Origin of the sequence: Atlantibacter hermannii, assembly GCF_009907385.1 — a bacterium.
GTDB lineage: Bacteria > Pseudomonadota > Gammaproteobacteria > Enterobacterales > Enterobacteriaceae > Atlantibacter > Atlantibacter hermannii_A.
Window position 1 is genome coordinate 1 of the sequence record NZ_JAAATR010000005.1, and the last position, 57,097, is coordinate 57,097.

54 protein-coding genes, 1 pseudogene and 1 other annotated feature (1 of these 56 cut by a window edge) are annotated in these 57,097 nt (G+C 53.8%); of the genes and pseudogenes, 30 read left to right on the forward strand and 25 right to left on the reverse strand.

Translation table 11 applies throughout. The features are described 5' to 3' along the window. The first annotated feature begins 592 nt into the window (after nt 1-592). The 6 genes from oppA to GV764_RS01840 all read left to right on the forward strand — a co-directional run bounded on the left by oppA (nt 593) and on the right by GV764_RS01840 (nt 7,117). Complete coding sequence (gene oppA / locus GV764_RS01815) at nt 593-2,221, forward strand: oligopeptide ABC transporter substrate-binding protein OppA (protein ID WP_161658816.1); 1,629 nt, start codon at nt 593-595, stop codon at nt 2,219-2,221. A gap of 109 nt (nt 2,222-2,330) precedes the next feature. Continuing rightward, the gene (gene oppB / locus GV764_RS01820) at nt 2,331-3,251 is read left to right on the forward strand and encodes an oligopeptide ABC transporter permease OppB (RefSeq protein ID WP_125294339.1); all 921 of its coding nucleotides are present in this window, start codon (nt 2,331-2,333) and stop codon (nt 3,249-3,251) included. Nucleotides 3,252-3,265: 14 nt separating this feature from the next. After that, the gene (gene oppC / locus GV764_RS01825; protein WP_161658817.1) at nt 3,266-4,174 is read left to right on the forward strand and encodes an oligopeptide ABC transporter permease OppC; all 909 of its coding nucleotides are present in this window, start codon (nt 3,266-3,268) and stop codon (nt 4,172-4,174) included. A gap of 12 nt (nt 4,175-4,186) precedes the next feature. Continuing rightward, on the forward strand, nt 4,187-5,179 hold the full coding sequence (gene oppD, locus GV764_RS01830) for an ABC transporter ATP-binding protein (RefSeq protein ID WP_161658818.1): 993 nt from the start codon (nt 4,187-4,189) through the stop codon (nt 5,177-5,179). Beyond that, nucleotides 5,176-6,180 (forward strand): murein tripeptide/oligopeptide ABC transporter ATP binding protein OppF, encoded by a 1,005-nt coding sequence (oppF, locus tag GV764_RS01835; RefSeq protein WP_161658819.1) that lies wholly within the window; start codon nt 5,176-5,178, stop codon nt 6,178-6,180. Before oppD ends, oppF begins: the two co-directional genes overlap by 4 nt. A 103-nt stretch (nt 6,181-6,283) precedes the next feature. Then, nucleotides 6,284-7,117 (forward strand): ion transporter, encoded by an 834-nt coding sequence (locus GV764_RS01840; protein WP_161658820.1) that lies wholly within the window; start codon nt 6,284-6,286, stop codon nt 7,115-7,117. 23 nt (nt 7,118-7,140) lie between these two features. Here GV764_RS01840 and GV764_RS01845 read toward each other — a convergent pair whose 3' ends face one another. Continuing rightward, on the reverse strand, nt 7,141-7,470 hold the full coding sequence (locus GV764_RS01845; protein ID WP_125294344.1) for an HI1450 family dsDNA-mimic protein: 330 nt from the start codon (nt 7,468-7,470) through the stop codon (nt 7,141-7,143). Nucleotides 7,471-7,504: 34 nt separating this feature from the next. Continuing rightward, entirely contained in the window at nt 7,505-8,965 is a 1,461-nt protein-coding gene (cls, locus tag GV764_RS01850) for a cardiolipin synthase (RefSeq protein ID WP_161658821.1), read from the reverse strand. Between the two features lie 144 nt (nt 8,966-9,109). On the opposite strand from cls, the gene GV764_RS01855 reads away from it, so the two are divergent. Further along, nucleotides 9,110-9,283 (forward strand): YciY family protein, encoded by a 174-nt coding sequence (locus GV764_RS01855; protein WP_125294346.1) that lies wholly within the window; start codon nt 9,110-9,112, stop codon nt 9,281-9,283. Nucleotides 9,284-9,339: 56 nt separating this feature from the next. Here the strand turns inward: GV764_RS01855 and GV764_RS01860 are convergent, their stop codons facing one another. Then, a complete protein-coding gene (locus GV764_RS01860; RefSeq protein ID WP_125294347.1) occupies nt 9,340-9,636 on the reverse strand; it encodes a YciI family protein in 297 nt (98 codons plus the stop codon). 214 nt (nt 9,637-9,850) lie between these two features. On the opposite strand from GV764_RS01860, the gene tonB reads away from it, so the two are divergent. Beyond that, nucleotides 9,851-10,585, forward strand: coding sequence for a TonB system transport protein TonB (gene tonB / locus GV764_RS01865; protein WP_161658822.1), 735 nt, complete (start codon nt 9,851-9,853; stop codon nt 10,583-10,585). A 45-nt stretch (nt 10,586-10,630) separates the two neighbouring features. Here the strand turns inward: tonB and yciA are convergent, their stop codons facing one another. From yciA to GV764_RS01885, 4 genes and pseudogenes are all read right to left on the reverse strand, one after another. Continuing rightward, complete coding sequence (gene yciA, locus GV764_RS01870) at nt 10,631-11,032, reverse strand: acyl-CoA thioester hydrolase YciA (protein WP_125294348.1); 402 nt, start codon at nt 11,030-11,032, stop codon at nt 10,631-10,633. After that, a complete protein-coding gene (locus GV764_RS01875) occupies nt 11,029-11,568 on the reverse strand; it encodes a septation protein A (protein WP_161658823.1) in 540 nt (179 codons plus the stop codon). The genes yciA and GV764_RS01875 overlap by 4 nt, the downstream gene beginning before the upstream one ends. Nucleotides 11,569-11,627: 59 nt before the next feature. Continuing rightward, nucleotides 11,628-12,370 (reverse strand): annotated as a pseudogene (locus GV764_RS01880) (YciC family protein). A gap of 26 nt (nt 12,371-12,396) precedes the next feature. Further along, nucleotides 12,397-12,798: a YkgJ family cysteine cluster protein gene (locus GV764_RS01885; protein WP_161658824.1), complete on the reverse strand. Its 402-nt coding sequence runs from the start codon at nt 12,796-12,798 to the stop codon at nt 12,397-12,399. Between the two features lie 272 nt (nt 12,799-13,070). Between GV764_RS01885 and ompW the strand changes: the two genes are divergently transcribed. Next, nucleotides 13,071-13,703 (forward strand): outer membrane protein OmpW, encoded by a 633-nt coding sequence (gene ompW / locus GV764_RS01890; RefSeq protein ID WP_161658825.1) that lies wholly within the window; start codon nt 13,071-13,073, stop codon nt 13,701-13,703. Between the two features lie 265 nt (nt 13,704-13,968). Beyond that, nucleotides 13,969-14,172: a hypothetical protein gene (locus GV764_RS01895; protein WP_161658826.1), complete on the forward strand. Its 204-nt coding sequence runs from the start codon at nt 13,969-13,971 to the stop codon at nt 14,170-14,172. An 87-nt stretch (nt 14,173-14,259) separates the two neighbouring features. On the opposite strand, the gene trpA is transcribed toward GV764_RS01895, so the two are convergent. The 5 genes from trpA to GV764_RS01920 are packed head-to-tail and all read right to left on the reverse strand — an operon-like array spanning nt 14,260 to nt 20,792. Further along, on the reverse strand, nt 14,260-15,069 hold the full coding sequence (gene trpA / locus GV764_RS01900; RefSeq protein WP_161658827.1) for a tryptophan synthase subunit alpha: 810 nt from the start codon (nt 15,067-15,069) through the stop codon (nt 14,260-14,262). Then, nucleotides 15,069-16,262 (reverse strand): tryptophan synthase subunit beta, encoded by a 1,194-nt coding sequence (gene trpB / locus GV764_RS01905; protein WP_161658828.1) that lies wholly within the window; start codon nt 16,260-16,262, stop codon nt 15,069-15,071. The genes trpA and trpB overlap by 1 nt, the downstream gene beginning before the upstream one ends. 10 nt (nt 16,263-16,272) lie before the next feature. Then, complete coding sequence (gene trpCF / locus GV764_RS01910) at nt 16,273-17,631, reverse strand: bifunctional indole-3-glycerol-phosphate synthase TrpC/phosphoribosylanthranilate isomerase TrpF (protein ID WP_161658829.1); 1,359 nt, start codon at nt 17,629-17,631, stop codon at nt 16,273-16,275. Nucleotides 17,632-17,634: 3 nt separating this feature from the next. Then, nucleotides 17,635-19,230, reverse strand: coding sequence for a bifunctional anthranilate synthase glutamate amidotransferase component TrpG/anthranilate phosphoribosyltransferase TrpD (gene trpD, locus GV764_RS01915; RefSeq protein ID WP_161658830.1), 1,596 nt, complete (start codon nt 19,228-19,230; stop codon nt 17,635-17,637). Continuing rightward, a complete protein-coding gene (locus GV764_RS01920) occupies nt 19,230-20,792 on the reverse strand; it encodes an anthranilate synthase component 1 (protein ID WP_161658831.1) in 1,563 nt (520 codons plus the stop codon). The genes trpD and GV764_RS01920 overlap by 1 nt, the downstream gene beginning before the upstream one ends. A gap of 22 nt (nt 20,793-20,814) precedes the next feature. Further along, nucleotides 20,815-20,909: a sequence feature (Trp leader region), on the reverse strand. A gap of 135 nt (nt 20,910-21,044) precedes the next feature. Between GV764_RS01920 and rnm the strand changes: the two genes are divergently transcribed. The 3 genes from rnm (at nt 21,045) to rluB (ending at nt 23,548) form a co-directional block, all read left to right on the forward strand. After that, nucleotides 21,045-21,950, forward strand: coding sequence for an RNase RNM (gene rnm / locus GV764_RS01925; RefSeq protein WP_476561203.1), 906 nt, complete (start codon nt 21,045-21,047; stop codon nt 21,948-21,950). Beyond that, nucleotides 21,947-22,567, forward strand: coding sequence for an L-threonylcarbamoyladenylate synthase (locus GV764_RS01930; protein WP_161658833.1), 621 nt, complete (start codon nt 21,947-21,949; stop codon nt 22,565-22,567). The genes rnm and GV764_RS01930 overlap by 4 nt, the downstream gene beginning before the upstream one ends. Nucleotides 22,568-22,663: 96 nt before the next feature. After that, nucleotides 22,664-23,548: a 23S rRNA pseudouridine(2605) synthase RluB gene (rluB, locus tag GV764_RS01935; protein ID WP_161658834.1), complete on the forward strand. Its 885-nt coding sequence runs from the start codon at nt 22,664-22,666 to the stop codon at nt 23,546-23,548. A gap of 51 nt (nt 23,549-23,599) precedes the next feature. Here the strand turns inward: rluB and cobO are convergent, their stop codons facing one another. Then, entirely contained in the window at nt 23,600-24,190 is a 591-nt protein-coding gene (gene cobO, locus GV764_RS01940; RefSeq protein ID WP_161658835.1) for a cob(I)yrinic acid a,c-diamide adenosyltransferase, read from the reverse strand. Beyond that, entirely contained in the window at nt 24,187-24,948 is a 762-nt protein-coding gene (locus GV764_RS01945) for a YciK family oxidoreductase (protein WP_161658836.1), read from the reverse strand. Before GV764_RS01945 ends, cobO begins: the two co-directional genes overlap by 4 nt. Before the next feature lie 249 nt (nt 24,949-25,197). Here GV764_RS01945 and sohB point away from each other — a divergent pair, with 249 nt between their 5' ends. Further along, complete coding sequence (gene sohB, locus GV764_RS01950; protein ID WP_161658837.1) at nt 25,198-26,247, forward strand: protease SohB; 1,050 nt, start codon at nt 25,198-25,200, stop codon at nt 26,245-26,247. A 35-nt stretch (nt 26,248-26,282) separates the two neighbouring features. On the opposite strand, the gene GV764_RS01955 is transcribed toward sohB, so the two are convergent. Further along, nucleotides 26,283-26,534, reverse strand: a complete 252-nt coding sequence (locus GV764_RS01955) for a YciN family protein (RefSeq protein WP_125294364.1) — start codon at nt 26,532-26,534, stop codon at nt 26,283-26,285. Between the two features lie 399 nt (nt 26,535-26,933). Between GV764_RS01955 and topA the strand changes: the two genes are divergently transcribed. The 5 genes from topA (at nt 26,934) to acnA (ending at nt 34,338) form a co-directional block, all read left to right on the forward strand. Next, nucleotides 26,934-29,540: a type I DNA topoisomerase gene (gene topA / locus GV764_RS01960; RefSeq protein ID WP_161658838.1), complete on the forward strand. Its 2,607-nt coding sequence runs from the start codon at nt 26,934-26,936 to the stop codon at nt 29,538-29,540. A gap of 190 nt (nt 29,541-29,730) precedes the next feature. Further along, a complete protein-coding gene (cysB, locus tag GV764_RS01965; protein WP_125294366.1) occupies nt 29,731-30,705 on the forward strand; it encodes an HTH-type transcriptional regulator CysB in 975 nt (324 codons plus the stop codon). 254 nt (nt 30,706-30,959) lie between these two features. Next, nucleotides 30,960-31,121 (forward strand): YmiA family putative membrane protein, encoded by a 162-nt coding sequence (locus GV764_RS01970; protein WP_161658839.1) that lies wholly within the window; start codon nt 30,960-30,962, stop codon nt 31,119-31,121. Between the two features lie 271 nt (nt 31,122-31,392). Further along, the gene (ymiC, locus tag GV764_RS22030) at nt 31,393-31,491 is read left to right on the forward strand and encodes a small membrane protein YmiC (RefSeq protein ID WP_236651822.1); all 99 of its coding nucleotides are present in this window, start codon (nt 31,393-31,395) and stop codon (nt 31,489-31,491) included. A 171-nt stretch (nt 31,492-31,662) separates the two neighbouring features. After that, the gene (gene acnA / locus GV764_RS01975; protein WP_161658840.1) at nt 31,663-34,338 is read left to right on the forward strand and encodes an aconitate hydratase AcnA; all 2,676 of its coding nucleotides are present in this window, start codon (nt 31,663-31,665) and stop codon (nt 34,336-34,338) included. A gap of 46 nt (nt 34,339-34,384) precedes the next feature. Here acnA and ribA read toward each other — a convergent pair whose 3' ends face one another. Further along, complete coding sequence (gene ribA, locus GV764_RS01980) at nt 34,385-34,978, reverse strand: GTP cyclohydrolase II (protein ID WP_161658841.1); 594 nt, start codon at nt 34,976-34,978, stop codon at nt 34,385-34,387. A gap of 203 nt (nt 34,979-35,181) precedes the next feature. Here ribA and pgpB point away from each other — a divergent pair, with 203 nt between their 5' ends. The 5 genes from pgpB to yciH all read left to right on the forward strand — a co-directional run bounded on the left by pgpB (nt 35,182) and on the right by yciH (nt 38,814). Then, a complete protein-coding gene (gene pgpB, locus GV764_RS01985) occupies nt 35,182-35,943 on the forward strand; it encodes a phosphatidylglycerophosphatase B (RefSeq protein WP_161658842.1) in 762 nt (253 codons plus the stop codon). A gap of 151 nt (nt 35,944-36,094) precedes the next feature. Continuing rightward, complete coding sequence (locus GV764_RS01990; RefSeq protein WP_161658843.1) at nt 36,095-36,400, forward strand: LapA family protein; 306 nt, start codon at nt 36,095-36,097, stop codon at nt 36,398-36,400. Between the two features lie 4 nt (nt 36,401-36,404). Next, a complete protein-coding gene (gene lapB / locus GV764_RS01995; RefSeq protein ID WP_161658844.1) occupies nt 36,405-37,574 on the forward strand; it encodes a lipopolysaccharide assembly protein LapB in 1,170 nt (389 codons plus the stop codon). A 182-nt stretch (nt 37,575-37,756) separates the two neighbouring features. After that, complete coding sequence (gene pyrF, locus GV764_RS02000) at nt 37,757-38,488, forward strand: orotidine-5'-phosphate decarboxylase (RefSeq protein WP_161658845.1); 732 nt, start codon at nt 37,757-37,759, stop codon at nt 38,486-38,488. Beyond that, nucleotides 38,488-38,814, forward strand: coding sequence for a stress response translation initiation inhibitor YciH (yciH, locus tag GV764_RS02005; protein ID WP_161658846.1), 327 nt, complete (start codon nt 38,488-38,490; stop codon nt 38,812-38,814). The genes pyrF and yciH overlap by 1 nt, the downstream gene beginning before the upstream one ends. A gap of 108 nt (nt 38,815-38,922) precedes the next feature. Here the strand turns inward: yciH and osmB are convergent, their stop codons facing one another. From osmB to GV764_RS02020, 3 genes are all read right to left on the reverse strand, one after another. Further along, nucleotides 38,923-39,138 (reverse strand): osmotically-inducible lipoprotein OsmB, encoded by a 216-nt coding sequence (gene osmB / locus GV764_RS02010; protein WP_161658847.1) that lies wholly within the window; start codon nt 39,136-39,138, stop codon nt 38,923-38,925. A 253-nt stretch (nt 39,139-39,391) separates the two neighbouring features. Continuing rightward, nucleotides 39,392-40,150: a DNA-binding transcriptional regulator YciT gene (gene yciT, locus GV764_RS02015; protein ID WP_161658848.1), complete on the reverse strand. Its 759-nt coding sequence runs from the start codon at nt 40,148-40,150 to the stop codon at nt 39,392-39,394. A 177-nt stretch (nt 40,151-40,327) separates the two neighbouring features. Beyond that, entirely contained in the window at nt 40,328-40,510 is a 183-nt protein-coding gene (locus GV764_RS02020) for a YciZ family protein (RefSeq protein WP_161658849.1), read from the reverse strand. Nucleotides 40,511-40,719: 209 nt separating this feature from the next. Here GV764_RS02020 and GV764_RS02025 point away from each other — a divergent pair, with 209 nt between their 5' ends. Continuing rightward, a complete protein-coding gene (locus tag GV764_RS02025) occupies nt 40,720-41,589 on the forward strand; it encodes a crotonase/enoyl-CoA hydratase family protein (RefSeq protein WP_161658850.1) in 870 nt (289 codons plus the stop codon). Here the strand turns inward: GV764_RS02025 and pdeR are convergent. From pdeR to fabI, 4 genes are all read right to left on the reverse strand, one after another. Further along, on the reverse strand, nt 41,586-43,577 hold the full coding sequence (gene pdeR / locus GV764_RS02030) for a cyclic di-GMP phosphodiesterase (RefSeq protein ID WP_161658851.1): 1,992 nt from the start codon (nt 43,575-43,577) through the stop codon (nt 41,586-41,588). The two genes, GV764_RS02025 and pdeR, sit on opposite strands and share 4 nt — an antisense overlap. Nucleotides 43,578-43,874: 297 nt before the next feature. Continuing rightward, nucleotides 43,875-45,809: an exoribonuclease II gene (locus tag GV764_RS02035; protein ID WP_161658852.1), complete on the reverse strand. Its 1,935-nt coding sequence runs from the start codon at nt 45,807-45,809 to the stop codon at nt 43,875-43,877. Between the two features lie 100 nt (nt 45,810-45,909). Beyond that, nucleotides 45,910-47,070 carry a CMD domain-containing protein gene (locus tag GV764_RS02040; protein ID WP_161658853.1) on the reverse strand — a complete coding sequence of 387 codons (1,161 nt, stop codon included), beginning with the start codon at nt 47,068-47,070 and terminating at the stop codon, nt 45,910-45,912. A gap of 208 nt (nt 47,071-47,278) precedes the next feature. Next, complete coding sequence (gene fabI / locus GV764_RS02045; RefSeq protein ID WP_161658854.1) at nt 47,279-48,067, reverse strand: enoyl-ACP reductase FabI; 789 nt, start codon at nt 48,065-48,067, stop codon at nt 47,279-47,281. Nucleotides 48,068-48,924: 857 nt separating this feature from the next. On the opposite strand from fabI, the gene GV764_RS02050 reads away from it, so the two are divergent. From GV764_RS02050 to GV764_RS02070, 5 genes are all read left to right on the forward strand, one after another. Next, nucleotides 48,925-49,479 (forward strand): fimbrial protein, encoded by a 555-nt coding sequence (locus GV764_RS02050; protein WP_161658855.1) that lies wholly within the window; start codon nt 48,925-48,927, stop codon nt 49,477-49,479. 48 nt (nt 49,480-49,527) lie between these two features. Then, nucleotides 49,528-50,232 (forward strand): fimbria/pilus periplasmic chaperone, encoded by a 705-nt coding sequence (locus GV764_RS02055; protein WP_161658856.1) that lies wholly within the window; start codon nt 49,528-49,530, stop codon nt 50,230-50,232. 18 nt (nt 50,233-50,250) lie between these two features. Further along, complete coding sequence (locus GV764_RS02060) at nt 50,251-52,818, forward strand: fimbria/pilus outer membrane usher protein (RefSeq protein WP_161658857.1); 2,568 nt, start codon at nt 50,251-50,253, stop codon at nt 52,816-52,818. A gap of 166 nt (nt 52,819-52,984) precedes the next feature. After that, the gene (locus GV764_RS02065; RefSeq protein ID WP_161658858.1) at nt 52,985-54,142 is read left to right on the forward strand and encodes a fimbrial protein; all 1,158 of its coding nucleotides are present in this window, start codon (nt 52,985-52,987) and stop codon (nt 54,140-54,142) included. Between the two features lie 404 nt (nt 54,143-54,546). After that, the gene (locus tag GV764_RS02070; RefSeq protein WP_161658859.1) at nt 54,547-55,722 is read left to right on the forward strand and encodes a fimbrial protein; all 1,176 of its coding nucleotides are present in this window, start codon (nt 54,547-54,549) and stop codon (nt 55,720-55,722) included. Between the two features lie 17 nt (nt 55,723-55,739). Here GV764_RS02070 and sapF read toward each other — a convergent pair whose 3' ends face one another. Together sapF and sapD are read right to left on the reverse strand one after the other, a co-directional pair. Continuing rightward, nucleotides 55,740-56,546, reverse strand: a complete 807-nt coding sequence (sapF, locus tag GV764_RS02075; RefSeq protein WP_161658860.1) for a putrescine export ABC transporter ATP-binding protein SapF — start codon at nt 56,544-56,546, stop codon at nt 55,740-55,742. 1 nt (nt 56,547) lies between these two features. Next, nucleotides 56,548-57,097: the 3' portion of a putrescine export ABC transporter ATP-binding protein SapD gene (gene sapD, locus GV764_RS02080; RefSeq protein WP_161658861.1), read on the reverse strand. The gene runs 443 nt beyond the window's last position; only the last 550 of its 993 coding nucleotides appear in the window; its start codon lies beyond the right edge, outside the window; it ends in the stop codon at nt 56,548-56,550.

The window sequence follows — 57,097 nt, forward strand, 5'->3', positions numbered from 1 at the left end:
CGCCTGCCGGCACATCGGCAGCCATGGCCGACCCAATATCATTATTTATCAATGTGATATGAACGACCGCCCCTTCCTGTGATGATTTCTCCACCGTTTTCCCTGTTATTTATCTCACAATCAACTCTGGTGCTTGCTGCCACATAATTGAAATGATATTAGTAATTTCGTGGCCATCCCGGAGTAATATGCTAAAAAATATGCAATTGTTAAATTTATGCAAAATGTGTGGCTGAGCCGTATTGAGCGCCTTAATGCTATGCAAAGATAATTTATCAGTTTGATTTTATAGCATTTTATAGCGGATTTCTGTCTTTTGGTGCTTATTTATTATCCATTACGGGCAATCCAAAAGAGAAATGCTTAACAAATTTGCAAATTATATTGGCGTGGTTGGGATGCATTTGGTACTTTCCGGCCAAACCATTCGCTGGCTTAGCATCTGTTAAGTCAGATCGCCCAACATCATCCGGTGATAGCGAAGAAGTAAAAGAACATCTGGCAGCGGCTATTCACTCCTGCGCTGTACAGCACTCCCTGAGGGAAAACAGGCCGTCAAGGTCTTCATTATAACGAGTGGAGTTACAACACAATGTCCATCATCACAAAAAGAAGTCTGGTTGCAGCAGGTATTTTGTCAGCGCTCATCGCTGGGTCGGCCATGGCTGCCGATGTGCCGGCAGGCGTTCAACTGGCAGAGAAGCAAACGCTGGTGCGTAATAACGGTTCGGAAGTTCAGTCGCTCGATCCCCATAAAATTGAGGGCGTACCGGAGTCTAACGTTAACCGCGATTTGTTCGAAAATTTATTGATTACCGGCCCGGATGGCCATCCTAAGGCGGGCGTGGCGGAGTCCTGGGATAACAAAGATTTTAAAGTCTGGACTTTCCATCTGCGTAAAGACGCGAAATGGTCCAACGGCGATCCAGTGACCGCCCAGGATTTTGTGTACAGCTGGCAGCGTCTGGCCGATCCTAAAACGGCTTCGCCATATGAAAGTTATCTGCAATATGGTCACATCGCGAATATTGATGACATCATCGCCGGAAAAAAAGCGCCAACCGAACTGGGCGTGAAAGCGGTGGATGACCACACCCTGGAAGTCACCTTAAGCGAGCCGGTGCCGTACTTCTATAAGCTGCTGGTACACTCCTCCATGGCGCCGGTGCCTAAAGCCGTGGTGGAAAAATTTGGTGAGAAGTGGACTCAGCCGGCCAATATCGTGTCTAACGGCGCGTATAAGCTAACCAGCTGGGTGGTTAACGAAAAAATGGTGCTGGAGCGTAATACGAATTACTGGGATAACGCCAAAACCGTTATCAATCAGGTCACCTACCTGCCGATTTCTTCTGAAGTCACCGACGTTAACCGCTACCGCAGCGGTGAAATTGACATGACCTATAACAACATGCCAATTGAACTGTTCCAGAAACTGAAAAAAGAGATCCCGAACGAAGTTCACGTCGATCCGTATCTCTGCACCTATTACTACGAAATCAACAACCAGAAAGCGCCGTTTAACGATCCGCGCGTGCGTGCCGCGCTGAAGCTGGGCCTCGATCGCGACATTATCGTGAATAAAGTGAAGAACCAGGGCGACCTGCCAGCGTTCGGCTATACCCCGCCTTATACCGATGGCGCGAACTTTACCAAGCCGGAATGGTTCGGCTGGACGCAAGAGAAGCGTAACGAAGAAGCGCGTAAACTGTTAGCCGAAGCGGGTTACACCAAAGATAAACCGCTGACCTTTAACCTGCTGTACAACACCTCCGATCTGCATAAGAAACTGGCGATCGCGGTATCGTCAATCTGGCAGAAAAACCTTGGCGTCAACGTTAAGCTGGAAAACCAGGAGTGGAAAACTTTCCTGGATACCCGTCATCAGGGCAATTTTGACGTAGCGCGCGCGGGTTGGTGTGCGGATTACAACGAACCGACGTCCTTCCTGAACACCATGCTGTCTAACAGCTCTAATAACACGGCGCATTATAAGAGCGAGGCATTCGATAAGGTGATGGCGGATGCGCTGAAAGTCACCGATGAGGCGCAGCGTACAGAGCTTTATAACAAAGCCGAGCAACAGTTGGATAAAGATTCGGTCATTGCGCCGGTGTTCTATTATGTCAACGCCCGTCTGGTGAAACCCTGGGTCGGCGGTTATACCGGTAAAGACCCGCTTGATAATATCTACGTGAAAGATCTGTATATTATCAAACATTAATGGCAATTCGTGGGGCAGGGACGGGCGTTGTTTTGAATAAACGGTTTTCCTTGCCCCACTGTGTCTGTTTTAAGCGCACTACAAAGGCACACGCCAGAAGGTACGGGCAATGTTAAAATTTATCCTACGTCGTTGTCTGGAAGCGATTCCGACGCTGTTTATTCTTATAACGATCTCCTTTTTTATGATGCGTCTCGCGCCGGGAAGCCCTTTTACCGGCGAGCGCACCCTTCCGCCAGAGGTTATGGCGAATATCGAAGCAAAATACCATCTGAACGACCCCATCATGACCCAGTATTTCAGCTACCTGAAACAGCTGGCGCACGGGGACTTCGGCCCGTCATTTAAATACAAAGACTATTCGGTTAACGACCTGGTGGCGACGTCATTCCCGGTGTCTGCCAAACTGGGTGCCGCGGCGTTTTTCCTCGCCGTATTTTTAGGCGTCAGCGCCGGCGTGATCGCAGCGCTGAAGCAAAACACCAAATGGGATTACACGGTGATGGGCTTTGCCATGACCGGGGTGGTAATACCCAGCTTTGTGGTAGCACCGCTGCTGGTCTTGATCTTCGCCATTACCCTGAAGTGGCTACCGGGCGGCGGCTGGAACGGCGGGGCGCTGAAATTCATGATCCTGCCGATGGTGGCGCTGTCGCTGGCTTATATTGCCAGTATCGCGCGTATCACCCGGGGCTCGATGATTGAAGTGCTGCACTCAAACTTTATTCGCACCGCCCGCGCGAAAGGCCTGCCGATGCGTCGCATTGTACTGCGCCATGCCCTGAAGCCCGCTTTGCTGCCGGTGCTTTCTTATATGGGGCCGGCGTTTGTCGGCATCATCACCGGTTCAATGGTGATCGAAACCATTTATGGCCTTCCGGGTATCGGCCAGCTGTTCGTTAACGGCGCACTGAACCGCGACTATTCGCTGGTGCTGAGCCTGACCATTCTGGTGGGGGCGCTGACGATCCTGTTCAATGCCGTGGTCGATGTGCTGTATGCCGTCATTGACCCGAAAATCCGTTATTAACGCTGAGGTACGCCATGATGTTGAGTAAGAAAAACAGCGAGGCGCTGGAAAGCTTCAGTGAAAAGCTGGAGGTGGAAGGCCGCAGTCTGTGGCAGGACGCGCGTCGTCGTTTTATGCATAACCGTGCGGCGTTGGCCAGCCTGATGGTGCTGCTGCTTATTGCGCTGTTCGTCACCTTTGCGCCAATGCTGTCGCAGTTCACCTACTTTGATACCGACTGGGGGATGATGTCGAGCGCGCCGGACATGGAGTCTGGTCACTACTTCGGCACCGATTCTTCCGGGCGTGATTTGCTGGTGCGCGTGGCAATCGGCGGGCGAATTTCGCTGATGGTAGGGATTGCCGCCGCGCTGGTGGCGGTGCTGTTGGGTACGCTTTACGGTTCGCTATCGGGCTATCTCGGCGGGAAAGTCGACTCGGTGATGATGCGTGTGCTGGAAATCCTGAACTCATTCCCGTTTATGTTCTTTGTGATCCTGCTGGTGACCTTCTTTGGTCAAAACATCCTGCTGATTTTTGTCGCTATCGGCATGGTCTCCTGGCTGGATATGGCGCGTATCGTGCGTGGCCAGACCTTAAGCCTGAAGCGCAAAGAGTTTATCGAGGCCGCCCAGGTCGGCGGGGTGTCTACCGCCAATATCGTGGTTCGTCATATCGTGCCGAACGTACTGGGTGTGGTGGTAGTTTATGCGTCGCTGCTGGTGCCGAGCATGATCCTGTTTGAATCCTTCCTGAGCTTTCTCGGCTTAGGAACCCAGGAGCCGTTAAGCAGCTGGGGCGCACTGCTGAGCGATGGGGCAAACTCAATGGAAGTTTCCCCGTGGCTGCTGCTGTTCCCGGCGGGTTTTCTGGTGATTACGCTGTTCTGTTTTAACTTTATCGGCGATGGCCTGCGTGATGCCCTCGATCCGAAAGATCGCTAAGGAGCGCCCTGAATGAGTATTAATGAACAGGCGATGAGCCAGGCGCTGTTAAACGTTAAAGACCTGCGCGTGACGTTCAGCACCCCGGACGGCGACGTGACCGCGGTTAACGATCTGAACTTCAGCCTGAGGGCGGGTGAAACCCTGGGCATCGTCGGCGAATCCGGTTCCGGTAAATCGCAAACCGCTTTCGCTTTGATGGGGCTGTTGGCGGCCAATGGCCGTATCGGCGGGTCCGCCACCTTTAACGGCAAAGAAATCCTGAACCTGCCGGAGCGCGAGCTTAACCGCCTGCGCGCCGAGCAAATCTCAATGATTTTCCAGGACCCGATGACCTCGCTCAACCCCTATATGCGCGTAGGCGAACAGCTGATGGAAGTGCTGATGCTGCATAAAGGCATGAGCAAAGCGGAGGCGTTTGAGGAATCAGTACGCATGCTGGATGCGGTAAAAATGCCGGAGTCCCGCAAGCGGATGCGCATGTTCCCGCACGAATTTTCTGGCGGGATGCGTCAGCGCGTGATGATCGCCATGGCCTTGCTGTGCCGTCCGAAGCTATTGATTGCCGATGAGCCGACAACCGCGCTGGATGTGACCGTGCAGGCGCAAATCATGACCTTATTAAACGAGCTGAAACGCGAATTTAATACCGCCATTATTATGATCACCCACGACCTCGGCGTGGTGGCGGGGATTTGCGACAAAGTGCTGGTGATGTACGCCGGGCGTACCATGGAATATGGTCGTGCGCGGGATGTGTTCTACCAGCCGGCACATCCGTACTCCATCGGCTTGATTAACGCGGTGCCGCGTCTGGACGCAGAAGGCGAGTCGCTGATGACCATTCCCGGCAACCCGCCGAACCTGCTGCGGCTGCCGCAGGGTTGCCCGTTCCAGCCTCGCTGCCCGCATGCAATGGAAATATGCAACGCCACGCCGCCGCTGGAAAGATTTGCCGAAGGGCGTCTGCGCGCCTGCTTTAAACCGGTGGAGGAACTGGTATGAACGCTGTAACCCAGGAAAGAAAAGTTCTGCTGGAAATCGCCGATCTGAAAGTGCATTTCGACATTAAAGACGGCAAGCAGTGGTTCTGGCAGCCGCCGAAAACCCTGAAGGCGGTGGACGGCGTGACCCTACGGCTATATGAAGGGGAAACGCTGGGCGTGGTGGGGGAATCCGGCTGCGGTAAATCCACCTTTGCGCGGGCGATTATTGGGCTGGTGAAAGCCACCAGCGGGCGCGTGGCGTGGCTCGGTAAAGATCTGATGGGCCTGAACCCGCAGGAGTGGCGCGACGTGCGCAGCGATATCCAGATGATTTTCCAGGATCCGCTGGCCTCGCTGAACCCGCGTATGAATATCGGCGACATTATCGCCGAGCCGCTGCGCACCTATCATCCGAAAATGCCGCGCCAGGAAGTGCAGGATCGCGTCAAAGCGATGATGATGAAAGTGGGCCTGTTGCCGAACCTGATTAACCGCTATCCGCACGAGTTTTCCGGCGGCCAGTGCCAGCGTATCGGCATTGCCCGCGCGCTGATCCTCGAACCGAAGTTGATTATCTGCGACGAACCGGTTTCCGCGCTGGACGTGTCGATTCAGGCGCAGGTGGTCAACCTGCTTCAGAAACTGCAACGTGAAATGGGGCTATCGCTGATTTTCATTGCCCACGACCTGGCGGTGGTGAAGCATATTTCCGATCGCGTACTGGTGATGTATCTGGGCCATGCGGTAGAGCTCGGCACCTACGATGAGGTGTACCATAATCCGCTGCACCCTTACACCAAAGCGCTGATGTCGGCGGTGCCGATCCCCGACCCGGATCTGGAGAAGAATAAGCAAATCCAGCTGCTGGAAGGAGAGTTGCCGTCGCCGATCAATCCGCCGTCGGGCTGCGTGTTCCGCACCCGTTGCCCGATTGCCGGGCCGGAATGCGCCAAAACCCGTCCAGTGCTCGAAGGCAGCTTCCGCCACGCGGTGTCGTGTCTCAAAGTTGACCCGCTGTAATACGGAAATTTCTAAGCCATAAATATCAAGACCGCTATCCGGCGTTATGTCATGATCCCAGGGCCAGCAATCGCTGGCCCTTTTTTGTCAAGAGAGTGTGGAAATGGCTATGCTGCGCTCGCGTATCTATTACCGGTTGTTCGATCAACGTACCTGTAGCGGGCGGCGTTTTGAGGCGCTGTGCGGGTTTATCGCGCTGCTCAGCGTGATTGTGGTGTTTATTGAGTCTGGTTTTGGTACCCAGTATCACCTGACCAACGAGCAGCGCCTGGTCTTCATCGGGCTGGAAAGTGGCTTTACGCTGCTGTTTACCGCTGAGTATTTGCTGCGGCTGTGGGTGTGGCCCAATCCGGCCCGCTATGCGTGGAGCGTGTGGGGCATAATTGACTTGCTGACGCTGCTGCCGCTCTATGTGCTGCTGTTGTGGCCGGAGTTTGCCATGAGCTACGTCTATCTCTGGCGGGCTATGCGGGCCATCCGGGTATTTCGCATCCTGAAATTACTGCGGATGATGCCTGCGGTAAACAGCTTATGGCGCGCGGTGGTCAATGCCCGGCATCAGCTGATCCTGTTTTACAGTTTTATTGGCATTGTGATGGTGATTGCCGGGGCGCTAATGTACGGCATTGAAGGACCGGAAAGCGGCTTTAAAACACTGGGGACAGCAGTGTACTGGGCAGTGGTGACGGTCACCACCGTGGGCTATGGCGATATTACGCCGCAAACTGCTGCCGGGCGGCTGGTGGCGTCGCTGCTGATCTTAATTGGTTATTCCGTGATCGCCATTCCGACCGGTATTTTGACCGCGCAAATGACGAGTGAATTGCAGAACCGACAAAAAGCGCGAGCGTGCCCAAATTGCAAAACCCGGGGGCATGAGATCACGGCGAAATATTGCCATCATTGCGGCGAGGTATTACCGAAAAGCGAGGAATAAGACGCGGCGAACGCCGCGCCAGCTTATTCACGCCACAGGATATGGCAGAATTTATGATCTTTTTCGCGGCACAGCAGCACGCGGGCAAATACATCCGTGATTTCGCCGTCTTCGCTCTCCGCCAGGCCAATCACCACTTCAGAGAAGAAGTCAGGATTTAAATCAAAATCCACATGCTGTTCCCACTCCTGGGATGGGTCAAAAAGCTCTGCGCCGCCGCGCTCTTCGAACTGCAAATTAAACAGAATAATATCTGCCGGATCGAGATTATCCGCCGCCAGTTCGAGAAAAATATCGTATGCCTGATCCAGGGTTTCGTCTTCCGTCAGGCGATTATTCAGATCCATTTCCATCATCACTACCTTGATTGATTCATTGAGGCCCGTTTTACAGCAACGGGCTAAAGAAGTAAAACAAACGCTCGGTGATCCGCTGCCAGAGCGGGCGTTTTACCCATAAACGCACCTCCAGCAACCGGGAGCGTGAAATATAGTCATCCTGCACGGCAGCGAGATCGGCGGCGAAACCGGCGTCGTCGATCACCAGGGTGATTTCAAAGTTCAACCACAAACTGCGCATATCCAGGTTCACCGTGCCCACCAGGCTTAACTGCCCGTCTACCAGCACGCTTTTGGTATGCAGCAGACCGCCTTCAAACTGGTAAATTTTGACGCCGGCGGCCAGCAGTTCGGTAAAGAATGCCCGGCTGGCCCAGCCCACCAGCATCGAATCGTTTTTGCGCGGCAGAATGATGCTCACGTCGACGCCGCGCTGGGCAGCAGTGCAAATCGCATGCAGCAAATCGTCTGACGGCACAAAGTAGGGCGTCGTCATAATCAGGTATTCGCGCGCGGCGTAGACCGATGTGAGCAGCGCCTGATGGATCAAGTCCTCCGGGAAGCCCGGCCCGGAAGCAATAGTCTGGATGGTATGCCCGCTGGCCTGTTCAAACGGCATAATATTCAGATCCGGCGGGGGCGGCAGCAGGCGTTTACCGGTTTCTATTTCCCAGTCGCAGGAATAGACGATGCCCATTGCGGTCGCCACCGGGCCTTCCATGCGCGCCATCACATCCACCCACTGGCCCACGCCCGCATCCTGTTTAAAGAAGCGCGGGTCCACCAGGTTCATACTGCCGGTATAGGCGATGTAGTTGTCGATCATCACCATTTTACGGTGCTGGCGGAGGTCCATGCGGCGCAGGAACACACGAAACAGGTTTACTTTCAGCGCTTCAACAACTTCGACGCCAGCATTGCGCATCATCCCCGCCCAGGGGCTGCGGAAAAACGTCACGCTGCCCGCGGAATCCAGCATCAGACGGCAATGCACCCCGCGCCGCGCCGCCGCCATTAACGACTCGGCAACCTGATCCGCCATGCCGCCGGGCGCCCAGATATAAAACACCATCTCGATATTGTGGCGCGCCAGTTGGATGTCGCGGATTAACGCCTGCATCACGTCGTCGGAATCCGTCAGCAGTTGCAGCTGGTTGCCCTTTACGCCGCTGATGCCCTGACGCCGTTCGCACAGCTGGAACAGAGAACTCGCGACCTCGCTGTTCTCTTCCGCAAAGATGTGTTTGCAGGCCTTCAGTTCATGCAGCCATTTCGCCGTGGAAGGCCACATGGCCCGGGCGCGCTCGGCCCGTCGCTTGCCCAGATGCAGTTCGCCAAACGACAAATAAGCAATGATCCCGACAAGAGGAAGAATATAAATAATCAGCAGCCAGGCCATGGCGGAAGGAACGGCGCGGCGCTTCATTAAAATACGCAGCGTTACACCGGCAATAAGCAGCCAATAACCCAAAAACACCAGCCAGCTTATTACGGTGTAGAAAGTTGTCATATCCTGAAAATCCTTTTGATTCGCCGTCTTATGAGTGTACGCACAAGTCTCATTCCATCAAACAGAAAATGCGCCAGAAAACTCCTTTGAAGCCACCGGGAAGGGTCTATAATGACGCGTCTGTTCTTATTAAGAGTAGTAGTCATGAGGCGTAGTAGAACTGAGGTTGGGCGCTGGCGGATGTTACGCCAGACTCAGCGGCGCAAATCGCGCTGGTTGGAAGCGCAGTCGCGACGCAATATGCGGATCCACGCCATCAGAAAGTGCATTGTTAATCGTCAACGCGGCACTTTACTGTTTGCAATCCACGCGTTGTAAGCGCAAATAAAGAGGGCACCGCATGCGGTGCCCGATGATTTTTAGCGTTCTGTTGCTCAGAAAACCTTTTTAAAGGGCTTCACCGACACGGTTTTATACACTCCCGCCGCAATATAAGGATCTGCCTGCGCCCAGGCTTCGGCGTCTTCAAGCGATTCAAATTCAGCGATAACTGTAGAGCCGGTAAAACCCGCGGCGCCAGGTTCATTGCTGTCGACGGCAGGCATCGGTCCGGCAGTGAGTAATTTTCCTTCATCACGCAGCAATTGCAGGCGCGCCAGGTGAGCCGGGCGTACCGACAGTCGTTTTTCCAGAGAATCAGCATTATCTTCAGCGTAAATAACGTAAAGCACAGGCAGCATTCCTTTAAAAATCGCAAAGAGCATTTACGGTATTGGAAAGTGCCCGATCCTGCAACGTAAACATAAATTACCTGTTAATTCCTTAACATAATCCGGGTATTTTTAAGGGTTAGCGGATGAGAATTGCATGAATGGGTGATGCGTTGTTGAATATGATTGCTATTTGCATTTAAAATCGACCCATTGCTCATTTAATGAAATTGCTATGACCTCAATGACCCTCGATTTACCTCGTCGTTTTCCGTGGCCGACCCTGTTATCAGTGGCGGTGCATGGTGCCGTAGTGGCGGGGCTGCTTTATACCTCGGTACATCAGGTTATTGAACTGCCTGCGCCTTCCCAGCCTATCTCCGTGACCATGGTCGCGCCTGAAGTGCTGGAACCGCCGCAGCCGGTGGTCGAGCCACCGCCGCCGGAACCGGTTGTTGAACCGGAGCCGGAGCCCGAACCGCTGCCGGAACCGCCTAAAGAAGCACCGGTGGTGATTCATAAACCCGAGCCGAAGCCGAAGCCCAAACCAAAACCCAGGCCGGTGAAAAAGGTGGAAGAGCAGCCGAAGCGCGAAGTGAAGCCCGCAGAACCGCGCGCCGCATCGCCGTTTGAGAATAAAACCCCGGCCAGAACGGTTTCTCCTCGTCCGGCTGCGCCAGCCCCTGCTGTCGCCGCGCCGTCTGGCCCGCGTGCGGTGAGCCGCAACCAGCCAACTTATCCAAGGCGAGCCCAGGCATTGCGCCTCGAGGGCAACGTACGGGTGAAATTCGACGTGGGTGCCGATGGTCGGGTGGACAATATCCAGATACTCTCAGCCAAACCGACTAACATGTTCGAGCGTGAAGTGAAAAACGCGATGCGTAAATGGCGCTATGAGCCGGGCAAACCGGGTAACGGATTGATCGTTAACGTGGTATTCCGCATTAACGGCGGAGCGACGGTTGAATAACCGACGCTAAAAATAAAAAAGCACGCCAGGCGGCGTGCTTTTTTTTTAGTTCAGTGCGGGCAGCGGCCGGGGTTTTCCCTGTTCGTCCACCGCAACATAAATAAATAACGCTTCGGTGGCTTTATAACGCTGGCCGATAGGTTCAGAGGACACTTTCTTCACCCATACTTCCACGTTTATGGTCACCGAGGTGTTGCCGCGCTTAATGCAGTTCGCGTAGCAGCACACCACATCACCCACCGCCACCGGCCGCAGAAAGGTCATTCCATCAACGCGCACGGTGACCACGCGGCCATGGGCCTGTTCTTTCGCCATGATCGCGCCGCCGATATCCATCTGCGACATCAGCCAGCCGCCGAAAATATCGCCGTTAGCATTGGTGTCTGCGGGCATCGCCAGCGTGCGTAATACTAATTCTCCTTGTGGCGCGGTTTGCTCGTGACTCATTTCTTCTCTTCCTGGGGCATATGGCGATAGATGTAAATCCCGCTTAACAGGGTAAATACCAGGGTTAACGCCGTCAGCCCAAACACTTTAAAATTGACCCATACGCTTTGCGGCAGCCAGAACGCGATATAAATATTGGCCAGGCCACAGGCAATAAAGAACAGCGCCCAGGCGATATTCAGGCGCGACCACACCGCCTGCGGCAGCGTCAGCTCTTTGCCAAGCATGCTCTGAATCAGCGGTTTTTTCATCATCCACTGGCTAATCAGCAACGCGCTGGCGAACAGGGCGTAAATCACCGTGACTTTCCACTTAATAAATTCATCATTGTGGAAAAACAGCGTCAGGCCGCCAAATACCGCCACCAGTACAAAGGTAATGAGCGCCATTTTTTCAATCTTGCGGTATTTAAACCAGCTATAAACCAGCACCACGGCGGTAGCGACAATCAGCGCCGCGGTTCCGGCATAAATATCGTACAGCTTATAAAACGCAAAAAAGACAATCAGCGGTAAAAAGTCGAGAAACTGCTTCATAATCGATTCCGTAACAGAAGGCTCCTGACGATAACGCAACCGTCAGGAGCAGGGACAGGTTATTGGCGTAACAACATATACAGGCGATAAAGATAGATTAGCAGCAGCGCTGAAATTAAATTGCTCAGCGTGTTTGCGACAATCGCACCCACCTGGGGAGTCAACGCCGCAAAGCCGGAGGCCATCAGCAGCAGGGCGGTTTTTGCCAACAGCCAGCTCATCACCGCCGGAGCGACAAGCCGCATATTGCTCCAGACCAGACGCATACTGTTGCGCATCGCCTGAAAAATCCCCACTTTATCCTGCACCAGCATCACCGGTGCCAGCGACAGCACAATCGCCAGAATCACGCCCGGCAACACGATCAGCATAATGCCGAACTGCACCAGCAGCGTGGTCAATAAAATGAGCAGGAACATCCGCGGCAAAACCGGCGCGCTGGCGCCAATGGCGCGCAGGGCGCTCACCGGCTGCCCGGCGGAAACCATCTGGATCAGTAATAAAATGCCGCCCGCCAGAATGGCGTTGCCGAACAGACCGGAAAAGGTCGACACGGCTGAGGCACGCAATAACACCTGCTGCTGTTCCGGCGTCATATTCTGCACCAGTTCAAACAGCCCAACGCTCCCGGTTAAATTATCGCCCTCGCTCAGAATCGACAGCTGTTCTTCGCTCGGTGAAAAGGCATGCCCAAAAAGAACGGTAATAAAGGCACATAGCAGCGCGATCAGCAGAATAGTAACCAGCTGATTGCGAAAAAATTCCCCGTGTCACGGTAAACGGATTTTGCCGTGATAGACATGCACTCTCCTTGAGTTGATTGCCGTATTAATCTGGCGGCAATTGTACCCTGGATGGTCTGTCAGTTGCAGCACTGTGAATGGTCAAGCTCAGTAAATCTGTGCCGTATAGCGGTGGTAAACCGTAATGGGCGCGGGCGCGGTTACAGGCGTCTTCCGTAACGCCGTTTTCCCCCGAGCGGGTAAATTCACGGCAGGGGGAAGGCCGTTGGTGATAAATCGCGCAGCTGACGTTTTTGCCAGGCTCGCCTTGCAGCGCCACGCAGCGGCTCTGGCGCTGGTTAGTGCCGCTCATACAGCGTAGAAAAGGGGTAACGGGTTCCGTCAGTTCAACAGGCACCGCTCCGCCTGCATCATCAGCTTCAGCCCAATAAAAAGAGACACGAAAATACGCACAACAGGCACCGCAGGACAAGCATTCATTACTCATCGTACACCCGCATTCATCAGATTCGCTTACTTATTGTCCACTACGTTAGCCAGCCTTCAGTGACGGCGCAAGATGTTAAGAACAAAATTTATTTGATACGCAAACGGATAATTGATGTAGATACAAAGTGGTGCATGGTAAATGGCATGTAAAAATTAATCTAAATCAATAAATGTTAAATTTTCAAAATAAGTGTGATCGAAACGAGATCACTTATTACTTCTTTGTAGGTATATTCACCGCGCAAATAAAACCACAAAGAGGGAATGGATATGAAAAAGCTGACGGTGGCTCTGGCGCTTTTGGGTTGTTTTTCGGGTGTTGCGCCGGCTCACGAAGCAGGTGAATTTTTTATGCGCGCGGGTACCGCGACGGTGCGCCCGACGGAAGGCTCGCAGGATGTGTTAGGTATGGGCGGCTTTAACGTCAGTAACAATACCCAACTGGGACTGACGTTTACCTGGATGGCAACCGACAATGTTGGCGTAGAACTGCTGGCGGCGACGCCGTTTCGTCATAAAGTCGGGCTGGGCGCCACAGGGGATTTGGCGACGGTTCACCAGCTTCCGCCAACCTTAATGGCGCAGTGGTACTTTGGCGATGCCACCAGCAAAGCGCGTCCTTATATCGGCGTAGGGGTTAACTACACCACTTTCTTCGATGAGAAATTCAACGATACCGGCAAAGATGCCCAGCTAACCGATCTGAGTGTGAAAGATTCCTGGGGCGCGGCGGGGCAGGTAGGCCTGGATTACATGATCAACCCGGACTGGTTAATCAACATGTCAGTCTGGTACATGGATATCGACACAGAAGTGAAATTCAAAGCGGCGGGCGAGCAGCAGAATATCAAAACCCGTATCGATCCGTGGGTATTTATGTTCTCGGCAGGCTATCGTTTTTAATCTCTCATTAACGGGTGAAGCAGTAAGCCAGATGAGGCGGGACAATTTTTGTTAATGATTAAACTGGCCGCCTGTCGGCCAGTTTTCTTGTCGACTACACTGTTTACAGGCCGCGCAGATAAATCAATAACGGCCATGCACCAGGTATGCAGGATAATTTTTTAAACACTTTTGTTACTTCCTATTATACCGATAGAGATCTTTGGCAGGCATAAAGGAATGATCGGTAATAAGATGAAATCAGGGTCATACAGGGAGAGCGACAATGAATATCGAAAAATATCAAGAGTTTGCTAATTACTTAAGGGTACTGGTCGAAGGGGAACGCGACCAGTGCGTCATTGATAAAAATCTTTTACTCACCGCCGCCGCGGCCATCGACGAATTATCAAGCCGGGTTGTGATGGCCCATCCCCCTTTTCACATACGTAAAATCAGCACCCTGTCCGCATCGTCAGTATCGAAATAAGCAAACTGGTGAGCGTTTACACCCTCTTATCACCTGACATTCGCAAAAATAAAAAAGCCCCTGTCAGGGGCTTAAGTGGCGGGAGGCTTATTCCTGACGGGTGGCAGCCTTCAGGCTTTGCACAAACGCTTTCAGCTCGCTCAGCATCGCGCTGTGATCGTTGAGATTTGTCTCGATGATTTTCACGATGGCAGAGCCGGAAATCGCTCCGGCAGCGCCTGCGTCGATCGCGGCTTTGACCTGCAGCGGCTCAGAGATGCCAAAGCCCTGCAACGGCGGCGCGGCATGGTATTCCCTCAGCTTGTCGATCAGATGATTCAGCGGCACGCTGGCGCGGTTTTCCGCGCCGGTAACGCCCGCACGAGACAGTAAATAGGTATAGCCGCGGCCACGCGAGGCAATCTGGCGCAGAAGATGATCATCGGCATTAGGCGGGCAGATGAAAATCGGCGCGATGTTATGGCGTAACGCCGCTTCGCTGAACGGTGCGGACTCTTCAACCGGCACATCCGCCACCAAAACCGAGTCCACGCCCACCTGGGCGCATTTCTGGTAAAACGCGTCGACGCCGTTGCTGAACACCAGGTTGGCGTACATCAGCAGGCCAATCGGTATTTGCGGATGTTTCTGGCGGATGGCCGCCAGCATTTCAAAACACTGCGCCGGCGTCACGCCGGACGCAAAAGCGCGCAGGGTGGCGTTCTGGATCGTCGGGCCGTCCGCCAGCGGATCGGAGAACGGAATGCCCAGTTCCAACGCATCCGCGCCTGCTTCGATCAGCGTGTCGATAATGCGCAGCGATTGTTCTGGCGAGGGGTCGCCGAGGGTGACGAAAGGTACAAACGCCCCTTCCTTACGGGCTTCAAGCTGCTTAAACAACTGCTCATAACGTTCCATCAGATTTCCCCTCTTGCTTTCAAAATATCGTGAACGGTGAAGATGTCTTTGTCGCCACGGCCAGAGAGGTTAACCACCAGCAGTTGCTCTTTTTCCGGGGTCTCGCGCGCCATCTTCAGGGCATGAGCCAGCGCGTGGGAAGACTCCAGCGCCGGGATAATCCCTTCTTTCAGGCACAGGGTTTTAAAGGCTTCCAGCGCTTCATCATCGGTAATCGACACATACTCCGCGCGGCCTGTGCTGTTGAGATAGGCATGCTGCGGGCCGACCGACGGGAAGTCCAGCCCGGCGGAAATGGAATACGACTCTTCGATTTGCCCGTCTTCGGTCTGCATCATCGGCGATTTCATGCCGAAGTAAATCCCTACGCGACCATGCTTGAGCGGCGCGCCGTGTTCGCCGGTTTCAATACCGTGCCCGGCCGGTTCAATGCCAATCAGCCCCACGCTCTCTTCTTCAATAAAGTCGGCGAACATGCCGATGGCGTTAGAGCCGCCGCCCACGCAGGCCAGCACCGCATCCGGCAGGCGACCTTCTTTTTCGAGGATTTGCGCTTTGGTCTCTTCGCCGATCATGCGCTGGAATTCACGCACAATGGTCGGGAACGGGTGCGGCCCCGCTGCGGTGCCCAGCATATAGTGAGCGCGATCGTAGCTGCCGGACCAGTCGCGCAGCGCCTCGTTACAGGCGTCTTTCAGGGTGGCCGAGCCGCTGTGCACCGGGATCACTTCCGCGCCCATCAGGCGCATACGGAACACATTCGGCGACTGGCGCTCCACGTCTTTTGCGCCCATATAAATGCGACATTTCAGGCCGAGCAGGGCGCTCGCCAGCGCGGAAGCCACGCCATGCTGCCCCGCGCCGGTTTCGGCGATGATTTCGGTTTTCCCCATCCGCTTCGCCAGTAATGCCTGGCCCAGCACCTGGTTAGTTTTATGCGCGCCGCCGTGCAGCAAATCCTCTCGCTTCAGATACAGCGTAGTGCGGGTGCCTTCGGTAATGTTCTGGCATTTCGTTAATGCGGTTGGGCGACCGGCGTAATTCTTCAGCAGGTCGGTAAACTGCGCCTGAAACGCCGGGTCCTTCTGCGCGCTGACAAAAGCCTCTTCAAGCTGGCGCAGCGCGGGCATCAGGATCTGCGGAACATACATACCGCCGAATTCACCAAAATATGGGTTCAGTAATGTTGTCATGATCTCTTCCTTAATAGGCCCGCAGCGTTTTGAAGACCGCCGCCAGCTTGTTGCTGTCTTTAATACCCGGCGCGCTTTCCACGCCGGAATTGAAATCTAAACCGCTACAGCCGAGTTTGGCCGCGTCGACACAGTTGTCCGCGCCCAGCCCACCGGCCAGTAAGACATTGTCGAGCTGTTGGCCTGCCAGCAATGACCAGTCGAAACGCTGACCGCTGCCGCCCTGGCCGTTGTCGAAAACATAACGATCGACGAATTGCAGATCGCGCGCCGGGAGGCTGTGCGCCACGCTGAGCGCTTTCCAGATCGCCACCTCGTCAGGCAGCGCATCGCGCAGGGCGCTGATGTAGGCCTGATCTTCGCTGCCATGCAGCTGCACGGCGGATAAGTTCAGCGCTTCGGCGATATTCACGATGTCCTGAATAGCGCCGTCGCGGAACACGCCGACATAGCGCAGCGGCGCGGCGGCGCTCACCGTCCGGGCCTGCTCCGGCGTAACGTAGCGCGGGGAGGACGGCGCGAAAATCAGTCCGCCGAAGAGTGCGCCCGCGTCATACGCCGCTCTGGCGTCTTCCGGGCGGGTCAGGCCGCACACTTTGTTCTCACCCAGCAGCACGCTGCGCACCGCCGCGTTGAGATCGTCCTGGCCCATCAGCGCGGAGCCAATGAGGAAACCGTTGGCGAAATGGCTGAGCTCGCGCACCTGGGCATAGCTGTTAATCCCCGATTCGCTGATCACCGTGACGCCTGCGCCGAGGCGCGGTGCCAGCTGGCGGGTGCGGTTTATGTCGATGGACAGGTCGCGCAGGTCGCGGTTATTGATGCCGACGACTTTTGCCTCCAGCGCAATTGCGCGTTCCAGCTCTTCTTCATTACTGACTTCGGTCAACACGCCCATGTTCAGGCTGTGGGCCACCGCCGCCAGCTGGCGATACTGTTCGTCATCCAGCACTGAGAGCATCAACAGGCAGGCGTCGGCCTGATAGTAGCGCGCCAGGTAAATCTGGTACGAGTCGATAATGAAATCTTTGCACAGCACCGGCTGCGGGGCGATTTGGCTGACGATGGGCAGGAAATCGAAGCTGCCCTGAAAATATTTCTCATCGGTCAGGACCGAAATCGCCGACGCGTGGTGCTTATAAACGCCCGCGATACGCGCCGGGTCGAAGTCATCGCGGATCACGCCTTTTGACGGCGACGCCTTTTTGCATTCGAGAATAAAGGCGGTACGCGCGCCCCGCAGCGCTTCGTAAAAATGGCGCTGGCTCGGCACAATTTCATTCTGGAAGCCGGCCAGCGGCTGCTGCGCCTTACGCGCTTCCACCCAAATGGCCTTGTCGGCGACGATTTTCGCTAACACGGTTTGCATGATTTATCCTCTCGCTGCCAATGCGGTAACACGATCGTAAGCGGCACCACTGCGCAGCACCTCGATAACCCGTTGAGCGTTCGCCCTGAGATCCTCTTCGCCATGCAAACGCAGCAGCATAGCGACGTTAGCGGCAACGGCGGCCTCATGAGCGCTCTCGCCTTTACCTTGTAACAGGCGGGTCAGAATGTCACGGTTTTCTTCCGGCGTGCCGCCCAGCAGCGCGTCCTGATGATAGGGCGTCAGGCCAAAATCGTCGGCGGTCAGTTGATAGCTTTTGATTTCGCCGTTATGCAGCTCCGCCACTAAGGTCGGGGCATGCAGCGACACTTCGTCCATCCCGCCGCTGTGCACCACGGCGGCGCGCTGATAGCCCAGTACGCGCAGGGTTTCGGCAATCGGCAGCACCAGCTCCGGGCTGTAGACGCCAATCAGCGCCAGCGGCGGGTGCGCCGGGTTAATCAGCGGCCCCAGCACGTTAAACAGGGTGCGGGTTTTCAGCTGCTGGCGGACCGGCATAGCGTGACGAAAGCCGGTGTGGTATTTCGGGGCGAACAGGAAACAAACCCCCAGTTCGTCCAGCGCCTGGCGGGACGCGTCGGCATTCATATCCAGATTGATGCCGAATGCCGCCAGCAGATCCGACGAACCGGAACGGCTCGAGACGCTGCGGTTGCCGTGTTTCGCCACTTTCATCCCGACCGCCGCCGCCACAAACGCGCTGGCTGTGGAAATGTTGATGCTGTTGCTGCCGTCGCCGCCGGTGCCGACGATATCGGCGAACAGGTATTCCGGGCGCGGGAAGGGCGCGGCGTTTTCTAACAGCGCCGTGGCGGCCCCGGCGATCTCGTTGGGGTGCTCGCCGCGCACTTTGATGCTGACCAGCGCTGCCGCCAGCTGTTCCGGCTTCAGCTCGCCGCGCACAATTGCGGAAAAGAGCTGGTGGCTCTCTTCGCGGCTTAGGGTCTGCGCCTGATACAGCTTATCGAGGATCGGCTGGATGGTATTTTTCTCTTCCAGCGATTTCAGCGCCCAGGCGAGGGTTTGCTCCAGCAGGCGCGCGCCCTGGCTGGTGAGAATCGATTCCGGATGGAACTGGAAGCCCACCACGCGATCCGCATCGTGTCGCACGCCCATCACCATCCCGTTAAAATGAGCGTTGATCGTCAGGCCCGCCGGGACGTTGCTGCCCACCAGTGAATGGTAGCGCGCCACCGGCAGCGGGTTTTGCAGCCCGGCGAACATCGCTTCGCCGTCGTGAGTGATGTTGGAGGCTTTACCGTGCAGGATCTCCCCGGCCTGGCCCACATAGCCGCCGTAGGCTTCGACGATCGCCTGATGCCCAAGGCAGATACCGATAATCGGCAGTTTGCCGCGCATCCGGGTCAGCAACTCCGGCATACAGCCCGCTTCTGATGGCGTGCCCGGGCCTGGCGAGAGCATCAGCACCGGGTTTTTCATGGTCGCCAGACGGTCGATTAAGGCCTGCGCCGGGACGTGGTTACGGTAAATCACCACGTTGTGCCCGCTGGCCCGCAGTTGATCGGCCAGGTTATAGGTGAATGAGTCGATATTATCGAGCAGCAGAATGTCGGCCATCAGAATGTCTCCTGTGCGTGGTGTGCCGTGGCGATTGCGCGCAACACCGCGCGAGCTTTATTACGTGTTTCATCCGCTTCAGATTGCGGCACTGAGTCGAGCACCACGCCCGCGCCTGCCTGGACGGTGGCGATGCCGTCCTCGACATAGGCCGAACGAATCACAATACAGGTATCCAGATCGCCGTGGGCGGTGAAGTAGCCGACCGCGCCGCCGTAGCTGCCGCGACGCGTGCCTTCCGCTGCGGCGATAAGCTGCATGGCGCGGACTTTCGGCGCGCCGCTCAGGGTGCCCATATTCATGCAGGCGCGATAGGCGTGCAGCACATCCAGATCCTGGCGCAGTTCGCCCACTACCCGTGACACCAGATGCATCACAAAGGAGTAGCGGTCGACTTTGGTTAAATCCGCCACGTAGCGGCTGCCCGGCGTGCAGATGCGCGCCAGATCGTTGCGGGCCAGGTCCACCAACATCAGATGCTCGGACAGCTCTTTATGGTCGGTGCGCATTTCCAGCTCGATGCGGCTGTCCAGGTCGCGGTCCAGCGAACCGTCGGCGCGACGACCGCGCGGGCGGGTCCCGGCAATCGGGTAGATTTCGATCTGGCGTGAATCGGCGTCATATTTCAGCGAGCTTTCCGGCGACGCGCCGAACAGCGTGAAGTCGTTATCCTGCATAAAGAACATGTACGGGCTGGGGTTACTGTTCTTTAACGTCTCATAGGCGGCCAGCGGCGACGGGCAGGGCAGCGTAAAACGGCGTGACGGCACCACCTGAAAAATTTCCCCGGCGCGAATGGCTTTTTGCATATCGCGCACCACTGCGCCGTACTCTTCATCGCTCTGATTGCACTCGCAACGCATAGCCGGCACGGTTTCTACCGGCAGCGGCTGAGCAGGCTGGGTCAGCTGATGTGCGATCTCGTCGATACGCTGGGCCAGGCGACGCGCCTCGCTGTCGGACGGCGCGAACTGGCTGGTTTGAATACGCATGTGCTTTTTCTGATGATCGATAACCACCAGAGTTTCCGCCAGATAGAAGCAGTAGTCCGGGCAGCGGTTATGCTGCTCAACCGCCGGCAGCGCTTCGAAACCGGCCACCAGGTCATAGGCAAACAACCCGCCGAAGAACATGGCCTCACGCTCCTCCGCCGGGACGCTGACCAGATTTTGCAGCAGACGGAAAGTATCAAACACCGACAGCGAACACAGGCGCGCGTCTTCATCCAGCAGCGTGCTGACCGGCGGGAAGCGCAGCACGCGACCCTGGGGCAGGATGTGATTGTCGATGCCGGCAGGCAGCGCCGTATCCAGTAAATTCAGCAGCGCTGCGCCGTTAGCGGTCAGCGCGTCAATAGTGACAGTGTCACCCAGCGCGGTAATGCGCAACGCGCTGTCCACCAGCAGCAGGCTTTTTAGCGAGTCTTTGCTGTCGATATCCGCCGATTCCAGCAGCAGCGTGGCAGGGCGCGAGGCGCACAGTTGATGAAACAGCGCGGTCGGGTTATCGCGATAGGCGGCTTCGTAAGCCTGGAGTTGCAACGCGGGTTTCTGGGTTTGCATATCGGTTCTCATTATTCTGTTCAAAAAAAAGCCCGCTTGATGGCGGGCCGGGTATCTGGTGTGCGTGACGCACAGTGGATTCACTGCCCTGAGTCAGGAAGTGCGCCACCAGCGGTTAACAATCATGTTTACTTTCATCTTCAGATACCTGTCTTGTGTGAACTTGCGTACTAGTTAACTAGTTCGTGCATTTAATGTCAACCCCGATTTTAGAAAATCATCAGGAATCGTTATGATAGACTCCCGAATGCTATGCCACACGTGTTGGAGCTGTTTTTGAACCCATCTTCGAATGCTGTGATTTATGATTTACACAGCCATACGGTCGCCTCCGATGGCGCGCTCACGCCAGAACAACTGGTGCATCGCGCCGTTGAAATGGGCGTGACTGCCCTCGCCATTACCGATCACGATTCCACCGCAGGCTTGCCCGCCGCGCATCGGGAAATCGCCCGACAACAACTGCCGTTGCAACTGATCAACGGTACGGAAATTTCCACGCTGTGGGAAAATCATGAGATCCATATCGTCGGGTTGGGTATCGATATTACGCATCCGGCGTTAATTGAATTCCTGGGTGAACAGCACGCCCGCCGCAACCGCCGGGCTGAAATGATCGCCGAGCGGCTGGAAAAGGCGCGCATCCCTGGCGCGTGGGAAGGGGCGCTGCGTCTGGCTGACGGCGGGACGGTCACCCGCGGCCATTTTGCTAAATTTTTGATTGAAGACGGGCGCGCCAGTTCGATGGCTGACGTGTTTAAACACTATTTAGCGCGCGGGAAAACCGGTTATGTGCCGCCGCAGTGGTGTACAATAAAACAAGCTATTGATGTGATTCACCATTCTGGCGGTCTGGCGGTAGTCGCCCACCCAGGACGTTACCGGCTGTCGGCGAAGTGGCTCAGGCGTTTGCTGGGGCATTTTGCCGAACAGGGCGGCGACGCGATGGAAGTGGCGCAGTGCCAGCAAGCGCCCGACGAGCGGGCAAAGCTTGCCGCTTACGCAACCCAATTCGGACTGTTGGCGTCACAGGGATCGGATTTTCATCAGCCTTGCCCGTGGATCGAGCTGGGCCGCAAACTCTGGCTTCCCGACGGCCTGAGGCCTGTCTGGCAGCGCTGGGACGCGCCAGAATTGAGTAAAGAGAGGGCAGTATGAGTCAGTTTTTTTATATTCATCCGGATAATCCGCAACCGCGGCTGATCAATCAGGCCGTGGACATTGTGCGCAAAGGCGGGGTGATTGTTTACCCGACCGATTCCGGCTATGCGCTGGGCTGTAAGCTGGAAGATAAGGGCGCGATGGAACGCATCTGCCGGATCCGTCAGTTGCCGAACGGCCACAACTTTACGTTGATGTGCCGGGACTTATCGGAACTGTCGACCTATGCGTTTGTCGATAACGTGGCGTTTCGCCTGATCAAAAATAACACGCCAGGCAACTACACCTTCATCCTCAAGGGCACTAAAGACGTGCCGCGCCGTTTGTTGCAGGAAAAACGTAAAACCATCGGCCTGCGCGTGCCGTCGAACCCGATTGCGCTGGCCCTGCTGGAAACGTTGAACGAGCCAATGCTGTCAACCTCGTTGATGCTGCCGGGCAGCGAATTTACTGAATCCGATCCGGAAGAGATCAAAGACCGGCTGGAGAAAGTGGTCGATTTAATTATTCACGGCGGCTACCTGGGGCAGCAGCCCACCACGGTCATTGATTTAACCGACGATTCGCCGGTGGTGGTGCGTGAAGGGGTTGGCGACGTTAAGCCTTTCCTGTAATGCCCTGAGCCGCTATACTACGCGGCCTTAAAGGCGGCGGGTCACTGCCGCCTTCCCCATTCGACGCCTGGGAAGGCGACATCGTAAGGAAGCTCTATGAGCGAGAAGCTACAAAAAGTACTGGCCCGCGCCGGTCACGGTTCGCGCCGCGAACTCGAAACCATGATCTCCGCCGGTCGCGTCAGCGTTGATGGCAAAATTGCCACCCTGGGCGATCGCGTTGAGGTTAACAGCGCGCTGAAAATTCGTATCGATGGCCATCTGATTTCGATTAAAGAATCCGCCGAGCAGATTTGCCGGGTGCTGGCGTATTACAAGCCGGAAGGCGAACTGTGCACCCGTAACGATCCGGAAGGCCGCCCGACGGTGTTTGACCGCTTGCCGAAACTGCGTGGCGCGCGCTGGATTGCGGTTGGTCGTCTGGACGTCAATACCTGTGGCCTGCTGTTGTTTACCACCGACGGTGAACTGGCTAACCGCCTGATGCACCCGAGCCGTGAAGTGGAGCGTGAATACGCGGTGCGCGTGTTTGGTCAGGTTGAAGACAGCAAAATTAACGACCTGGCGCGCGGCGTCCAGCTCGAAGATGGCCCGGCGGCGTTTAAAACCATTAAATTCACCGGCGGCGAAGGCATCAACCAGTGGTATAACGTCACCCTGACCGAAGGGCGCAACCGTGAAGTGCGTCGTTTATGGGAAGCGGTAGGCGTGCAGGTGAGCCGTCTGATCCGCGTGCGCTACGGCGATATCCCGCTGCCGAAAGGCCTGCCGCGCGGCGGCTATACCGAGCTGGATTTAGCGCAAACCAACTATCTGCGTGAGCTGGTGGGCCTGCCTGCTGAAACCAGCAGCAAAGTGGCGGTGGAGAAAGATCGTCGTCGTATGAAGGCGAACCAGATCCGTCGTGCGGTGAAGCGTCACGGCCAGACTACCGCGCGTCGCAGCAGCGGCCCGGCGGTGAAGAAAACCCGCGAAAGATAATCGATTTACTAAACAAAGGTCGCGAAATGCGACCTTTTTTATGCCTGGCGATCAGTAATCAATGCCCATCTGGGCCTTTACGCCCGCGTCAAACGCGTGTTTCACCGGACGTAACTCGCTTACCGTATCGGCAATCTCCAGAATATCGCGATGGCAGCCGCGTCCGGTAATAATCACCGTTTGCTGTTCCGGACGATGATTTAACGCCTCCAGCACCACCTCCAGAGGCAGATAGTCATAGGCCACCATATAGGTCAGCTCATCCAGCACCACCAAATCCAGCGATGCATCGCGCAGCATTCGCTCGGCGTGCTGCCAGGCAGAGAGGCAGGCAGCAGTATCGGACTCACGGTTTTGCGTCTCCCAGGTAAACCCGGTAGCCATGGTCTGGAATTCTACGCCGTGCGGCTCCAGCAGGTTACGCTCGCCGTTGGGCCAGGTGCCTTTAATGAACTGCACCACGCCGGCTTTTTTACCGTGGCCCACGGCGCGGGTGACGGTGCCGAAAGCGGCGGTGGTTTTGCCTTTGCCGTTGCCGGTAAACACCATCAGTATGCCGCGCTCTTCCTGAGCGCTGGCGATGCGGGCATCCACTTTCTCTTTAACACGCTGCTGGCGCTGCTGGTAACGATCGTCGCTCATTCAGAAATTCCTGGTTTTCGGTTGGGTTGGGCATCAAAGGTCATGCCGGTTTTGCGACGGCTGTCGTCGCCCATCAGCCACAAATAGAGCGGCATTAAATCGCGCGGTGTCTTGAGTTTATTGGGGTCTTCCGAAGGGAATGCACTGGCGCGCATCGCGGTGCGGGTGCCGCCGGGATTAATGCAGTTTACCCGCAGATTACGATGAACATATTCTTCCGCCAGCACCTGCATCATGCCCTCGGTAGCAAATTTCGACACCGCGTAAGCACCCCAGCCAGCGCGCCCCTGGCGGCCCACGCTTGAGGAGGTGAACACCAGCGAGCCCGAATCGGATTTCAGCAGCAGCGGGATCAACGCCTGGGTCAGAAAGAAGGTGGCATTCACGTTCACCTGCATCACGTCCAGCCAGCTCTCCGGCGTTTGTTCGATCATCGGGCGCACTTCGCCGAGCGCGCCCGCGTTGTGCAATACGCCGTCGAGCCGGGGAACCTCGGCGGCGATGTGATTCGCCAGCTCCTGGCATTGCTGTGGCGTGGCGCTGGAATAATCCAGCGTGAACCAGCGGGGCAGCGAATAACCTTGCTGATGGATCGCCTGCGCGACATCGCGCAGTTTTTGCTCGTTGCGGCCCAGCAGGACCACGTCGGCGCCGTATTGGGCATAGGTCATCGCCGCTTCGCGGCCAATGCCGTCGCTGGCGCCGGTGACAAGAATTATGCGCTTTTGCAGCAAATCGCGTTGGGGTTGATAGTGCACAAATCACTCCTGAGCGGGCAGTTAGCGTGCGAAACAGTCTTTTCACAGAGATTTAACGTGTTATGCCTGATTCCGCCCGCTATTTCAATCGGTCATCCGCCTCGTTAGCCGCAAGTTAACATTTTGAAATACTTCATCATGGTGGAAAATTACGGGATAGATTCCACGATAAACATGTCATACGAGACTGATTGCGCGTGAGTCGGTACACTGAAGCTAACTTTTGGACGTGATATCAAGGCGGATGTTGTGGATCTACTTTCTGAATATGGGTTGTTTTTAGCCAAAATCGCCACGGTTGTGATCGCGATTGCGATTGTTGCAGCCATTATCGTCAATGTTGCCCAGCGCAGGAAACAGCAGCGCGGGGAACTGCGCGTGACCCGTTTGAGCGAGCAATATAAAGAAATGCAGGAAGAGATGGCGGTATCGCTGCTCGATCCCCATCAGCAAAAACTGTGGCATAAAACGCAGAAGAAAAAGCACAAGCAGGAAGCCAAAGCGGCAAAAGCGCTGGCGAAGCAGGGTAAACCGGCAGCGGATGGCCGCGCCAGGCTGTACGTGATCGATTTTAAAGGCAGTATGGACGCTCATGAGGTGTCGTCGCTGCGTGAAGAGGTGACGGCGGTGCTGGCGGTCGCGACACCGCAGGATGAGGTGCTGGTGCGCCTCGAAAGCCCTGGCGGCGTGGTGCACGGTTATGGTCTGGCCGCCTCGCAGCTCCAGCGCCTGCGCGAGCGCGGCATTCCGTTAACGGTGGCGGTGGATAAAGTGGCGGCCAGCGGAGGTTACATGATGGCCTGCGTCGCCAGCCATATCGTGGCGGCGCCGTTTGCCATTGTTGGTTCGATCGGCGTAGTGGCGCAGATCCCTAACTTTAACCGGCTGCTCAAACGCAATGATATCGACGTGGAACTGCACACTGCCGGGCAATATAAGCGTACCCTGACGCTGTTTGGTGAAAACACCGAGGAAGGGCGCGAGAAGTTCCGCGAAGATCTCAACGACACCCATCTGCTGTTCAAAAGCTTTGTTAAAGAGATGCGTCCCAGCCTGAATATTGACGAGGTGGCGACCGGTGAACACTGGTACGGCGTTCAGGCGAAAGAGAAAGGTCTGGTTGACGCTATCAGCACCAGCGACGATTTGATTCTGGAAAAAATGCAGCAGCGTGACGTAGTCGGCGTGCGCTATCTGCGCCGTAAAAAAATGATGGACCGTTTTACCGGCAGCGCGGCGGAAAGTGCCGATCGTCTGTTGATGCGCTGGTGGCAGCGCGGCGAAAAACCGCTGCTGTAATCAACAAACCAAAAAGAGGCCATCCGGCCTCTTTTTTAATCCTGCAAACGGTACTTTTCAGACAGTTCGTGGGCGAGGTATTTAAACATGTTGAAGACCGCCGTGCTTTTCGGCGTCGGCAGGCCTTGCTCGTCCAGGAAGTATTCGCCTCTGAAGACCAGCACGCCGTTTTTCTGCTCGACGTCGGTGGCAATGATGCCTGCGATGTAATCTTCATGTTCGACAATTAATGCATTGGCTTTTTCAAGCAGTGTTTTTTTGTCTATTGGTTGAATCGTCTGTTGCATAATTTACTCCTTCAAAACTGCGCGTAGTGTACGCCGCGCCTGACATAAGGTGCAAATTTTCCCGGAATGAGATTGTGGATTTATCCGCACTGACAAATTGGCGCTCAGTAGCAAGGCATGCTAATAAAGTTGCGTAACGAATTTTATCAGGTAGAGTGTGACGCTTTCGCAAATCTGGCAACAGAATTGCTTGACATTCGACCAGACTTTCGTCGTGCTGTGTCGTCATGGCGCGAAAAACCTGCTTTCTCAGGGATCGGAAAAGTGCGTTCCGTCGCACCGGTAAATGAAGCAGGGTTGAATTCCTTTACGGCTATCGCAATATATCCTGGCGTATGGCCCGATAAAGTGAGTTATCGTGCGACGTCATTTGGAAGAATCAACCAGGTAAAGGTGAATATGGGTAAAGCTCTCGTTATCGTTGAGTCCCCGGCAAAAGCCAAAACGATTAACAAGTATCTCGGCAATGACTACGTGGTGAAATCCAGCGTCGGTCATATCCGTGATTTGCCGACCAGCGGATCAACCCAGAAAAAGAGCGCTGACTCTGCCTCCACCAAAACGGCCAAAACCGGCAAAAAAGTCAAAAAGGATGAGCGCGGTGCGTTAGTCAACCGCATGGGCGTTGATCCGTGGCATGACTGGGAAGCACAATACGAAGTGCTGCCGGGCAAAGAGAAAGTTGTCTCTGAACTGAAATCGTTGGCTGAAAAAGCCGACCACATCTATCTCGCAACCGACCTTGACCGCGAAGGGGAAGCCATCGCATGGCACCTGCGGGAAGTGATCGGCGGCGACGACACCCGCTACAGCCGTGTGGTGTTTAACGAAATTACCAAAAATGCGATTCGTCAGGCGTTCGAAAAGCCGGGCGAACTGAATATCGACCGGGTAAACGCTCAACAGGCGCGCCGCTTTATGGACCGCGTGGTGGGCTATATGGTCTCTCCGCTGCTGTGGAAGAAGATCGCCCGCGGCCTGTCTGCCGGACGCGTGCAGTCCGTTGCGGTCCGTCTGGTTGTCGAGCGCGAACGCGAAATCAAAGCCTTTGTGCCGGAAGAGTACTGGGAAGTGGACGCCGCGCTGACCACGCCGAAAGGCGATGCGTTGCAGGTTGAAGTCACTCACCAGAACGACAAACCGTTCCGCCCGGTAAACCGCGATCAAACCATGGCGGCGGTAAGCCTGCTGGAAAAAGCGCGTTATACCCTGCTGGAGCGTGAAGATAAGCCCACCAGCAGCAAACCGGGCGCGCCGTTTATTACGTCTACGTTGCAACAGGCGGCCAGCACGCGTCTCGGTTTTGGCGTCAAGAAAACCATGATGATGGCCCAGCGGTTGTACGAAGCGGGCTATATCACCTATATGCGTACTGACTCCACCAACCTGAGCCAGGACGCGGTGAGCATGGTGCGCGACTATATTAAAGACCAGTTCGGCAAAAAATATCTGCCGGAGTCGGCCAATCAGTACGCCAGCAAAGACAACTCGCAGGAAGCGCACGAAGCCATTCGTCCATCCGATGTGAATGTGGTGGCGGACGTGCTGAAGGATATGGAAAGCGATGCGCAGAAGCTGTATCAGCTGATTTGGCGTCAGTTTGTCGCCTGTCAGATGACGCCGGCGCAATACGACTCCACCACGCTGACCGTGGAAGCAGGCGATTTCCGCCTCAAAGCGCGTGGTCGCACGCTGCGGTTCGATGGCTGGACCAAAGTGATGCCTGCGCTGCGTAAAGGTGATGAAGACCGCACGCTGCCAGCCGTTGAGCCAGGCGACGTATTGTCCCTGGTTGAACTGACCCCGGCCCAGCACTTCACCAAGCCGCCTGCGCGGTTTAGCGAAGCGTCCCTGGTAAAAGAGCTGGAAAAACGCGGTATTGGCCGTCCGTCTACCTACGCCTCGATCATCTCCACCATTCAGGATCGCGGTTACGTGCGAGTGGAAAACCGCCGTTTCTACGCCGAGAAAATGGGCGAGATCGTTACCGACCGTCTGGAAGAGAACTTCCGCGAGCTGATGAACTACGACTTTACCGCCCAGATGGAAAGCAGCCTCGACCAGGTGGCAAACCATCAGGCGGAGTGGAAAGCGGTACTCGACGACTTCTTTGGTGATTTTACCCGCCAGTTGGATACGGCGGAGAAAGATCCGGAAGAGGGCGGGATGCGACCCAACCAGATGGTGTTAACCAGCATCGACTGCCCGACCTGCGGTCGTAAAATGGGGATTCGTACCGCCAGCACCGGGGTCTTCCTCGGCTGTTCCGGCTATGCGCTGTCGCCCAAAGAGCGCTGCAAAACCACCATCAATCTGGTGCCGGAAAACGAAGTGCTTAACGTGCTGGAAGGTGATGACGCCGAAACCAACGCGCTGCGCGCCAAACGTCGTTGCCAGAAATGCGGCACCGCGATGGACAGCTACCTGATCGATCCGAAGCGTAAAATCCACGTCTGCGGCAACAACCCGACCTGCGATGGCTACGAAATCGAAGAGGGTGAATTCCGCATCAAAGGCTATGACGGCCCGATTGTGGAGTGCGAGAAGTGCGGTTCGGAAATGCATCTGCGCATGGGGCGCTTCGGTAAGTACATGGCCTGTACCAACGACGACTGTAAAAACACCCGTAAGATTTTGCGTAACGGCGACGTTGCGCCGCCGAAGGAAGATCCGGTTCCGCTGCCGGAATTGCCGTGCGAGAAATCCGATGCGTACTTCGTGCTGCGCGACGGTGCGGCTGGGGTGTTCCTGGCGGCCAATACCTTCCCCAAATCGCGTGAAACCCGTGCGCCGTTAGTGGAAGAGCTGTACCGCTTCCGCGATCGCCTGCCTGAAAAACTGCGTTATCTGGCGGATGCCCCACAGAAAGATCCTGAGGGCAACCCGGCGGTGGTGAAATTTAGCCGTAAGACCAAACAGCAGTACGTCTCTTCTGAGAAAGCGGGCAAAGCCACCGGCTGGTCTGCGTTTTACGTCGACGGCAAGTGGGTCGAAGGCAGCAAGTAACCTGCTGTAAATGAAACTAAAAAAGGGCCGAAGAAATCCGGCCCTTTTTGTTTATTACGGCATTATTATTTATTTTCTCTATCTATACACAGAAGCTATAAATGATATAGTGGTTATAGTTAACCTCTTTTTTAGACTGATTCGGTCTTAATCATCGTCAGAAGGCGCGAGCAGCGCGGATGGTCCTGCCATGAAATTACAACAGCTTCGTTATATCGTTGAGGTGGTCAACCACAATCTTAATGTCTCGTCGACAGCAGAAGGGCTGTACACATCCCAGCCCGGCATCAGTAAGCAAGTGCGTATGCTGGAAGACGAATTAGGGATCCAAATCTTTGCCCGTAGCGGAAAGCATTTAACCCAGGTCACGCCTGCCGGGCAGGAAATTATCCGCATCGCCCGGGAAGTGCTGTCGAAGGTCGATGCCATCAAGTCTGTGGCGGGGGAGCACACCTGGCCTGATAAAGGGTCGCTTTATGTGGCCACTACTCACACCCAGGCGCGTTATGCCCTGCCGGGGGTGATTAAAGGCTTTATCGAGCGCTATCCGCGCGTGTCCCTGCATATGCACCAGGGGTCGCCTAATCAAATCGCCGAAGCAGTGTCGAAAGGCAACGCGGATTTCGCTATCGCCACCGAAGCGCTGCACCTGTATGACGATTTAGTCATGCTGCCTTGCTATCACTGGAACCGTTCGATTGTCGTCACGCCGGACCATCCGCTGGCGTCGAAAGAGTCGGTGACGATTGAGGAGCTGGCGCAATATCCGCTGGTGACCTATACCTTCGGCTTTACCGGGCGTTCGGAGCTGGACACCGCGTTTAACCGCGCCGGCTTGACCCCGCGCATCGTGTTTACCGCTACCGACGCCGATGTGATTAAAACCTATGTGCGCCTCGGATTAGGGGTAGGCGTTATTGCCAGTATGGCGGTAGATCCCATTGCCGATCCGGATCTGGTGCGCCTCGATGCCCATGAGATTTTCAGCCACAGCACCACCAAAATTGGTTTTCGCCGCAGTACGTTTTTAAGAAGCTATATGTACGACTTTATCCAGCGCTTTGCCCCGCATTTAACTCGCGATGTCGTGGATACCGCCGTTTCGCTGCGCTCTAATGAAGACATTGAAGAGATGTTTAAAGATATTAAGCTGCCCGCTAAATAATTGCCCGGCAACGCGCCCGCTGTAAAATAAACGGACAAAGCCCGCGTATTCGTCGTGGGCTTTGTGTCTCTGGAGAACGACAAAAATAGAAAACGATTATCCTGTCCGCAAATAATGCCTTTCGATAATTTATTTGATGTCAAAAGATTAATTATTCACATTGCCGCAATGCGTAAATCCACTGGATTTTTTAGTCCTTTTTAATTAGGATTTGTCTCATCAATTGATTAATCTTGACTATTGTTTGGTGAGTAATGATAAGCAATGTCGATGGTATGAGGATGCCGATGCCTTCAGAGAGTCATCAACCGCAGCGGGATGCGGGCGTTAAACGTAAAGCCTGGCTGGCGGTATTCGCGCTTTCTGCCCTGTTCTGGATCGTTGTGGGCGTGATCGCCTGGTCTGTCTGGGGCTGAGATGGTATCCGGAGAGCAAGGGGCAGCGGGCGCGGCTAACCCGCCCGATAGTGAACAGGGGAAGGAAAAGCCACCTGTTGTTCCCGCTTCCTGGGATCTCACCAAAGAACAACGGGCATTTATAGAATCATTTTCGCAAGACGAAAAGCCTGATAATAACGAGTAAGTTTTTGGCAAATCTCTATGCCAAAGCGCATTATTTCCCTTTCCCACAGCATGGGTGTCGGGCATACCGACGATTGATATTTAGTTATCCTTCTGGTGGAAAACCATGAGTGAACGCGCGCAGTATAAATACTGGTCCTGGGTAGCCGCCTTCGGCGTTTCTTTGCTGTTCTGGACACAATGCCTGCTGTTTCTGATCAAATAATCCTTCAAGCGCCCGAAAGTTCGGGCGTTTTGCTTTGGTCGTTTCCCCCCTGACGCACACCCATTTGTCAATTTGGGTTGTTATCAAAACGTTACGACATGTATGTGTTATCTTTAATACAAACCCTGATTATCGTCAGGGTATCGCATCTCAGCTATTAAGGAGGAGCATATGTCGTCGACACTACGCGAAGCCAGTAAGGATACGCTGCAGGCACTCGATAAAACTTACCACTATTACAGTCTGCCGCTGGCTTCCAGGGAACTTGGGGATATTTCGCGCTTGCCCAAGTCGTTAAAAGTGCTGCTGGAGAATCTGTTACGCTGGCAGGACGAAGATTCCGTTACCCATGAAGATATCGTGGCGCTGGCCGGCTGGCTGGAAAAAGCCCATGCCGACCGGGAAATCGCCTATCGCCCGGCGCGCGTGCTGATGCAGGATTTCACCGGCGTACCCGCCGTGGTGGATCTTGCCGCAATGCGTGAAGCGGTAAAACGCCTGGGGGGCGACGTCTCGAAGGTCAATCCGCTTTCACCGGTGGACCTGGTGATCGACCATTCGGTGACAGTAGACCATTTTGGCGATGACGACGCATTTGAAGAGAACGTGCGTCTTGAAATGGAGCGCAACCACGAGCGCTATGTGTTTCTGCGCTGGGGGCAGCAGGCGTTCAGCCGCTTCAGCGTGGTGCCGCCGGGCACCGGTATTTGCCACCAGGTGAACCTGGAGTATCTCGGTAAAGCGGTGTGGAGCGAACTTCAGGACGGAGAAATGGTCGCCTATCCGGATACCCTGGTGGGCACCGACTCCCATACCACGATGATTAACGGCCTCGGTGTACTGGGCTGGGGCGTGGGCGGTATAGAGGCGGAAGCGGCCATGCTCGGCCAGCCGGTCTCCATGCTGATCCCTGACGTCGTGGGGTTTAAACTCACCGGAAAATTACAGGAAGGCATCACCGCCACTGACCTGGTGCTGACGGTGACCCAAATGCTGCGTAAACACGGCGTCGTCGGGAAATTTGTTGAATTCTACGGCGACGGCCTGGACGATTTGCCGCTGGCGGACCGCGCGACCATCGCCAACATGGCGCCGGAATATGGCGCGACCTGCGGGTTTTTCCCGATTGACGGCGTAACGCTGGACTATATGCGCCTCAGCGGACGTAGCGAAGAGCAGGTAGCGCTGGTGGAAACCTATGCCAAAGCGCAGGGCATGTGGCGCAATACCGGTGATGAGCCGGTGTTCACCAGCACGCTGGCGCTGGATATGGCGGAAGTGCAGGCGAGCCTCGCCGGGCCGAAACGCCCGCAGGATCGCGTGGCGCTGAAAGACGTGCCCGCCGCATTTGCCGCCAGCAATGAGCTGGAAGTCAACCACAGCCAGAAAGATCGCGAGCCGGTGGATTATGTGATGAACGGGCAGCAGTATCAGTTGCCTGACGGCGCAGTCGTGATTTCCGCGATCACCTCCTGTACCAACACCTCCAACCCCAGCGTGCTGATGGCCGCTGGTCTGCTGGCGAAAAAAGCGGTCACGCTGGGACTTAAACGCCAGCCGTGGGTGAAAGCCTCGCTGGCACCGGGGTCGAAAGTGGTGTCTGACTATCTGGCCCAGGCGAAGCTGACGCCTTACCTCGACGAACTCGGCTTTAACCTTGTGGGCTACGGATGCACCACCTGTATTGGTAACTCCGGGCCGCTGCCGGATCCTATTGAACAGGCGATCAAAAAAGGCGATTTAACCGTGGGGGCGGTGCTCTCCGGCAACCGTAACTTTGAAGGCCGCATCCATCCACTGGTTAAAACTAACTGGCTGGCTTCACCGCCGCTGGTGGTGGCCTATGCGCTGGCGGGCAATATGAACGTCAATCTGGCGACCGATCCGCTGGGCCATGACAAAAAGGGCGACCCGGTCTATCTGAAAGATATCTGGCCGTCATCCCAGGAGATCGCCAGGGCGGTAGAGCAGGTTTCCACCGACATGTTCCGCAAAGAGTATGCCGAAGTGTTCGAAGGCACCGACGAGTGGAAAGCCATTGAGGTTGAACGCTCCGATACCTACGGCTGGCAGGATGACTCGACCTATATCCGCCTGTCGCCGTTCTTCGACGAGATGCTGGCGGAGCCGAAACCCGTAGAAGATATCCACCAGGCGCGCATTCTGGCGATGCTGGGCGATTCGGTCACCACCGACCATATCTCCCCGGCGGGCAGCATTAAGCCGGATAGCCCGGCAGGGCGTTATCTGCAAAGCCACGGGGTGGAGCGGGGCGATTTCAACTCTTACGGCTCCCGTCGTGGTAACCACGAAGTGATGATGCGCGGCACCTTTGCCAATATCCGCATCCGCAACGAAATGGTGCCGGGCGTGGAAGGCGGGATGACCCGCTTATTGCCGGGGGATGAAGTCATGTCGATTTACGACGCGGCGATGGCCTATCAGGCCAAATCCACGCCGCTGGCGGTAATTGCCGGGAAAGAGTACGGGTCCGGCTCCAGCCGCGACTGGGCGGCGAAAGGTCCACGTCTGTTGGGCGTCCGGGTAGTTATCGCCGAATCTTTTGAACGTATCCACCGTTCAAACCTGATCGGCATGGGCATCCTGCCGCTGGAATTCCCGCAGGGCGTGACGCGTAAGACGCTGAATCTGACCGGGGAAGAGCAGATTGACATCAGCGGACTGCAATCGCTGACGCCGGGCGCGACGGTGCCGGTCACGTTTACCCGTGCCGACGGCAGTAAAGAAGTGGTGGATTGCCGTTGCCGCATCGATACCGGTAACGAGCTCACCTATTACCAGAACGACGGCATCCTGCACTTTGTGATACGCAACATGCTGACCTAAAAGCAAAAGGCCTGCAAACGCAGGCCTTTTTGATCGTGCTGACTATTCAGTCGCGGGACAGCAGATGGCCCATTTTCGCGGCTTTGGTATCCAGGTAGTGTTCATTGTTCGGGTTGCGGCCCACTATCAGCGGCACGCGTTCCACGATGTTGATCCCCGCCTCGCTGAGAATTTCCACCTTACGCGGATTATTGGTCAGTAACCGTACCTCATTCACGCCCAACAGCTTGAACATATCGGCGCACAGGGTGAAATCACGTTCGTCAGCGGCAAAACCCAGCTGGTGGTTAGCTTCCACAGTATCGTAGCCCTGGTCCTGTAACGCATAGGCGCGGATTTTGTTCAGCAAACCAATATTGCGGCCTTCCTGACGGTGGTACATCAGGATCCCGCGGCCCTCTTCAGCAATGTGGGACAGCGCGGCTTCAAGCTGGAACCCGCAGTCGCAGCGCAGGCTGAACAGCGCATCGCCGGTTAAGCATTCGGAATGGACGCGTGCCAGTACCGGCGCGTCGCCAGTGATGTCGCCGAACACCAGTGCGACATGATCGTGACCGGTAGCCAGTTCTTCAAAGCCTACCATCAGGAAATCGCCCCAGGGGGTTGGCAGTTTGGCTTCCGCCACACGTTTAAGCTGCATGTGATTCTCCGGATCGTTATACGGCGTTTACACGCCAGCCACTATTTTGGCTTTCTGTTATTGGCGCTATTTTGCCACAATGCACTGCCGTTCGCCTACTGTGAGCCCGGTCACGCAAATGTTAAGCGCACAAAACTGACAGTAAATGGGTGAATGTTAAATTTTCGGTTATCCTTGTGTGACAATAAGATGAAGGAGAGGTCATGCTGTCGATTGCTACGCGCACCACCTTTGGCGCGGGATTGTTACTGGTGATGCCGCTGCTGGTCTGGATCTCCGGCTGGCAATGGGAACCCACTGCGGACTCAATCTGGCTAAAGGGTATGTTCTGGATCACCGAAACCGTCACCCAGCCCTGGGGGATCATCACGCATGTGCTACTCTGCGGCTGGTTTTTGTGGTGTTTGCGTTATCGCCTGCGCGCTGCAGTGGTGCTGTTTCTGATTTTAGGCGCTGCCATTCTGGTTGGACAGGGCCTCAAATCCTGGATCAAGGATTCGGTACAGGAACCGCGGCCCTTTGTTATCTGGCTTGAAAAAACGCGCCACGTTCCGGTAGACGACTTCTACAATTTAAAGCGTAAAGAGCGCGGGCATCTGGTCAAAGAACAGTTGCAGAACGAGGCGAACATTCCAGGCTGGTTACGCAAACACTGGCAGAAAGAGACGGGGTTTGCGTTTCCTTCGGGTCATACCATGTTCGCCGCCAGCTGGGCGCTGCTGGGCGTGGGGCTGTTATGGCCGCGCCGGCGCACCATTACGCTGGCAGTGTTATTAGTCTGGGCCAGTGGCGTAATGGGCAGCCGGATGCTGTTGGGTATGCACTGGCCGCGCGATTTGGTGGTCGCCACGCTGATATCCTGGCTGCTGGTTACGCTGGCTGTGTGGGTTGCTCAACGATTATGTGGGCCGTTCACGCCGCCGGTGGAAGAGAAAAAAGAGATTGCTGAACGTGAAAATGACTAGCGTTGCTTGAAAAGCATGCGCCAGACCCGCATTTATTCCTTTTGCAAGGGTGCATTCTCATTTCCCGATTAGCCAGAAAATGTTAATTTATAGCGTTACAAGAAAGAGTTGAACACGATTTATTCGCCCAAACCACATAACGGGAAGTAATGTGAAATATTTACTCATTTTCTTACTGGTATTAGCGATATTTGTCATTTCCGTCACGCTGGGTGCGCAAAATGACCAGCAGGTAACCTTCAATTATCTGCTGGCTCAGGGTGAATATCGTATCTCTACACTGCTGGCCGTGCTTTTCGCGACGGGGTTTATCATTGGCTGGTTAATTTGCGGGCTGTTCTGGCTGCGCGTGCGCGTACAGCTGGCGCGGGCTGAACGCAAAGTTAAGCGCCTGGAAAACCAGCTCTCTCCGTTGCCTGAAGCCACGCCGTCTGCCGCGCCTGCGGTAAAAGGCTGATTCGATGCTGGAACTGTTATTTCTGTTGCTGCCTGTTGCCGCCGCCTATGGCTGGTATATGGGGCGCAGAAGTGCACAACAGGCGAAGGATCAGGAAACCAACCGCCTTTCCCGGGACTACGTCGCTGGGGTTAACTTTCTGTTGAGCAATCAGCAGGACAAGGCGGTCGATCTGTTCCTCGAGATGCTCAAAGAAGATACCGGCACTGTTGAAGCGCATCTGACGCTCGGCAACCTTTTCCGTTCGCGCGGCGAGGTAGACCGGGCTATCCGTATTCACCAGACCCTGATGGAAAGCGCTTCGCTGACCTATGAACAGCGCTTGCTTGCGGTACAGCAACTGGGCCGCGACTACATGGCCGCCGGGCTGTATGACCGGGCGGAAGAGATGTTTGGCCAGTTGGTGGATGAAACTGACTTCCGCATCAGCGCGCTCTCGCAGCTTCTGCAAATTTATCAGGCGACCAGCGACTGGCAAAAAGCTATCGACGTGGCTGAGCGGCTGGTGAAGCTGGGCAAAGAGAATCATCGCGTAGAGATTGCCCACTTCTATTGCGAGCTGGCGCTGCAGTTGATGGCCAGTGACGAGATGGACAAAGCGCTCGGCCTGCTGAGAAAGGGCGCAGCCGCAGACAGCAGCAGCGCGCGCGTGTCTATCATGATGGGCCGCATTTATATTACTAAGCAGGACTATGCCAAAGCGATGGAATCCCTGCTTAAGGTGATTGAGCAGGACCGCGAACTGGTAGGGGAAACCCTGGAGATGTTGCAAACCTGCTACCAGCAGCTGGGCAAGCACGAAGAATGGGCAGAGTTTTTAAAACGCTGCGTTGAAGAGAATACCGGCGCGGTGGCGGAATTAATGCTTGCTGAGCTGATGGAGCAGCGTGAAGGCCCGGATGCGGCGCAGATCTATATCACCCGTCAGTTACAGCGCCACCCGACGATGCGCGTATTCCATCGCCTGATGGATTATCACCTGAATGAAGCGGAAGAGGGCCGCGCCAGAGAGAGTCTGCTGGTGCTGCGCGATATGGTCGGCGAGCAGATGCGCACCAAGCCGCGCTACCGCTGTCAGAAATGCGGTTTTACCGCCTTTACGCTCTACTGGCACTGTCCGTCGTGCCGGGCATGGTCCACGATTAAGCCGATTCGTGGTCTGGATGGACAATAAATTTTTTAACCCATTATTTTAGTTACAACATACTTTAAAGTTCAGGTATAGCTCAACGTGACGCCGTGCCACTATTCGTCAGGCAGGGCGCTAAGCGCCTGTAATTTTTCAGGCTCCGCAGGTAGAATGCTTGCCGTTTATTGTTTCGCGCCTTATCGGTGCCCCTATCAGAAGGTCTGGTCATGACGCTACTTGCCTCCACTTCCCGTTCTGCGACGGATTCACCGATTGTGGTTGCCCTGGATTACGATAACCGCGACAAAGCGCTGGCCTTTGTCGATCAGATCAATCCGCAGGATTGTCGGCTCAAAGTCGGCAAAGAGATGTTTACCCGCTTTGGACCGCAGTTGGTGCATGACCTCCAGAGCCGTGGGTTCGACGTGTTCCTCGATCTTAAATTTCATGACATTCCCAATACGGCCGCGAAAGCTGTGGCGGCAGCGGCAGATCTGGGCGTGTGGATGGTCAACGTTCACGCCAGCGGCGGGGCACGGATGATGCAGGCGGCGCGCGAGGCGCTGGTGCCGTTTGGCCAGGACGCGCCGTTGCTGATCGCCGTAACCGTGCTCACCAGCATGGAGGACAGCGATCTGGCAGATATCGGCATCACGCTTTCTCCCGCGGAACATGCCGAGCGACTGGCGCGTCTGACGCAGCAGTGCGGACTCGACGGCGTGGTCTGCTCGGCGCAGGAGGCGGTGCGCTTCAAATCGGCGCTGGGTAAAGAATTCAAATTAGTGACGCCGGGCATTCGTCCTGAAGGCAGCGCGGCGGGCGATCAGCGCCGGATCATGACGCCTCAACTGGCGCAACAGGCGGGTGTGGATTATATGGTCATCGGCCGCCCGGTGACTCAGTCGGAAAACCCATCGCAAACCCTGCGCGATATTCTGGCCAGCCTGCGGGAGGCGTAATGAAAGACGATAACAGCCGGTTAGTCTACTCTACTGAAACCGGGCGCATTGATGAGCCGAAAGCGCAGCCTGAGCGCCCGAAAGGGGACGGTATTGTGCGCATACAACGCCAGACCAGCGGACGTAAGGGAAAGGGCGTCTGTTTGATCACCGGCATCGATGAGGATGATGCGACGCTGAATAAAATCGCGGCTGAGCTGAAAAAGAAATGCGGTTGTGGCGGCGCGGTTAAGGACGGGATTATTGAAATCCAGGGTGATAAGCGCGATTTAATCAAATCGCTGCTGGAAGCGAAAGGGATGAAAGTTAAACTGGCGGGTGGATAAAATAATATGGCCACGGTAAATACCGTGGCCATTAATTTCGACTGCAGTAAAGCCAAACGTGAAATACTGTGCGTTCTTTACGTTAAAGCATTATTCCTGACACTGTGATTAGTCAATCTGGTGACCGATAATACCGCCCACCGCTGCGCCACCTAATGTACCCAGGGTGCTGCCGTCAGTCAGTACGGAACCACCAATTGCGCCGGCGCCCGCGCCGATAGCGGTGTTACGGTCGCGTTTAGACCAGTTGGAACATGCGCTCAGAGACATAACCAGGGTAACAGCGAGCATCGCAGCAGCGGCTTTTTTGTAATTTAATGTCATAATACTTTCTCCTGAATAATTGATTCACGGAAGGAAGTCACGCTTTAAGTATAGAAGCTCTCTGCCATATAAAACGTCTCTCCGTGAAACGGGGTTGCGTCAGGTCATTCACATCACGCAGGTGATAGTTACTTCCTGTGATATCGCTACAGTAATTTTAAATTCTTTGTAACATTGATACAGGTAAATAGTCCTAATTGGGCGATGGGAATAGTCTCAGAGAGTGGGCCGGCTTAACAGCGGCCCTAAAATATTACGCGGCGGGGAATTGTGGGATCAGGTTTACCTCGAGCCCGGTATGTTGAAGGTGGCGTAAAGCGTCGGCTTTAATCCCGTCATCAGTAATAACGCGACTAAAACTATTAGCCGGACTGAGCGTATAGGGATGCACTGCGCCGAATTTGGAACTGTCGGTTAGCACAATCGCTTCGCCACCTTTTTCAAGGACGGCGTTAACCACATCGGTGCGCATCATATCGCGACCGGTAAAGCCGGTTTCTGGCTGCCAACCATCAATGCCGATAAACGCCTTGCTGAAATGTACCTGGCGCACGTACTGGCGAGTGAGAGGACCCACCATACTTTCGCTTTTCTTCTGATAGATCCCGCCCAGCAAAATGACTTCGCAGTCCGTTTCTTTAAGAAGATGAGCAATGTATCCGCTAACGGTAATCAGGGTGACGTTTTTCTGCTCGGCAAGCGTGCGGGCCAGTAATGCGTTGCTGCTGCCATTTTCTATGAACACCGTTTCGCCGTCGTTCACCAGTGAGGCTGCGAACTCTGCCAGACGCCGCTTCAGCGCATAGTTATTCAACATTCGCGTTTCCACATCGTCGCTGTCCAGGGGAACCGCGTAACCGTGTGCACGGCGTAAATAACTGTGCTTCTCCAGTAGATTCAGGTCCTGGCGAATGGTCACCTCGGAAACGCCGGTGATTTTCGCTAAATCAGAGACGCTCATACGGCCCTGGTCGATGACCATTTGCAAAATAATTTGTTGTCGAGAATTCATATCAGCAAGTTTAGCGTGGCAGAGCCATCTATCAGTGAAGCCTGCTGTTCTGCGCGATGCACTATCACGCAGAACAGCAGTGCGAAAAGATGAGTGTGACCGTTTAAGCGCAGCGATTCAACTTTAAAAATATATGCTGCTTACAAAACCGCCAGGGGCGGTACGGTATCGCAGCAACTATATTTCCCACGGCGCTTTGGGCTGAAAGGGTAATTCATCGTCGCGCCCCTGGTCCTGCGCCAGTAATTCGGCTTTTAAAATTTCGAGATTATTAATGGCTGAGTGGTAATCACCGGCCACCAGAATATCCAGCACGGTGTCGATTCGATGGGCAAGGGCTTTGGCGTCGAGCGTTGACATGATGCGTCCTTATTCATTAAGCAGCCACCATGATGCTAAAAAGCGCTGCAAAAGAGAAGCCTTGAGGCGGGCTTTACGCCGGTCTCAACCAATTATTTGATCTTAAAACATAAAGAATAATTATAAATAGCTGCAATCACCCACCGACGTAATTGCGGTGAATTAGTCTTTCTCTGCGGTTACCGCATTCACATTAGAGAGGAATGACTATGACAGTTCTTAATCACCCCACCTGCAAATTATTCACCGATCCTGGCCGCTTCACGCAACTCTGCGCTTACTATGAGGAGGAGCGCCGTACCGTCTGGATGATGCTGCGGGCGCAGCCGCGGCCTTGCTTTAATCATGCTCTGATAGAAGAAATCATGAACCTGGGTTATCTGGTGCAGAAAAGTGAATACCGGGTCGATTTCTGGGTGACCGGTTCTCTGGTTCCAGGCATCTACAATGCAGGCGGCGATTTGCACTTTTTTGTCGATTGCATTCGCAACGGACGGCGTGAAGCGCTGCGCGCCTATGCGCGCGCCTGCGTGGATTGCGTACATGCGGCTTCAAGAGGGTTTGATACCGGCGCGATTAGCCTTGCCATGGTCGAAGGCAGCGCATTAGGCGGCGGGTTTGAGGCGGCGTTGGCGCACCATTTTGTGTTGGCGCAGCGCGATGCCCGCCTCGGTTTTCCGGAGGTGGCGTTTAATCTGTTTCCAGGGATGGGCGGCTATTCGCTGGTAACCCGTCGGGCAGGGATGCGGCTTGCCGAGAATCTCATTCTTACCGGCGAGTCGCACACCGCCGAATGGCATCAGCAGAATGGCCTGGTGGATGAATTATTCGAACCCGGCCAGGGCTATATCGCTACCCGGACCTTTATCGACACGCTGCAACCCCGGCTTAACGGCGTGCGCGCGATGTTACGCGCCCGCCAGCGGGTAATGACGCTGCCGCGTGCTGAATTGATGGATATTACCGAGGACTGGGTGGAGGCGGCTTTTTGTCTGGAGCCGAAGGATATCGCCTATATGGAACGGCTGGTGCTGTTGCAAAATCGCCACACCACCAGCGCGTTGCGAAAAGCCAGTTAACGCATCATTCTGGTTTGATAGCGTTTGAGCCAGCGCTCGAGTGCGGCAGCAGGCATTGGCTTAGCAAATAAGAATCCTTGCCGTTCATTGACGCCGTTCTTAGTCAGAAAGGCGTCTTCTTTTGCGTTTTCCACACCCTCTGCAATCACCTGGAGATTCAACGCCTGGGCCACGGCCACAATCGCGCGCACCAGCGACTGCGACACCGACTGTTTATGCACATTGCTGACAAAAGTCTGGTCGAGTTTTATCGCGTCGATGGGGAAACGCGCCAGCTGAGACAGCGACGAATAACCGGTCCCGAAATCATCCAGATGAATTTGCGCCCCGAGGCTGCTGAATTGCTGGATCACCGACAGCGCCAGCTCCTCGTTCTCAATTAAACAGCTTTCGGTTAGCTCTACATCAATGGGGCAGTATTCGAAATCCAGGTCCGCCAGCGCCTGTTTTAAATCGGTAAAAATGGTTTGATCGGCAAGCTGACGTGCCGAGACGTTAACCGCAACCCGCAGATTAATCCCTTTATCGCGCCACTTCGCCACCTGGCGCACCACATCGAGCATAACCCAGCGCCCAAGCGGCACAATCAGCCCCGATTCTTCCGCATAGGCGATAAAATCCTGCGGCTGGATCATACCGCGCTCTGGCGACTGCCAGCGCACCAGCGCTTCCACGCTGCGTACCTCGCCGCGCCAGGTAACTTTCGGCTGATAGTGGATAACCAGCTGATCGTTATCCAGCGCTTTGCGCAGATTAGTATCGAGCCATAAATACTCAAATACCCTTTGGTTCATCTCTGGCGAGAAGACGCAAAACTTGCCGCGCCCGCCTTCTTTAGCGGTATACATGGCGGTATCGGCGTTGCGGATCACGCTCTCATGATCCAACCCGTGCTGCGGCGCCAGGGCGATACCCAGTGAACAGCTGGTATAGACTTCGATAAGCCCGATGCGGAACGGCTGTTTCAACCGGGTGAGTATGCGTGACGCCATGGCTTCCAGCGCGCTCTGGGAGGTGTCGTTGGCCAGCACGATGAACTCGTCGCCGCCGAGCCGCGCCAGTACCTGTCCCTCTTCGAGGCAGCTTAATATCGCCAGCGAAACCGACTGGAGAAGCTGATCGCCGAACAGATGCCCATAGGCATCATTCACTTTTTTGAAATTATCCAAATCCAGATACACCACGCCGACCTGGGTTTCGGCGCGCTGGGTAATGGCTTCAGTAATTAACTCATATATGGCGTTGCGGTTGGGTAAACCGGTAACGGTATCGGTGTTGGCCAATACGCGTAAGCGCTCCTGGGCGCGCCGCTCTTCGGTAATATCAGTGCCGGAACAGATAAGAAAAATTTCATTTTTTCCGCTGCCGCTGTGGACAAATTTATTGCGGAATAAAAATAAGCGCTGCCCTTTACGGGTTTTAATCCACCGTTCGACTTCATATGAGTTGCCGTCGCGAAAGAACGTGGATATATTCTGACGGGACGCTGCGGCTTCCGTCGGGCTCATAAATAATTTATAGACGTTCTGGCCGATAACTTCGTGCTCTTTAAGCCCGGTGTATTCTTCACATAACCGGTTAAAGCGCTGGATATTTCCCATCTTATCGAGAATAACAATCACCGAATTCGCTTCGGATACCACTTGTTCGGCGAATGACAGTCCCTGGACTAAATCCCGTGCGACGGAAGGGGTATCATTCCACGCGGATGCCGTGCCTGCCCATTCCCGTCGGGAAATTTTTCGGCCCACTAAATGTAATGGCATCGTCACGCCAAAAAAAGAAACGTTAAGGGTGACGCTGGACGTGATTACCGTCATTTCACGTATTAGTGATGCTTCTTCGGGCGTCAGACTAATAACCTGATTGCTGTCGCCATTTTCCGTTGCGGATAATTGCAACGCGTTACTATCCAGCGGGAGCCGCCAGTAAGGGCTGGCCGTTCCCAAATAGCGATACAGCAAGTTTTGTTCCAGGTCATCTTTCATGGGTTCTCCTGAACACCGTTTTAAAATCGCAACCGCTGAATTTTATAACGAAAATCAAGCGTTACTGGCAAGCAGGATTAGGACGTAATTATTTTGTTTTTACAGAAGTTAATTGATTTTTCGTGGCAATGTGAAGTGTAGCACTAACTGATTAGTTCATCGTTATTAATGAATAACAACGCTGTACGTTATTTTACCGGATAAAGTCGACTGGCGCTGCGAGCAGAAACGATAATATTGATCCGCTTTCCCCGTTAAAATCCGAAAACTCCCCGGCGTTAACCGGGGAGGAAGGGATTACGCTGCCGGACGCGCAATCACGCTCCGGGTTTCCATACGCACTTCAGCAATGGTCACATCAATAACGTCAGTGACTTTATAGGCCACTTCGCCCTTGATCTGCACGGTGCCGTGTTCCTGGCTGCATACGAGTTCATCGCGCACAGCATGAAGGAACGGCGCAGGAATAAACGCCACCGCGCCATTATCCACCAGGCGCACGCGCATACCGCCGCGGCTGATATCGATAATTTCTGCCGCGAAGCGGGTATCGGTGCCGGCTTTGTCTTTCAGGAACCGCGCATACAACCAGTCGCCGACGTCGCGCTCCGCCATACGGTTGGCGCGGCGGCGTTCCGCCATCGGCGTCAGCACATCTTCCTGCGGACGCTCTGCGGTTTCGCCTTTGATGATGGCTTTCAGCAGACGATGGTTAATCATGTCGCCATACTTGCGAATCGGCGACGTCCAGGTGGCATAGGCTTCAAGACCAAGGCCAAAGTGCGCGCCCGGCTCGGTGCTGATTTCCGCGAAGGACTGGAAGCGGCGGATGCGGCTGTCCAGGAAGCCGGTTGGTTGGGCGTCCAGTTCGCGACGCAGTTTACAGAAGCCTTCCAGCGTAAGCACTTCCTGGGCATCAACATGCATGCCATGGGATTGCAGCAGGCTAGCCAGTTGCTCAGTATTCGCCGGATCGAACCCAGCGTGAACGTTGTAAATGCCGAAGCCCAGCTTATCGCGCAGCACGCGCGCGGCGCAGACGTTGGCAGCGATCATCGATTCTTCCACGATGCGGTTGGCGATGCGGCGCGGCTCAGCCACGATATCCAGCACTTCGCCTTTCTCGCCCAGCACAAAACGGTAGTCCGGGCGGTCTTTAAATACCAGCGCATGCTGGTGGCGCCAGCTGTAACGGCGCTCGCAGACCTGTTGCAGCAGGCGGATCTGGTGGGCAATGGCGTCGCTTTCCGGCTGCCATTCGCCGCTGTTTTCCAGCCAGTCGGAGACGTTGTCATAGGCCAGCTTGGCTTTAGACTCTACGGTAGCGGCAAAGAAACGAATTTCGTCAGCAATAGCGCCGTCCTGCTGGATCACCATGCGGCAGGCCAGCGCCGGACGCGCTTGATGGGCGCGCAGCGAGCAGAGATCGTCTGACAGCTCGCGCGGCAGCATCGGGATATTAAAGCCCGGCAAATAGTTGGTAAACGCCCTGACTTTCGCCAACCCGTCGAGTTTGCTGTTCGGTGCGATCCAGGCGGTAGGGTCGGCAATCGCCACGGTCAGCGCCAGGCTGCCGTCTTCACGCTGTTCGACAAACAGCGCATCGTCCATATCTTCGGTGCTGGCGCTGTCGATGGTGACAAAATCCAGCGCGGTGAGATCTTCGCGCACCAGGCCTTCATCCAGCATCTCCGTCGCCACGCCGTTTGGCGCTTCGCGCTCCAGATTATGGCGCGCCAGGGTGACCCACCACGGGGCGAAATGGTCGTCGCCAAAGGTGATGTACTGGGTGAGTTCCGCAAAGAAACCGCGATCGCCTTTCAGCGGGTGGCGGCGCATTTCTGCTACAGCCCAGTCGCCGTTCTGGAAATCATGCTCAACATTCCGGGCGGCGCGGCAGGAGATCACGTCTTTAATCAGGGGATGATCCGGTACGATGGAAAGACGGTCGTCTTTCTTTTGTATCCGGCCAACGAAGCGGGTCAGGAAAGGTTCAATCAGCGTTTCTGGTTCCGCGCTTTCTTTCTCTTTTTCAGTGTGGATCACAGCGCTGATCCGGTCGCCGTGCATCACTTTTTTCATCTGCGGCGGCGGAATGAAATAGCTTTTTTGCGCGTCAACTTCGAGAAAACCAAATCCTTTTTCGGTGGCTTTTACCACGCCTTCGGCGCGTGGCGTTTGGGAATGCAGTTGCTGTTTAAGCTGCGCTAGCAGCGGGTTATCCTGAAACATATTTTCGCATTTTCGTGGCCAATTGAGCGGCTGACAGTTTTACGCGATTCCGGGGGTGGCAGCAAGCGCTCTTTGCCCTCTCATCGCGAGTTCGCGCGGTTCAGACGATATCACCCAATCCCAGTTTCAGGCGATTAAGCCAGCCGCAGAACCCTGTCCATACCAGCAAGCGCAGCGCCTGATCGGAAGATAATCCTTGCGCTATTAACGGCTGAAAATGCGCCGGGCTAAAACGGTCGGGTGCGCGAGTCAGCCACTGGGCGGCGTGAATGACGGCTCGCTCTAAGGGATGATGATGGCTCCAGGCGTTCATGGCCCGTTCGCCGTTACGCACCGCATCGACCAGGCCTCCGTCACCGCTCCATGTCTGCGCCGTATCGTTAAAGCAGGCGACGCTACCGTTGATCCGGGCGCTGATCAGCGCGGCGAGACGGGCGACAGGGTAGATATCCTGCGAGGGCTGCAACTGCGTACTGAGCTCCACAAGAGGTTCTAGCGCCAGCGGATCCTGAATCATTATACCCGCCAGTTCGCGCAACAGCGGCTGCTGAGCGCACTGTAAAAAGCGCTCTGTAAGCCGTTCGTTAGCCAGCGGCGCGTCGTATTGAGGTAAATCGGCGCGCCACGTTGCCGACGTTTGTTGGAAACGTTCAGCGGGCGCGTCCTGCTGAATATCAAAACCCGGCAGCCAGCGTACCGGTATCCCCATCGCGGCTTGAAAAGCCGCAATCACTCGCGCCTGAAAACCGACAAAGCCGATAATCTGGTTAAACGCGACGATATCGCAGGTGGACAACCCGGCATCTTCGAGCTGGCGGCGTAAATTGCCATCAATCAACGTTGGCTGGCTGGCAAGTTGGCGCGCGTACTGGGTGATTAGCGTTAAGCGGCGATTGCTTTCCCGGGAGGAGTCAGGACCGGGCAACGGGGTGAGACGGGCAGCATAATGATTACACAGCCGCTGTACGCCATACACCTGCGCCACCGTGAGCGCGGTGCTCAGACGGTCATAGCTGCTCAGCGTATTGAGCCGGTTGGCTACGAGGTGCTCGGGGAAAAACAGCGCGCTCAGTTTACGGGCAGTGGATAACCAAAGCCGGTGAGGCGCCAGCAGGGCGGCATCGACCGTGAGATCCAACAAAAACCGATCCCGCACATGGGCAGCTTCCGGTACGAGCGACACCACATCATCAGGAAGACGACTTGACTGAGTTTCATGATACCAGTGGTTACGACCGGTTTCGCGGCGGCGTTGTTCCATGAGCTTTCCTTGAAAAAATGAAAGACCCAAAGCCCGATCGGCTTACCGGGCCTGGTTCGCAGCCTTATCCTGGCCTAAGGGCAACGGCCCACAAAAGATTGTTCAGTGATATTTAAGATCGGAAAGCTATAAACAAGGGGAGGGCAATACGGCGCGGGGAATAAAAAAGGCGGGCTTCAGGCCCGCCTTAGCAATCGAGCAGAGGGAATTATTTCAGTTCCAGCTCGTTCATCGCAGCGATGCTGAAGCCGCCGTCGACGTGAACCACTTCGCCGGTAATGCCTGCGGAAAGATCGGAGCACAGGAAGGCTGCGCTATTACCCACATCTTCAATGGTAACGGTACGGCGAATCGGGGTTACCGCTTCGCAATGCGCCAGCATTTTACGGAAGTCTTTAATACCGGAGGCCGCCAGCGTGCGGATTGGACCCGCAGAGATACCGTTAACGCGCACGCCTTCCGGACCCATTGCATTGGCCATATAACGAACGTTAGCTTCCAGCGAGGCTTTAGCCAGGCCCATCACGTTGTAGTTCGGAATCGCGCGTTCTGCACCAAGGTAGGACAATGTCAGCAGCGCGGAGCCCGGATTCAGCATTTCGCGGCTGGCTTTTGCCAGCGCTACAAAGCTATAAGAGCTGATGTCGTGAGCGATTTTAAAGCCTTCGCGGGTTACGGCGTTAACGTAATCGCCATCAAGCTGGTCGCCAGGCGCAAAACCGATAGAGTGCACGAAGCCATCGAATTTCGGCCAGACTTTTGCCAGTTCTACGAACAGCGCATCGATGCTCGCGTCTTCAGCCACATCGCACGGCAGTACGATGTTTGAGCCCAGTTGAGCGGCAAACTCTTCCACACGGCCTTTCAGCTTGTCGTTTTGATAGGTGAACGCCAGTTCAGCTCCTTCACGGTGCATCGCCTGTGCGATACCGAAGGCGATGGAAAGTTTGCTGGCAACGCCAGTCACCAGAATGCGCTTACCGGTAAGAAAACCCATAGCTTTTAATCCTTATCGTCGTTACTTATTTTGTTTTAAAATCATGCGATTATGAGTCTAAAACCAAATTGCATGGAATGCAGGCGGAAATTATAGCCCCCAAAGGGGCTGATTTGTCACGCCTTTTTGTGAAATGAGTATGCTCGCGTATAACACATCATTCACATCAGTGATACTTTTTATAGTATACCATGACTTTAAAGAGGGACTGATCCAACCTTTCCAGGTGCGCACATGCCAGTCGTAAGTATTGCATAGCAAGGAAATATGAAATATTGCATCGCAACTATAAATACAATCATGGAAAAAACGGGTAATATTTCCATGGTTTATTTATTGCCATTTCAGCGAAGTATTCTCGGCTCAGGACATAAGAGGCATTATTGGCAACATAAAAGGATGTTAATTTAAAATTAACAAATGCTTCGCATGCAAACGCACAGCTTATCCGTAGTTATTATTAATTTCTTATTAGTTGAATAAGGTAATTATTGTTGTGTGTAATAACGTTATCCCCTAACCAAAGAAAATTCTACGTATGAGTTCTGCATATTAATTGCAGAAATATTAAATTTGTGTAGAGTGCGTGTTAAAATCAGGCGCTGCTCTGTAATTGTAATAGTTGCTCTTATATTTTAAATGTCCATAATTACACTTTAATTAAATTGCATGCTATATGTATTTTTTTTAAAATTACAGTGAAGTGAAAATATATTACACTTTCAACTAATGGTTATTTATATATAAATAACCGTAAAAGACGAATACCTGAAGTCGACATATTATGTTTATGGATATTTAAATGGGCGGCGGTACAGGAATTCTTCAAGAGTTTAAACGATTTATAAGGAACATAAATGAAACGTTCAATATTAGCTGCAGCACTTATGCTTGCTTTTGGTTCTGCACATGCTGTGTCAACGGGCACTATCAATTTCGAAGGTCAAATCACTGATGCCACTTGCGATGTAGCGGTAGATGGGGATACATCCGGATTGGCCACCGTAAAACTTCCGGAAGTCAACAAATCGGCCCTGGCAGTGAAAGATGCTACGGCTGGTGGCGTTTTATTCACGATGACCCTTTCCAATTGCGATTTAGGTACAGACGTTCCGGTTACTAAAGCCAGTGTATTTTTCCAGGCAGGAGATACGGTCGATCTGAATACCGGGCGTCTGAAACAAACTGCTACGACCGATGCAGCAACCTTAGTCTCTTTGCAACTGTTTGATCCTGAAGCGGGCAAACCCATTCAAGTAGGCTACGCATCACAGATCGACGATAACACGTACAAAACGATTACCGCCTCGGGAACAGCGGATTTGCATTACGGCGTTCGTTACTATGCTGAAGGCGCCGTGACACCAGGGAAAGTGACGTCAAAGGTTGTTTACAACCTGATGTACAAATAATTTCACAAAACCCATTTCTTTAATCATTTAATTCACGAAGTGCCGCCAATGTTGAATAAAAATATCTTGTTGTTAATGACTTTAGCTTTATGTATTGGGCGAGTCGATGCCAGTGTGATTGTTGGCGGTACTCGTGTGATTTATCCAGAAAGTGAAAAAGAAGTCACTGTAAAGGTAAACAATACGGGTAGCAAGGGTGTGCTTATTCAAAGCTGGATTGATGATGGCGACGCAAATGCAAATCCGGATTCTATAAAGGTCCCTTTCGTCATTAAGCCGCCTCTCAATCGAATCGATGCAGGGAAGGGCCAAACATTACGAATTACTTATATGGGTGGTGCGCTAGCCCGGGATCGAGAAACATTATTTTGGTTGAACATCCTTGAAGTGCCGCCGGTTTATAAATCAGAGAGCAACAAAAATAATCTTCAAATAGCCTATCGAACTCGAATAAAACTGCTTTATCGCCCTACAGCGTTACAAACTGATCCGGGAAAAGCAATGACTTCTTTGAAATGGCGCATGACCAGTGATGGGCTTGAAGCAAAAAACGATTCTCCTTACTTCGTCAATTTATCCGATATTCGCATAAAAAAAGCAGGTAAATACAAAATAATCAGTGCAGATAAAGTCCCCCCCTTTGGAACTGCGGTATTCCCTCTGAAGGGTGAGACAATTAATAAAGGTGACGCCCTTATATACGACTATATCAATGATTGGGGTGCGTTGAATGCAGTAGATTTTTCTCTTTGAGATTCTAAGGCATCTTAAGTGAATAATATATCTCGCGGATCGCTGTGTACGATCGCTAATGTCTATTTTATCGTTTTCTCGGCAGTGAGTGGTTATTTGCTTCCTTGCGAATATGCATGGGGTGAAGAACTCGATAACGCCGATGACAAGGAACAACTGGAATTTGACCCGCTCTTTCTTAATGGCGGAGCAGCCAGAAGTGTCGATTTAAAACGGTTTTCGGAAGGGAATAATATCGAACCTGGCGAATACTCCGTTGATATATATGTTAATGATGTTGCGATTGGCAACAGCACAATGCTGTTTGAGGAAGTCCCTAAAGCTGGTGTGATGCCCTGTTTCAAACAGGATTTGCTGTTGAATAGCGGGGTCAACATTAATGAGCTTTCTTCCGAGATTATTACCCGACTTAAAAATGACGAATGTATTCCAGTAAAAAAAATATCTCAGGAAATCGGTTACCGGTTTGATTACGGTGAACAACGGCTTGACCTGTCAGTGCCACAAATTTTGCTTCAGAATAAGGACCGGAATTATGTCAGACCTGAACTCTGGGACCGTGGCATTACGGCAGGGCTGGTGGGTTACAACGCCAACTACTACACCACGCGAAGCTCGGGAATAACCAATGAGTCCGCCTATGTGGGCATCAATTCGGGTTTCAACGTCTTAGGGTGGAATTTCCGGCATAACGGCGCGCTTAACTGGCAAAGTGATCAGGGTAGTGACTATCAAAGCATTAATACCTATGTGCAGCGTGACATTATTCCCCTGAAAGGGCGTTTGACTGTCGGTGAAAACAGCACAGGTGGACAAGTCTTTGATTCTATCCCTTACAGAGGCGTTGAGTTACAAGACGATGAAAGGATGTTGCCTTCTGATGAAAGAGGCTATGCACCTGAGGTGCGGGGTATTGCCAGAACGAATGCGAAAGTCACTGTTCGTCAGAATAACCTGGTAATCTATGAAACGACTGTCGCGCCTGGTGCTTTTGCAATCAATGATATATATGCATCAGGGTATGGCAGTAACTTGCAGGTGACAGTGACAGAAGCGGATGGCAGTACGCAAACGTTTGAAGTGCCTTTTGCCTCTGTTGCTCAACTGTTGCGCCCTGGAGCGCAGCATTACGATTTTATTGTGGCGCGCTATAACGATACGGCTATTTCGCAATCGCCATTATTTTATCAGGCAACCTACCAACGTGGGTTGACCAATCTGATTACGCTCTACGGCGGAGCGCAGTTCAGAGAAAATTATTTAGCTGTGCAAATGGGTAGCGCCTTGAATACCTTCTTTGGCGCGGTAGCATTTGATATCACACAGGCTAATGCAAAGTTTGACCATAGCTTGCCAGATGAGCCGACTTCCGCTTCGGGGCAGAGTTATCGTATCAGCTACAGCAAGTATATTACTGCCACAGACAGTAATTTCGCGATAGCTGCCTACCGTTTCTCTACCAAAAATTATCTTGATTTTAAAAATGCCATCGAAACGCAGGATGCGCTGGAACATAACCGAAGCGCATCGTCTGTATATCGGCCAAAAAGCCGCATCAGTATTACGGCGAACCAGGGTTTACCTGAAGGATGGGGGCAGATTTATATCTCAGGTTTTGCACAAAACTACTGGAATTCAGATACTAACTCGGACTTTCAGTATCAGTTGGGCTATTCAACAACATGGCATTCCGCCACGTTAGGGTTAAATGCCAGCCGCACCCGCAATAACGGGGGCGATATGGAAACGGCGTTTATGTTCACGGTCAGTATGCCGCTAAGCGGAGGAGCCTTTGCGCCACAATTCAACGGCAGTTTTACCCGAGATGGCCAGGGCAACACGGGTGAGCAGATGGGGCTCTCGGGCTCTTTCGGTAATGAAAATCAGTATAACTATGGGCTTTCCGCAACAGATTATAGTAACTCTAGTCCCAGCTATAACGTTAATGGCCAGTATCTTTCTTCTTTTACCCGCATCAGCGGCAACTATGGCAAGAGTAAAGATTATTCAAATGCCTCGGTGGGTTTAACGGGGACGTTGCTCGGTTACAGTGGCGGGATCATGTTCTCCCCTTATGTCAGCGACAGCTTTGCCATCGTTGAAGCGAAGGGGGCAACGGGCGCCAGTATCTCTACTCTACCTGGCACAAAGGTCGATTACTGGGGGCATGCCGCGGTTCCCTATCTTAACCCGTACCAAATTAATGAAATTGCGCTTGATCCAAAAGGCATGAGTGATAATGCAGAATTAGATTTTTCCAGCCAGACAGTTGTTCCCCAAGCGGGTGCGGTGGTGAAAGTCAAATACAACGTCCAACAAGGTTATCCGATTTTAATGAACGTTAGTATTCCTGACGGCAGTACGCTTCCCTTTGGCGCCGATGTGTTTAATTCCGAAGGAAGAAGCGTAGGGACAGTCGGCCAGGGCGGTCAAATTTATGCTCGGGTCGATAAAGCGAAAGATACGCTACATGTTAAATGGGGAGAGAGCAGAGATCAGAATTGCAACATTTCTTATATCATTCCCGCTGTAGATGATGAAACGGCGTCAAAAAATGTTATTCGTTTCAATTCTCAGTGTAAATGAACATCGGAAGTATCATGCTAAAAATTTATATCCAGAAAATTATTTACGATTTGTCTGTCGACAAATAGTAGACAGCAGTTAAAGGCATTCTCTGCTTTAGCTCGCGTTGTCTTTCATAACAGAGAAAAAAGCAAACGCGACTACCACCGTCAATAACAGGATAATTATGTTAATGCTTTCAAATAAAAGGTTCTTAATATTTATTGCAGGTTGGTTTTTCTGTGTGACGGTACTGCTGTTTGGTATGACGACGAGGGCGTACGCAATAAACTGTTCTGCGGCTAACCAAACCCCTGAAGTTTTCACCGTCACCATTCCCAGTAATCTTTCTGTGGGGGCGGATATCCCCGTAGGCAGTACGATGTACCGTGCAGCTATTATACAGGCAACAAGTACGGGTATTACGTGCGATGCACCGTTCAACGTAACGAACTACTATTCGGTCAGTAGTCAACCTTCCGGACCTGCTTTTTTTATTCCCATGGCGGATCTCACCGGGCCGGTATATCCGACAAATGTACCGGGTGTCGGTGTCGCAGTCTGGTTTGCAAGCAATGCCTTTTCGTTGGATAATCCTAAGGCGATAGGTAGTTACAGTAAATCTGGTGCGGGGCCAGCGGTAACTCAAAAGTCATTTGATTTTTCCTTAATTAAAACCGGACCAATTAATCCATCTGTAAGTGTGCTGGGTAGTTCGTTCCCGACCGTCATAACGTATGCAGCAGCAACAAGCGGGTATACCGGTTTACCCATCACAACCTTACGGGTTAACTTTAACGGCAGTTTGAATCTTACCGTACCAACCTGTACCATAAATGACCAAACCATCAAGTTGGGAAGCGTTGATCTTAAAAAAACCTTTACCGGCCCGGGCTCGGTAACCGGCTGGGTGGACTCCTCAATTCAGTTGAAGAACTGCCCAACATTTTATGGTTTTTACGGTCAATCTAAAGCACAGGGGATAACTGGTGCGGGAACGCCATCGGGAGGAACACGCAGGTCGAATATGATTACTGTTTCGCTAAACCCGCTTACTGACTTTTTGTCAATCAACGACGGGATTTTTGCTGTAACAGGCACTAATGATGACAGTGATGCCGCGAAGGGCGTCGGGATACAACTGGGTTATTCCCCCGATATAAATGCTCAACCGACATCCCCCACGACGATCTGGAAACAAGGGATCACCTGGGACCTTACCATGCCCAGTGATGGAAGCGTTAATTTACGTATTCCTCTTGCCGCCCGGTATTATCAGACTGCTGCGAGAGTTACATCCGGGGTAGCAAATGCTAAAGTCGTCTTCACCCTTACTTATAAATAACAGGCTACCTGTGATGGTGAGTCGATGAAAAGATCGTCGTGAATATCAGTTATAAAGAGTTGACAGCTATAATCTTAAAAAAATTTATAAAAGAGTTAATCTAATACTGCAATAGGGACTGTAGGGAGAAAACGACTTTTCTTATATTGTTTTTTAGTAACTCTCGGGCTGAGGATTTTGGCGACGGAAAATACAGTCTCCTCGCCATGGCCAGGGTAATTATTTTCCTGCATTCGCTTTGAATCGCAGTATTGATAATGTTTTTTTATCAATAAGCCGTTGTTAATAACAGTAAGTTTGCGACGCAAACGGTCCATTTACTTGAAGGTCTGACAGATAAATGTTTTAACCGCGAGAATTTTAGTGCTTCATCCAAATAAACTTTGCGTGATTTGGTGGTTAACATGAAAAATAAAATATCACACGTTTTAAAATTCTTTGCTATTTTCCTTTTTCTTAAGGCGGGCTCTGCGTTTGCAGTCATTACGTGTAATATTGACACGGTGAAAACGTTTACCACTACGTTAAATGCAACCATCTCTGTAGGCGCGGATAAACCGCCAGGAAGCATCATTTACGCCGCTACGCTGGGCGGCAACTCCTGGACCGATTTATTGAGTTGTGATGCAGCCTGGTCGTTGACGATGAAATATAAAGCCAACGATACGGGTGACAGTCTGCGTATCAGTAATCCTCCGTATTTGCCTGGTGATTATTATCCAACCAATGTGCCGGGGATAGGTTATATGCTGGTTGCGCCTTCAAGCTTGACCAGTACAAAAAATACCGTGACAGGAACCACGCCATTAACTGATAACACCTGGGGAATGCCTTCGGCGGGCGCGCGAAATTATGGCCTGAGGATTTATGTGATTTTAATAAAAACTGCGCAGGGTCCTGTATCAGGGAATATTAACGCCGGCGCTTTTCATTCAGTAAAGTATTACACACCGCCTGCGCCAGGTTATGTATTTAAAGCAGGGCCCGGAAATGATGGTGACGGTCTTAAGTTAGCTGTCTTTCAGTTTTCGGGTAATATCATGGCTCAGGCACCGGCCTGCGAGTTTGATAACCAAACGGTGAAAATTGGCGATCATATTATTACTCAGGAAATGAAAACCTCAGGCAGCGCGACCAGCTGGTATGACGCCTCGGTGACGTTAAAAAACTGCGCTAACTTTACCGGATATTATTCTTCTGACAGTACCGGGCAATCCACCAATGGCACCGGCACCGCAACAGGCGGCACGCCTCAAAAAAATCTTTTCTCCATTACTGTAAACGCAGTGTCGGGAACAACGAGCGAAGGGTACATCACTTTAACGGATGCTGCCGGGAATGCTGATAAAGCGGCCAGAGGCTATGCCTTACAGCTGGGCTATACGCCAGACAATATCAATGCTTCACCAACACAGCCTGCAAAAATATGGAAGCCCGGCGATAACTGGACAATCTCTGTGCCCCTCAATTCATCCGGGACGTTAAAAATTCCTTTAGCGGCTCGCCTGATCAGAACCCAGCAGAATGTGATGCCGGGCCCGGCAGACGCAAAAGTGGTGGTCAGTATCAGCTATAAATAACCGTCTTCTTTACGGGTTCAGCGGTCTTTACGCCATGCATCCGCCGTCAGCGCCTCGCCGAAATGGCTGGCGATTAAGCGGCGGGTTAAATCATGCAGCGGCGAGGCCAGAACATCCGCCGTGCTGCCACGCTCCACCACTTCACCCTGATGCATCACCATCACCAGGTCGCTGATGTGCTTCATCATGCCGATATGCTGGGTAACGTAGATATACGAAATCCCCTGTTTTTCCTGTAACTCCAGCATCAGGTTGATTAACTGGGAACGCATGGACATATCCAGCGAGGCCAGCGCCTCATCGGCAATAATAACTTTTGGACGTAAGATCAGCGCGCGTGCCAGCCCAAGGCGCTGCTTCTGGCCTGGCGCCAGCATGTGCGGGTAATAGCTGGCGTGATCCGGCAGCAGGCCTACCATCCGCAGCGTTTCCAGAATCTGCTTTTGACGCCGCTCCGGTCCCAGATCGGTGTTCAACCGCAAGGGGAAGTCGAGGATTTGCGAAACCCGCTGGCGCGGGTTTAACGATGTCGACGGATCCTGGAAAATCATCCTGATGCGCTGGCTGCGGAATGAGTAATCGCCGTAGTGCAGTTTATGGTCGTCGATCACCACGTCTCCGCTGGTAGGCTCTACCATCCCGGCCAGCATTTTTGCCAGCGTCGATTTCCCCGAACCGTTTTCACCGATGATGGCCAGGGTTTGCCTTTCACGTAGGGTAAAGCTCAACGGCTTGACGGCTTCGACGGTCTGTCGGTGAAACCAGCCGGTGCGATAGCGAAAGGTTTTACTGAGATTGCGAACTTCTAACAACGTCTCGACCATTTCACTCTTTCTCCATGTTTAGCGGGAAATGGCAGGCGAAAAGATGGCCTCTCGGCCCGGCCAGGCGCGGCGTTTCAACGCATTTTCGCTGGGCGTAGGGGCAGCGCGGCCCCAGGCGGCAGCCAATCGGTAATTGCTCCAGTAGCGGGATCGCGCCCTGTAACGTATTCAGGCGGCTTTTATGCGGCATCGCGCTGCCAAAATCGGGGATCGCGCGGATCAGCGCCTGGGTATAGGGATGATGCGGCGTGGTAATCAATTCTTCACTCGGCGCGGTTTCCACCGTCTGGCCGCAGTACATCACGTTGATGCGATCGGCCCACTGGCTGAGCATCTGCAGATCATGGCTGATCAGCAGAATGGTGGTGTTGTTATTCTGGTTTAGCCGGGTCAAAAGCCGGAAAATCTGCGCCTGCGTGGTAGGCTCCATGGCATTGGTCGGCTCATCGGCAATCAGCAAGCGCGGCTGATTGGCCAGCGCGATGGCGATCATCACTTTCTGGCACTCGCCGTCGGTCAGCTCGTAGGGGAAGCTGTTCATCGCGTCTTTA

What these genes read in the sequence shown, in the direction of transcription:
- oppA (WP_161658816.1), top strand. Translation starts at nt 593, where the DNA reads ATGTCCATCATCACAAAAAGAAGTCTGGTTGCAGCAGGTATTTTGTCA.
- oppB (WP_125294339.1), top strand. Translation starts at nt 2,331, where the DNA reads ATGTTAAAATTTATCCTACGTCGTTGTCTGGAAGCGATTCCGACGCTG.
- oppC (WP_161658817.1), top strand. Translation starts at nt 3,266, where the DNA reads ATGATGTTGAGTAAGAAAAACAGCGAGGCGCTGGAAAGCTTCAGTGAA.
- oppD (WP_161658818.1), top strand. Translation starts at nt 4,187, where the DNA reads ATGAGTATTAATGAACAGGCGATGAGCCAGGCGCTGTTAAACGTTAAA.
- oppF (WP_161658819.1), top strand. Translation starts at nt 5,176, where the DNA reads ATGAACGCTGTAACCCAGGAAAGAAAAGTTCTGCTGGAAATCGCCGAT.
- GV764_RS01840 (WP_161658820.1), top strand. Translation starts at nt 6,284, where the DNA reads ATGGCTATGCTGCGCTCGCGTATCTATTACCGGTTGTTCGATCAACGT.
- GV764_RS01845 (WP_125294344.1), bottom strand. Translation starts at nt 7,470, where the DNA reads ATGGAAATGGATCTGAATAATCGCCTGACGGAAGACGAAACCCTGGAT.
- cls (WP_161658821.1), bottom strand. Translation starts at nt 8,965, where the DNA reads ATGACAACTTTCTACACCGTAATAAGCTGGCTGGTGTTTTTGGGTTAT.
- GV764_RS01855 (WP_125294346.1), top strand. Translation starts at nt 9,110, where the DNA reads ATGAGGCGTAGTAGAACTGAGGTTGGGCGCTGGCGGATGTTACGCCAG.
- tonB (WP_161658822.1), top strand. Translation starts at nt 9,851, where the DNA reads ATGACCTCAATGACCCTCGATTTACCTCGTCGTTTTCCGTGGCCGACC.
- yciA (WP_125294348.1), bottom strand. Translation starts at nt 11,032, where the DNA reads ATGAGTCACGAGCAAACCGCGCCACAAGGAGAATTAGTATTACGCACG.
- GV764_RS01875 (WP_161658823.1), bottom strand. Translation starts at nt 11,568, where the DNA reads ATGAAGCAGTTTCTCGACTTTTTACCGCTGATTGTCTTTTTTGCGTTT.
- GV764_RS01885 (WP_161658824.1), bottom strand. Translation starts at nt 12,798, where the DNA reads ATGAGTAATGAATGCTTGTCCTGCGGTGCCTGTTGTGCGTATTTTCGT.
- ompW (WP_161658825.1), top strand. Translation starts at nt 13,071, where the DNA reads ATGAAAAAGCTGACGGTGGCTCTGGCGCTTTTGGGTTGTTTTTCGGGT.
- GV764_RS01895 (WP_161658826.1), top strand. Translation starts at nt 13,969, where the DNA reads ATGAATATCGAAAAATATCAAGAGTTTGCTAATTACTTAAGGGTACTG.
- trpA (WP_161658827.1), bottom strand. Translation starts at nt 15,069, where the DNA reads ATGGAACGTTATGAGCAGTTGTTTAAGCAGCTTGAAGCCCGTAAGGAA.
- trpB (WP_161658828.1), bottom strand. Translation starts at nt 16,262, where the DNA reads ATGACAACATTACTGAACCCATATTTTGGTGAATTCGGCGGTATGTAT.
- trpCF (WP_161658829.1), bottom strand. Translation starts at nt 17,631, where the DNA reads ATGCAAACCGTGTTAGCGAAAATCGTCGCCGACAAGGCCATTTGGGTG.
- trpD (WP_161658830.1), bottom strand. Translation starts at nt 19,230, where the DNA reads ATGGCCGACATTCTGCTGCTCGATAATATCGACTCATTCACCTATAAC.
- GV764_RS01920 (WP_161658831.1), bottom strand. Translation starts at nt 20,792, where the DNA reads ATGCAAACCCAGAAACCCGCGTTGCAACTCCAGGCTTACGAAGCCGCC.
- rnm (WP_476561203.1), top strand. Translation starts at nt 21,045, where the DNA reads ATGCCACACGTGTTGGAGCTGTTTTTGAACCCATCTTCGAATGCTGTG.
- GV764_RS01930 (WP_161658833.1), top strand. Translation starts at nt 21,947, where the DNA reads ATGAGTCAGTTTTTTTATATTCATCCGGATAATCCGCAACCGCGGCTG.
- rluB (WP_161658834.1), top strand. Translation starts at nt 22,664, where the DNA reads ATGAGCGAGAAGCTACAAAAAGTACTGGCCCGCGCCGGTCACGGTTCG.
- cobO (WP_161658835.1), bottom strand. Translation starts at nt 24,190, where the DNA reads ATGAGCGACGATCGTTACCAGCAGCGCCAGCAGCGTGTTAAAGAGAAA.
- GV764_RS01955 (WP_125294364.1), bottom strand. Translation starts at nt 26,534, where the DNA reads ATGCAACAGACGATTCAACCAATAGACAAAAAAACACTGCTTGAAAAA.
- topA (WP_161658838.1), top strand. Translation starts at nt 26,934, where the DNA reads ATGGGTAAAGCTCTCGTTATCGTTGAGTCCCCGGCAAAAGCCAAAACG.
- cysB (WP_125294366.1), top strand. Translation starts at nt 29,731, where the DNA reads ATGAAATTACAACAGCTTCGTTATATCGTTGAGGTGGTCAACCACAAT.
- GV764_RS01970 (WP_161658839.1), top strand. Translation starts at nt 30,960, where the DNA reads ATGATAAGCAATGTCGATGGTATGAGGATGCCGATGCCTTCAGAGAGT.
- ymiC (WP_236651822.1), top strand. Translation starts at nt 31,393, where the DNA reads ATGAGTGAACGCGCGCAGTATAAATACTGGTCCTGGGTAGCCGCCTTC.
- acnA (WP_161658840.1), top strand. Translation starts at nt 31,663, where the DNA reads ATGTCGTCGACACTACGCGAAGCCAGTAAGGATACGCTGCAGGCACTC.
- ribA (WP_161658841.1), bottom strand. Translation starts at nt 34,978, where the DNA reads ATGCAGCTTAAACGTGTGGCGGAAGCCAAACTGCCAACCCCCTGGGGC.
- pgpB (WP_161658842.1), top strand. Translation starts at nt 35,182, where the DNA reads ATGCTGTCGATTGCTACGCGCACCACCTTTGGCGCGGGATTGTTACTG.
- lapB (WP_161658844.1), top strand. Translation starts at nt 36,405, where the DNA reads ATGCTGGAACTGTTATTTCTGTTGCTGCCTGTTGCCGCCGCCTATGGC.
- pyrF (WP_161658845.1), top strand. Translation starts at nt 37,757, where the DNA reads ATGACGCTACTTGCCTCCACTTCCCGTTCTGCGACGGATTCACCGATT.
- yciH (WP_161658846.1), top strand. Translation starts at nt 38,488, where the DNA reads ATGAAAGACGATAACAGCCGGTTAGTCTACTCTACTGAAACCGGGCGC.
- osmB (WP_161658847.1), bottom strand. Translation starts at nt 39,138, where the DNA reads ATGACATTAAATTACAAAAAAGCCGCTGCTGCGATGCTCGCTGTTACC.
- yciT (WP_161658848.1), bottom strand. Translation starts at nt 40,150, where the DNA reads ATGAATTCTCGACAACAAATTATTTTGCAAATGGTCATCGACCAGGGC.
- GV764_RS02020 (WP_161658849.1), bottom strand. Translation starts at nt 40,510, where the DNA reads ATGTCAACGCTCGACGCCAAAGCCCTTGCCCATCGAATCGACACCGTG.
- GV764_RS02025 (WP_161658850.1), top strand. Translation starts at nt 40,720, where the DNA reads ATGACAGTTCTTAATCACCCCACCTGCAAATTATTCACCGATCCTGGC.
- pdeR (WP_161658851.1), bottom strand. Translation starts at nt 43,577, where the DNA reads ATGAAAGATGACCTGGAACAAAACTTGCTGTATCGCTATTTGGGAACG.
- GV764_RS02035 (WP_161658852.1), bottom strand. Translation starts at nt 45,809, where the DNA reads ATGTTTCAGGATAACCCGCTGCTAGCGCAGCTTAAACAGCAACTGCAT.
- GV764_RS02040 (WP_161658853.1), bottom strand. Translation starts at nt 47,070, where the DNA reads ATGGAACAACGCCGCCGCGAAACCGGTCGTAACCACTGGTATCATGAA.
- fabI (WP_161658854.1), bottom strand. Translation starts at nt 48,067, where the DNA reads ATGGGTTTTCTTACCGGTAAGCGCATTCTGGTGACTGGCGTTGCCAGC.
- GV764_RS02050 (WP_161658855.1), top strand. Translation starts at nt 48,925, where the DNA reads ATGAAACGTTCAATATTAGCTGCAGCACTTATGCTTGCTTTTGGTTCT.
- GV764_RS02055 (WP_161658856.1), top strand. Translation starts at nt 49,528, where the DNA reads ATGTTGAATAAAAATATCTTGTTGTTAATGACTTTAGCTTTATGTATT.
- GV764_RS02065 (WP_161658858.1), top strand. Translation starts at nt 52,985, where the DNA reads ATGTTAATGCTTTCAAATAAAAGGTTCTTAATATTTATTGCAGGTTGG.
- GV764_RS02070 (WP_161658859.1), top strand. Translation starts at nt 54,547, where the DNA reads ATGAAAAATAAAATATCACACGTTTTAAAATTCTTTGCTATTTTCCTT.
- sapF (WP_161658860.1), bottom strand. Translation starts at nt 56,546, where the DNA reads ATGGTCGAGACGTTGTTAGAAGTTCGCAATCTCAGTAAAACCTTTCGC.